The sequence below is a fragment of the Brachybacterium endophyticum genome (assembly GCF_003130585.1).
In the GTDB taxonomy this organism is placed as follows: domain Bacteria; phylum Actinomycetota; class Actinomycetes; order Actinomycetales; family Dermabacteraceae; genus Brachybacterium; species Brachybacterium endophyticum.
The window spans coordinates 1-55,810 of the sequence record NZ_QFKX01000005.1; the positions used below are offsets into that span (position 1 = coordinate 1).

General features: G+C 67.1%; 57 protein-coding genes (1 of these 57 cut by a window edge). 29 read left to right on the forward strand and 28 right to left on the reverse strand.

Translation table 11 applies throughout. The annotated features are described in order from the left end of the window. Positions 1–85 precede the first annotated feature (85 nt). Positions 86–298 carry a hypothetical protein gene (locus DEO23_RS12090; RefSeq protein WP_133249870.1) on the reverse strand — a complete coding sequence of 71 codons (213 nt, stop codon included), beginning with the start codon at positions 296–298 and terminating at the stop codon, positions 86–88. On the opposite strand from DEO23_RS12090, the gene DEO23_RS16105 reads away from it, so the two are divergent. After that, a complete protein-coding gene (locus DEO23_RS16105; protein WP_165831825.1) occupies positions 288–941 on the forward strand; it encodes a hypothetical protein in 654 nt (217 codons plus the stop codon). The two genes, DEO23_RS12090 and DEO23_RS16105, sit on opposite strands and share 11 nt — an antisense overlap. A gap of 303 nt (positions 942–1,244) precedes the next feature. Here DEO23_RS16105 and DEO23_RS15965 read toward each other — a convergent pair whose 3' ends face one another. The 7 genes from DEO23_RS15965 to DEO23_RS12125 form a co-directional block, all read right to left on the reverse strand. Beyond that, entirely contained in the window at positions 1,245–1,718 is a 474-nt protein-coding gene (locus DEO23_RS15965; RefSeq protein ID WP_133249871.1) for an agglutinin cell wall attachment protein, read from the reverse strand. Beyond that, positions 1,708–4,758: a DNA/RNA non-specific endonuclease gene (locus tag DEO23_RS12100; protein WP_165831826.1), complete on the reverse strand. Its 3,051-nt coding sequence runs from the start codon at positions 4,756–4,758 to the stop codon at positions 1,708–1,710. Before DEO23_RS12100 ends, DEO23_RS15965 begins: the two co-directional genes overlap by 11 nt. A 22-nt stretch (positions 4,759–4,780) precedes the next feature. Beyond that, positions 4,781–5,146: a DUF6507 family protein gene (locus DEO23_RS12105; protein ID WP_109276295.1), complete on the reverse strand. Its 366-nt coding sequence runs from the start codon at positions 5,144–5,146 to the stop codon at positions 4,781–4,783. Between the two features lie 7 nt (positions 5,147–5,153). Further along, positions 5,154–5,489 carry a hypothetical protein gene (locus tag DEO23_RS12110; protein WP_109276296.1) on the reverse strand — a complete coding sequence of 112 codons (336 nt, stop codon included), beginning with the start codon at positions 5,487–5,489 and terminating at the stop codon, positions 5,154–5,156. Then, positions 5,479–6,567 (reverse strand): DUF6177 family protein, encoded by a 1,089-nt coding sequence (locus DEO23_RS12115; protein ID WP_133249872.1) that lies wholly within the window; start codon positions 6,565–6,567, stop codon positions 5,479–5,481. The genes DEO23_RS12110 and DEO23_RS12115 overlap by 11 nt, the downstream gene beginning before the upstream one ends. Then, entirely contained in the window at positions 6,567–6,878 is a 312-nt protein-coding gene (locus DEO23_RS12120; protein ID WP_109276298.1) for a pore-forming ESAT-6 family protein, read from the reverse strand. The genes DEO23_RS12115 and DEO23_RS12120 overlap by 1 nt, the downstream gene beginning before the upstream one ends. A 62-nt stretch (positions 6,879–6,940) precedes the next feature. After that, positions 6,941–7,297 carry a WXG100 family type VII secretion target gene (locus tag DEO23_RS12125; RefSeq protein ID WP_240613382.1) on the reverse strand — a complete coding sequence of 119 codons (357 nt, stop codon included), beginning with the start codon at positions 7,295–7,297 and terminating at the stop codon, positions 6,941–6,943. A 997-nt stretch (positions 7,298–8,294) separates the two neighbouring features. Between DEO23_RS12125 and DEO23_RS15970 the strand changes: the two genes are divergently transcribed. The 4 genes from DEO23_RS15970 (at position 8,295) to eccCa (ending at position 14,795) form a co-directional block, all read left to right on the forward strand. Continuing rightward, on the forward strand, positions 8,295–8,801 hold the full coding sequence (locus tag DEO23_RS15970; RefSeq protein WP_133249873.1) for an OCRE domain-containing protein: 507 nt from the start codon (positions 8,295–8,297) through the stop codon (positions 8,799–8,801). 2 nt (positions 8,802–8,803) lie between these two features. Next, on the forward strand, positions 8,804–10,102 hold the full coding sequence (locus tag DEO23_RS12140; protein ID WP_109276301.1) for an EsaB/YukD family protein: 1,299 nt from the start codon (positions 8,804–8,806) through the stop codon (positions 10,100–10,102). A gap of 164 nt (positions 10,103–10,266) precedes the next feature. Continuing rightward, entirely contained in the window at positions 10,267–10,821 is a 555-nt protein-coding gene (locus DEO23_RS12145; protein ID WP_109276302.1) for a hypothetical protein, read from the forward strand. Positions 10,822–10,829: 8 nt separating this feature from the next. Further along, on the forward strand, positions 10,830–14,795 hold the full coding sequence (eccCa, locus tag DEO23_RS12150) for a type VII secretion protein EccCa (protein ID WP_205678971.1): 3,966 nt from the start codon (positions 10,830–10,832) through the stop codon (positions 14,793–14,795). Positions 14,796–15,205: 410 nt separating this feature from the next. Here eccCa and DEO23_RS12155 read toward each other — a convergent pair whose 3' ends face one another. After that, positions 15,206–15,424 carry a hypothetical protein gene (locus tag DEO23_RS12155; RefSeq protein WP_109276304.1) on the reverse strand — a complete coding sequence of 73 codons (219 nt, stop codon included), beginning with the start codon at positions 15,422–15,424 and terminating at the stop codon, positions 15,206–15,208. A gap of 541 nt (positions 15,425–15,965) precedes the next feature. Further along, positions 15,966–16,277 (reverse strand): hypothetical protein, encoded by a 312-nt coding sequence (locus DEO23_RS12165; RefSeq protein ID WP_109276306.1) that lies wholly within the window; start codon positions 16,275–16,277, stop codon positions 15,966–15,968. A 401-nt stretch (positions 16,278–16,678) separates the two neighbouring features. On the opposite strand from DEO23_RS12165, the gene DEO23_RS12170 reads away from it, so the two are divergent. Then, the gene (locus tag DEO23_RS12170; protein ID WP_109276307.1) at positions 16,679–17,152 is read left to right on the forward strand and encodes a hypothetical protein; all 474 of its coding nucleotides are present in this window, start codon (positions 16,679–16,681) and stop codon (positions 17,150–17,152) included. A gap of 101 nt (positions 17,153–17,253) precedes the next feature. Here DEO23_RS12170 and DEO23_RS16425 read toward each other — a convergent pair whose 3' ends face one another. The 3 genes from DEO23_RS16425 to DEO23_RS12185 all read right to left on the reverse strand — a co-directional run bounded on the left by DEO23_RS16425 (position 17,254) and on the right by DEO23_RS12185 (position 19,626). Next, positions 17,254–18,456 (reverse strand): SHOCT domain-containing protein, encoded by a 1,203-nt coding sequence (locus DEO23_RS16425; RefSeq protein WP_240613384.1) that lies wholly within the window; start codon positions 18,454–18,456, stop codon positions 17,254–17,256. Between the two features lie 106 nt (positions 18,457–18,562). Further along, positions 18,563–19,126, reverse strand: a complete 564-nt coding sequence (locus DEO23_RS12180; RefSeq protein ID WP_109276308.1) for a DUF6036 family nucleotidyltransferase — start codon at positions 19,124–19,126, stop codon at positions 18,563–18,565. Continuing rightward, positions 19,123–19,626, reverse strand: coding sequence for a helix-turn-helix domain-containing protein (locus DEO23_RS12185; protein WP_109276309.1), 504 nt, complete (start codon positions 19,624–19,626; stop codon positions 19,123–19,125). The genes DEO23_RS12180 and DEO23_RS12185 overlap by 4 nt, the downstream gene beginning before the upstream one ends. A gap of 109 nt (positions 19,627–19,735) precedes the next feature. Between DEO23_RS12185 and DEO23_RS12190 the strand changes: the two genes are divergently transcribed. From DEO23_RS12190 to DEO23_RS12215, 6 genes are all read left to right on the forward strand, one after another. After that, a complete protein-coding gene (locus DEO23_RS12190; RefSeq protein WP_109276310.1) occupies positions 19,736–20,461 on the forward strand; it encodes an SOS response-associated peptidase in 726 nt (241 codons plus the stop codon). Positions 20,462–20,572: 111 nt separating this feature from the next. Then, positions 20,573–22,543 carry an McrB family protein gene (locus DEO23_RS12195; protein ID WP_205678961.1) on the forward strand — a complete coding sequence of 657 codons (1,971 nt, stop codon included), beginning with the start codon at positions 20,573–20,575 and terminating at the stop codon, positions 22,541–22,543. Position 22,544: 1 nt separating this feature from the next. Next, a complete protein-coding gene (locus DEO23_RS12200; protein ID WP_109276311.1) occupies positions 22,545–23,630 on the forward strand; it encodes a 5-methylcytosine restriction system specificity protein McrC in 1,086 nt (361 codons plus the stop codon). A gap of 287 nt (positions 23,631–23,917) precedes the next feature. Then, positions 23,918–24,703 (forward strand): hypothetical protein, encoded by a 786-nt coding sequence (locus DEO23_RS12205; protein ID WP_109276312.1) that lies wholly within the window; start codon positions 23,918–23,920, stop codon positions 24,701–24,703. Between the two features lie 49 nt (positions 24,704–24,752). After that, positions 24,753–24,986: a type II toxin-antitoxin system ParD family antitoxin gene (locus DEO23_RS12210; protein WP_109276313.1), complete on the forward strand. Its 234-nt coding sequence runs from the start codon at positions 24,753–24,755 to the stop codon at positions 24,984–24,986. Further along, complete coding sequence (locus tag DEO23_RS12215; protein ID WP_109276314.1) at positions 24,983–25,273, forward strand: type II toxin-antitoxin system RelE/ParE family toxin; 291 nt, start codon at positions 24,983–24,985, stop codon at positions 25,271–25,273. The genes DEO23_RS12210 and DEO23_RS12215 overlap by 4 nt, the downstream gene beginning before the upstream one ends. Positions 25,274–25,328: 55 nt before the next feature. Here the strand turns inward: DEO23_RS12215 and DEO23_RS12220 are convergent, their stop codons facing one another. After that, positions 25,329–25,532 carry a hypothetical protein gene (locus DEO23_RS12220; RefSeq protein ID WP_109276315.1) on the reverse strand — a complete coding sequence of 68 codons (204 nt, stop codon included), beginning with the start codon at positions 25,530–25,532 and terminating at the stop codon, positions 25,329–25,331. A gap of 320 nt (positions 25,533–25,852) precedes the next feature. Here DEO23_RS12220 and DEO23_RS12225 point away from each other — a divergent pair, with 320 nt between their 5' ends. The 10 genes from DEO23_RS12225 (at position 25,853) to DEO23_RS15975 (ending at position 33,376) form a co-directional block, all read left to right on the forward strand. Next, complete coding sequence (locus tag DEO23_RS12225) at positions 25,853–26,305, forward strand: hypothetical protein (protein WP_109276316.1); 453 nt, start codon at positions 25,853–25,855, stop codon at positions 26,303–26,305. A gap of 13 nt (positions 26,306–26,318) precedes the next feature. Continuing rightward, positions 26,319–26,972 (forward strand): DUF3841 domain-containing protein, encoded by a 654-nt coding sequence (locus tag DEO23_RS12230; RefSeq protein WP_165831827.1) that lies wholly within the window; start codon positions 26,319–26,321, stop codon positions 26,970–26,972. Then, positions 26,972–27,622 carry a helix-turn-helix domain-containing protein gene (locus DEO23_RS16110; RefSeq protein WP_165831828.1) on the forward strand — a complete coding sequence of 217 codons (651 nt, stop codon included), beginning with the start codon at positions 26,972–26,974 and terminating at the stop codon, positions 27,620–27,622. The genes DEO23_RS12230 and DEO23_RS16110 overlap by 1 nt, the downstream gene beginning before the upstream one ends. A gap of 77 nt (positions 27,623–27,699) precedes the next feature. Continuing rightward, positions 27,700–28,389: a hypothetical protein gene (locus tag DEO23_RS12240; RefSeq protein WP_109276318.1), complete on the forward strand. Its 690-nt coding sequence runs from the start codon at positions 27,700–27,702 to the stop codon at positions 28,387–28,389. Next, on the forward strand, positions 28,386–28,613 hold the full coding sequence (locus DEO23_RS12245; RefSeq protein ID WP_109276319.1) for a hypothetical protein: 228 nt from the start codon (positions 28,386–28,388) through the stop codon (positions 28,611–28,613). Before DEO23_RS12240 ends, DEO23_RS12245 begins: the two co-directional genes overlap by 4 nt. Before the next feature lie 58 nt (positions 28,614–28,671). Then, the gene (locus tag DEO23_RS12250) at positions 28,672–29,646 is read left to right on the forward strand and encodes a hypothetical protein (protein ID WP_109276320.1); all 975 of its coding nucleotides are present in this window, start codon (positions 28,672–28,674) and stop codon (positions 29,644–29,646) included. Positions 29,647–29,924: 278 nt separating this feature from the next. Continuing rightward, positions 29,925–31,040, forward strand: a complete 1,116-nt coding sequence (locus DEO23_RS12255) for a hypothetical protein (protein ID WP_133249874.1) — start codon at positions 29,925–29,927, stop codon at positions 31,038–31,040. A gap of 609 nt (positions 31,041–31,649) precedes the next feature. Next, complete coding sequence (locus tag DEO23_RS12260) at positions 31,650–32,423, forward strand: DNA/RNA non-specific endonuclease (RefSeq protein WP_109276322.1); 774 nt, start codon at positions 31,650–31,652, stop codon at positions 32,421–32,423. 31 nt (positions 32,424–32,454) lie between these two features. Beyond that, positions 32,455–32,994, forward strand: a complete 540-nt coding sequence (locus tag DEO23_RS12265) for a hypothetical protein (RefSeq protein WP_109276323.1) — start codon at positions 32,455–32,457, stop codon at positions 32,992–32,994. 130 nt (positions 32,995–33,124) lie between these two features. Continuing rightward, on the forward strand, positions 33,125–33,376 hold the full coding sequence (locus DEO23_RS15975; RefSeq protein WP_133249875.1) for a hypothetical protein: 252 nt from the start codon (positions 33,125–33,127) through the stop codon (positions 33,374–33,376). 10 nt (positions 33,377–33,386) lie between these two features. Here the strand turns inward: DEO23_RS15975 and DEO23_RS12270 are convergent, their stop codons facing one another. The 4 genes from DEO23_RS12270 to DEO23_RS12285 all read right to left on the reverse strand — a co-directional run bounded on the left by DEO23_RS12270 (position 33,387) and on the right by DEO23_RS12285 (position 37,023). Then, positions 33,387–33,971 (reverse strand): hypothetical protein, encoded by a 585-nt coding sequence (locus DEO23_RS12270; protein ID WP_109276324.1) that lies wholly within the window; start codon positions 33,969–33,971, stop codon positions 33,387–33,389. Beyond that, positions 33,968–34,393, reverse strand: a complete 426-nt coding sequence (locus DEO23_RS16620) for a helix-turn-helix domain-containing protein (RefSeq protein WP_109276325.1) — start codon at positions 34,391–34,393, stop codon at positions 33,968–33,970. The genes DEO23_RS12270 and DEO23_RS16620 overlap by 4 nt, the downstream gene beginning before the upstream one ends. Before the next feature lie 74 nt (positions 34,394–34,467). Further along, positions 34,468–35,802: a site-specific integrase gene (locus DEO23_RS12280; RefSeq protein ID WP_109276326.1), complete on the reverse strand. Its 1,335-nt coding sequence runs from the start codon at positions 35,800–35,802 to the stop codon at positions 34,468–34,470. 282 nt (positions 35,803–36,084) lie between these two features. Continuing rightward, entirely contained in the window at positions 36,085–37,023 is a 939-nt protein-coding gene (locus DEO23_RS12285) for an alpha/beta fold hydrolase (protein ID WP_109276327.1), read from the reverse strand. Between the two features lie 99 nt (positions 37,024–37,122). On the opposite strand from DEO23_RS12285, the gene DEO23_RS12290 reads away from it, so the two are divergent. Then, complete coding sequence (locus tag DEO23_RS12290) at positions 37,123–37,764, forward strand: SGNH/GDSL hydrolase family protein (protein WP_109276328.1); 642 nt, start codon at positions 37,123–37,125, stop codon at positions 37,762–37,764. A 77-nt stretch (positions 37,765–37,841) separates the two neighbouring features. Here DEO23_RS12290 and DEO23_RS12295 read toward each other — a convergent pair whose 3' ends face one another. From DEO23_RS12295 to DEO23_RS12315, 5 genes are all read right to left on the reverse strand, one after another. Then, positions 37,842–39,062, reverse strand: coding sequence for a pyrophosphate--fructose-6-phosphate 1-phosphotransferase (locus DEO23_RS12295; RefSeq protein ID WP_109276329.1), 1,221 nt, complete (start codon positions 39,060–39,062; stop codon positions 37,842–37,844). A gap of 177 nt (positions 39,063–39,239) precedes the next feature. Then, a complete protein-coding gene (locus tag DEO23_RS12300; protein ID WP_109276330.1) occupies positions 39,240–40,028 on the reverse strand; it encodes an inositol monophosphatase family protein in 789 nt (262 codons plus the stop codon). Positions 40,029–40,111: 83 nt separating this feature from the next. Continuing rightward, on the reverse strand, positions 40,112–41,155 hold the full coding sequence (gene rsgA, locus DEO23_RS12305; protein WP_109276331.1) for a ribosome small subunit-dependent GTPase A: 1,044 nt from the start codon (positions 41,153–41,155) through the stop codon (positions 40,112–40,114). Further along, complete coding sequence (gene aroA / locus DEO23_RS12310) at positions 41,152–42,477, reverse strand: 3-phosphoshikimate 1-carboxyvinyltransferase (RefSeq protein ID WP_109276332.1); 1,326 nt, start codon at positions 42,475–42,477, stop codon at positions 41,152–41,154. Before aroA ends, rsgA begins: the two co-directional genes overlap by 4 nt. A gap of 3 nt (positions 42,478–42,480) precedes the next feature. Then, on the reverse strand, positions 42,481–43,089 hold the full coding sequence (locus tag DEO23_RS12315) for a hypothetical protein (protein ID WP_240613385.1): 609 nt from the start codon (positions 43,087–43,089) through the stop codon (positions 42,481–42,483). Positions 43,090–43,460: 371 nt separating this feature from the next. Here DEO23_RS12315 and DEO23_RS12320 point away from each other — a divergent pair, with 371 nt between their 5' ends. Then, positions 43,461–44,114, forward strand: coding sequence for a sigma-70 family RNA polymerase sigma factor (locus tag DEO23_RS12320; protein ID WP_109276333.1), 654 nt, complete (start codon positions 43,461–43,463; stop codon positions 44,112–44,114). After that, positions 44,111–44,563 carry a zf-HC2 domain-containing protein gene (locus DEO23_RS16255; protein WP_205678963.1) on the forward strand — a complete coding sequence of 151 codons (453 nt, stop codon included), beginning with the start codon at positions 44,111–44,113 and terminating at the stop codon, positions 44,561–44,563. Before DEO23_RS12320 ends, DEO23_RS16255 begins: the two co-directional genes overlap by 4 nt. A gap of 386 nt (positions 44,564–44,949) precedes the next feature. Here DEO23_RS16255 and DEO23_RS16625 read toward each other — a convergent pair whose 3' ends face one another. The 5 genes from DEO23_RS16625 to DEO23_RS12345 form a co-directional block, all read right to left on the reverse strand. After that, positions 44,950–45,024, reverse strand: coding sequence for a 50S ribosomal protein bL37 (locus tag DEO23_RS16625; RefSeq protein ID WP_370645926.1), 75 nt, complete (start codon positions 45,022–45,024; stop codon positions 44,950–44,952). A 64-nt stretch (positions 45,025–45,088) separates the two neighbouring features. Beyond that, positions 45,089–45,766 (reverse strand): GDSL-type esterase/lipase family protein, encoded by a 678-nt coding sequence (locus DEO23_RS12330; RefSeq protein WP_109276334.1) that lies wholly within the window; start codon positions 45,764–45,766, stop codon positions 45,089–45,091. A gap of 12 nt (positions 45,767–45,778) precedes the next feature. Next, positions 45,779–49,669, reverse strand: a complete 3,891-nt coding sequence (locus DEO23_RS12335) for a multifunctional oxoglutarate decarboxylase/oxoglutarate dehydrogenase thiamine pyrophosphate-binding subunit/dihydrolipoyllysine-residue succinyltransferase subunit (RefSeq protein ID WP_109276335.1) — start codon at positions 49,667–49,669, stop codon at positions 45,779–45,781. 154 nt (positions 49,670–49,823) lie between these two features. After that, a complete protein-coding gene (locus DEO23_RS12340) occupies positions 49,824–50,855 on the reverse strand; it encodes a HAMP domain-containing sensor histidine kinase (protein ID WP_109276336.1) in 1,032 nt (343 codons plus the stop codon). Between the two features lie 47 nt (positions 50,856–50,902). Next, positions 50,903–51,787 carry a response regulator transcription factor gene (locus tag DEO23_RS12345; RefSeq protein ID WP_109276337.1) on the reverse strand — a complete coding sequence of 295 codons (885 nt, stop codon included), beginning with the start codon at positions 51,785–51,787 and terminating at the stop codon, positions 50,903–50,905. A 248-nt stretch (positions 51,788–52,035) separates the two neighbouring features. Here DEO23_RS12345 and DEO23_RS12350 point away from each other — a divergent pair, with 248 nt between their 5' ends. The 4 genes from DEO23_RS12350 to tsaD all read left to right on the forward strand — a co-directional run. Continuing rightward, the gene (locus DEO23_RS12350; RefSeq protein WP_109276338.1) at positions 52,036–53,373 is read left to right on the forward strand and encodes a hemolysin family protein; all 1,338 of its coding nucleotides are present in this window, start codon (positions 52,036–52,038) and stop codon (positions 53,371–53,373) included. After that, complete coding sequence (locus DEO23_RS12355) at positions 53,366–54,418, forward strand: hemolysin family protein (protein WP_109276339.1); 1,053 nt, start codon at positions 53,366–53,368, stop codon at positions 54,416–54,418. Before DEO23_RS12350 ends, DEO23_RS12355 begins: the two co-directional genes overlap by 8 nt. A gap of 218 nt (positions 54,419–54,636) precedes the next feature. After that, positions 54,637–55,407, forward strand: a complete 771-nt coding sequence (locus DEO23_RS12360; RefSeq protein ID WP_109276340.1) for a M23 family metallopeptidase — start codon at positions 54,637–54,639, stop codon at positions 55,405–55,407. Next, positions 55,404–55,810, forward strand: the beginning of a protein-coding gene (gene tsaD / locus DEO23_RS12365; RefSeq protein WP_109276341.1) for a tRNA (adenosine(37)-N6)-threonylcarbamoyltransferase complex transferase subunit TsaD. It continues 658 nt past the right edge of the window; the window shows 407 of its 1,065 coding nt (coding positions 1–407); the start codon lies at positions 55,404–55,406; its stop codon lies beyond the right edge, outside the window. The genes DEO23_RS12360 and tsaD overlap by 4 nt, the downstream gene beginning before the upstream one ends.

Consider the following 55,810-nt stretch of genomic DNA (forward strand, 5'->3'; position numbering starts at 1 on the left):
TCTGTTGCCGAGATGCCGCGGAAGTGCTCATCCTTCGACCTTCTCGCCCCTACACGCTCACATATGGGAGACACGCCCTAGAAGGTTACACGTCGGCTGAACGCACCTCGGACGCGACCGCTCCGGTCGAGCGCGGCTCCATGACCGGTCCCACCCCGAGCCTGTCAGGCAGCAGCCGCGTCGGCAGAACGATCATCGCGACAGCCGGCACGTGGCCGAAGGGCACGAAGCTGTCGTACCAGTGGAAGGCGAACGACGTCTCGATCGAGGGCGCGACCAAGTCGTCCATGGCCGTCACGCCGGCACTGAAGGACAAGCGCCTCACAGTGACGGTGACGGGGAAGCGGGCCGGCTACGCGACCGTCTCGCACACCTCGCGCACCTCGAAGCCCGTCGCCCCCGGCACCATGGTCTCGGCGACGCCTGGGCTGTCGGGCAGCAGCCGCATCGGTCAGAAGATCTACGCGAAGCCGGGTACCTGGTCCAAGGGCACGAAGCTCACCTACCAGTGGAAGGCGAACGGCAAGGCGATCAGCGGCGCGGCCAAGTCCTCGATGACCGTCACGCCTTCCCTGAAGGGCAAGCGACTCTCGGTCACCGTGACCGGTCGCATGGCCGGCTACACGACCATCTCGCATACCTCCCGGGTGTTGAAGCCCGTCGCGCTCGGCATCCTGTCTGCCTGGACCCCGAAGATCTCGGGCCCCGCCCGAGTGGGATCGAAGCTGACGGCGACGGCCGGCAGCTGGAGCTCTGGAACGAAGTTCTCGTACCAGTGGTACGCAGATGGTCGCGCGATCAAGGGCGCGACGAAGACGACTCTCGTGCTCGGTTCCGCCCAGAAGGGCAAGAGGATCACGGTCAAGGTCACCGGTTCCAAGAGCGGCTACACGACCGTCTCGAAGAGGTCCCACAAGACCGCCGTGATCCGCGCGCGGTAAGAACCTCGGCGCGATGCCACTGCAATCACCGCGAGTAGGCGAACCGTCTACACCCCGACGGTGCGCCTACTCGGTTGTGGCAAGCGTCCGGGGCCGTAAGGAAGAATTCCTGACCCTAATGGTCAAACGTGTGGTAGTAGCCAGAATGTGTCCGCAACTATTTTCGAATACGGCTACGCCGTCTTCTTCGCACACCCAGAGCGGTCTGTGCCCTCTACCTCTGTTCAGCCTCAAAAAGGCAACCGGAAGCCAAATAGTGGGCTTTGCCTTCAATTTAGATTACTTGCCGCGAACCGAAGAACATCACTTCCGTTCGCGTTCCGCCTCTTGGATTCGTTCGTGCAACCAGGATGGCACGTTCTCTGAACTTCGAGGGAAATCCTCAAAATCCAGCGCATAATTTGACGGAGAAATCGGGCGACTCCACTCCGGCTCTGAATCAAAATTGAATGTCACGTCTAGGTCGATATCTCCCGAACCTGACTTCTGCAAGACCCATCGCGACGAAAACCATGTTCCCGCTTCCTCCTGGTACATGACCTTACGGAGCTCTTCAAGGAGGTCGGTAACTTCATGCGGAGGCAACGCGTATCCAACTGTACCGTCCGAGAACGTAACGTCAATGCGCATTTGTGAGTACATCGAAAGCATCCGGGGCTCGAACTCCAGGCGCGACCAATCGCCGGTAACGCGCTCGGGGATGCGTGTGGCGATCTCGTCTGTGAGCTGCCCCTGGCGAATCATCGCGGGGACCTCACCGTTGGCCTCATCGAACATTCCTAAACCTTTCGATACTGGGCATACCGTCCACAGTATACTCTACGATGAACTCCGTTGGTGTCGAGCCATCTGAGTATCTCACATAAATGTCCATCGAAGTATCCGACCCCTTGAGCGCTGCCGTTCGGAGCTCACTCTCAAGCCGGTAGTAGTTTTCGGCGGGTGCGGCGTATTTGCTGGAGCCGGACCGATTAACCTCTTCAAGCATGCCGACGATATTAATGCGCTCTCGACCGCCACCAAGTGCGTTTTGCAGCAAGTGGCCACCGTCGTACCCGGGTCCTGATGCGTGCCCAACGTTCTGCTGGATGTGCGAAGACCGTGCAGCTTCTGCACGTTCGAGGTGTGGTGCGTGCACCTCGACGGTTCTAGCCTTGGAGTCTGTCACGAAGACATGACGGTCATTGACGACGTAGGTCGTGTTCGAGGCTGGCTTGTTCAGGTCTGGATTTGGCGTGTGTGACGGGCCGTAGTCGGTGACAACGTGCGAAACGTTGCCCTCACCATCCGTGTAATACGTTCCCCGATCCGGCACCTCATACGCGGTGTGAGGCTCCGTGGTAAAGCCCTTCGGGGGGAAAGTAGTCCGCGATCCGATGTTATCTGTGACTGTAACCTGATGATCGACGTGGGGCGGCTGCCACTGTGATCCGGCCGAAGCATGCTGGGGCGCGGTAGATCCGTCCGTCTCAGCCCCGGTATCGGGTTGTGAACTATCAGAAGATCCATGGGTTGAACTATCAACATGCCCCCGGAGGCCCTCGTGGGCATGGCTTTCCTGGCCGGTGTGAACGTCCTGCCCATCAGCCTTGCCCCCCTCCGGTTCGGAAATGGGGTCCGGACGATGGCCATCGTGAGCTGTCGGTGCTGCGCGCCCGTCTCCCGTCGCAGCAGATGAGCCGTGGTCCCGTCCAGCGGGGTCTCCTGATGCTCCGGATTCGCGTTCGCCGTGTTCGGCTGCGTGAGTGGCCGAGCCACCCGCGGTGGTGTCGCGTCCCGCGGTGCTGGAGCTATCTCGTGCTCGTTCCGAAGCGCCAGCGGCATCCGCACCCTTGGCGGCATCGTGCCCTGCCGGGACGCGGTCCGTGCTCTCTGGGGCCCTCCCTCCATGGCTCGTGTCCTCGCCGTGTGCGTCTGCACGACTCGTGGAGCCCGAACCTTCTCCTCGCGAGTCTGCGATGTCTCCAGTTCGGTCCGCGCCGGCGGTGTCCGCCTCCGGTGCGGCGTCGTGGTTCGCCGGAGTGTTCTTTGATGTCTCGGCGGCACGGCCCTCAGGGCTCGCGCTCTCGCTGTGCCCGGCGGCGCGCCCTGCGGAGCCGGCGGAACCAGAGCCCTGCGCATGCGAGTCTGCGGTGTTTCCCGCCTTCCCATCAACGTCCTGGTCCGGCTTGGAGGAGGAGCCGTGTTCGGGCCCAGAGCTCTCGTGGCTCCGCGGAGTGCTCCCCTCGGGAACCGCGCGATCGCTGTGCCCGGAAGAGCGGCCCGCGGAGTCGGCCGAGTTGGAACCCTGCGCGTGCGAATCCGGGGCGTCTCCTGCCGGTCTTTGCGCATCAGTCGCAACGTCGGAAGGGGTTCGGTTGCCTAATGAACCGGGCCTGGACGCGGCACCGGTGGCGTCAGCGGCCGAAGTTGAACTGCCGCTCTCACGGTCAGCAGCAGGCAGGTCATGCGCCCCGCGGCCCTTGCCCGCGCCTTCACCGAGATCGTCCGCAATCGAAGCGGGATTCATGGCCGGGGCGTCGGGCATGTCGAAGGCGCGGAACCCCTTTGAGAGCACCCAGCCGCCGCCGGGCACCACCAGGTCGGCGACAGCTGTGCTCACCTTGGCTGCTGTGGAGCCCGACGCTCCGCCCTTGGCGTACTTCGTCAGCTTCGTTGACTTGCCTCCGGCAGTCGCAGCCGCTTTCCCGCCCTTGACCAGTGTCTTGGTTCCGGTCGCCACTGCTCCCACTCCGGTGAAGAGTGAACCCACATTGACAACGCTGACGACGGATGCCGCAACCCCGTCTTCTTTGTATTTGTGCCATCCGTCTTCGCCGTTGAGGTGAGCCTGGTGGTCCCAGCCGATCATTCCGCCCCAGCCCGTTGCCGCGGAGTTGAGCATGGTCCTCGCATACCCCCCAAAGACCGAGTCCGGCGGCAGGAGCAGACCCAGATAGGTCGTGGGCGAGAGCGCGGCCACGGTGCCCCCCACGAACATCCCGAGGCCCTTCCATGCTTGCGCCCTCGTGTCGCCGCGGGCCGTGCTCGGGTCGCCGTCGAATCCCGCGAGAGCCCCTACACCCTTTACGGGCTCCACGATGAGACCATCGACAATGAGCTCGAAGGTGTTCTTGTCTTCTTCCACGGGAGCACCCCATGGCATTTGCCCCTGCTCGGACGCCTGGTTGAGCTCGTCCAGCGTTATCGGCTTGACCGCCGCTTCCTTCGATCCCATCTGCAGCGAGTTGAGGCCATTGGCGCAATCCGAAGCAGCCTTGGAGATCTTTGCGATGATCTGGTTGTACCAGCCGAGCAAGCGCTCGTTCTTGTTGATCGCTTCCTTGTGTTCGTTCCACGCCACGTGCTCGGTCTGGGGCTCTTCCAGTTCGGGCGCGGAGGTCTGGGTGGCCAGGTGGGGGACCGGTTCGTTGTATCCCTGGAGCGCTTCGGTGATGAACTTCTGAGTGTCGCTCTCGAAGTGCTGAAGTTCGCCCTTGATGGTGTCGAGATCCGCAGCGTACGTGTCAAGGTAGCCGGCCGCCTTATCGAACCGACCCTTGAAGTCCGTCGCGGCATCGGCAGGCTTGTCCATCAGTGCGTAGACCTGCTCCTGTTCGGGAGCCTCGTAGCATCCACTGAGCCCCGACCAGGTGGTTTTCATGGTGGCGACCTGGTCGTTGACGCCCGTACCAAGCGCACGGAGGGCGTCTGCGCTGTCCTGGATGTACTCCGGGAAGAGGTCGAACGCGCGGCACGGAAGGGCCGAGAGGCTAATAAGGCCATCGGCGCTGACAGCGCCACCCGCGCTCACGCCGCCGTCCATGGAATGGGTCATTGCGGTAGTCATGGGGACGCCCTCAGTTCAGATATCCGTGGTCATCGAAGTAGCTGAAATCGCCGTCATCGGCTGCCGCAACTGCCTTTGATTGGAATGTCCCGGCCATGTCCTCTTGCCCCCGGTTGTAGGCGATGGTGGCATTGTTCACGCCAGTTGCGCCGGCGGAGATTCCGTTCATGATCGTGTCGAAATTCGCTTGTTGATCCTCGAACAGGTTCGTGAGAGCCTCGGGGACGGCGGCAGTAGTTGAGCCTCCCCACTCCAGGCCGGAATAGCAGCCCTGAATAGTATCCTCGCTGAGCTTCTCCGCAAGAGAGTCGTTCTCCTCCGAGAACTTTTCAAGAAGCGACTGGACGGAAATCGGTTCAATCTTCCACTTCGTCACGGATTCTTCACCATTTTCCTTGAACTGTGCCGCCCACGGCGCTTGCGAGATTCGCTGCGGCCCGCTGTCCGTCTTCGAGCGAGCTGTACGGAATCAAGAGGTCGGTCCAGTATCGTCCGCGTGGCCCCGGCTCCTTGAGGGAGGCCGCTGCGGCGCTGAAGTCGTCTAGCGCCCGGGTCGGCCCAATTGTGAGCAGCGGCTCCCGCCGCAGATCGACGAGATACAGCAGCGGCACGGCCGGGAACTCCAGCAGTTGCCCTCCCGGGGCCAGTTGGGGTGCGAGCCCAAGGGCCACGTCCCGGGTCACCGGCACGTCTGAGATCACAGCGACTTCACGGGGCATCGAGGGAGCTCCTCAACATGTCGATGTTCAACGCCAGGGCCGATGCCAGCCGCTCCTCGTCCAAGTCGTGGATGAAGGCGAGCATCTGGTTCCACACGGGATCCGGGCCCGTGAATCGAAGAGCGATGCTCGGTGCCCTCGAGAGTCCGAGTGATGTGACGTCGTGCCGGGCGCTGATGGCATCGATGTCGATCCGCAGGTCTCGGACAGCCTGCGGGCCCAGCAGAACGGCGAGGGGTTCCTCGGGCACGTGCCGGCGCACCGAGCAACCGAGGACCCCGTCCACGTTGTCGACATCCATGAGCGAAACCGTGGCGATCGTGGGACGGAACTGGTCAACGAGTCCTTCGAACAGGGGAAGGATCGCAGGGTGAGAACTCGGCGCACGTGGGCTCTCTCGCTCCTGAGCGCCCGGCAGCGGATCCAGCTCCACGACAGCGCGTGAATGCTCGAGGAGTCCGCTGTGGGTGCGGGCAACGCGAGTGCTCGCCGCGACGGCACGAGACTTCGAGCTCGAATGTGCAAGGTGCTCTTGCGTGACGGGCATCTGGCTGCGCAGGGACCGGGTAATCGAGTCGATGCTCCAGACATGGGCGAGCGGCTCTGAAACGTCCCAGCGAGTGAGTCGTGCGGGGGAGATAGACCGAACGAGGAACTCAGTCAGAGCTCCGATGCGCGTTCGGTCCTCTGCCCGCTCCTTCGAGTAGACCTCGCACATCAGTGCCCGGCCCGGGCGAACCGTGGACACGGGGAATGCGCGGTCCACGGGGGACTCGTGCAGCTGAGAATCCCAGAGATCCTCGTAGGAGCTCACGGAGAACCCGTGGAAGCCGTCGTACGTCCGCCCCTCGGTATGTCGGACCATCCAGTGTCCGCCGGCGTTCCGAAGTGCGTCGACGAGGAACCACGACAGATGTGACCCTTCGGGAGTCACCAGCACCGGCTTCATCTGCGACCGGCGAGCGTCCTCAAGGAGGGCGGCGAGCGTTGGGCTCAGACCGACCCGTCGATGATCGACCTCGTATACGAGGTAGTCGTCGCCCCATGCATCTGCAAGGGGGTGAACCTCCGTGGGCATCAGCCGGGGATTGCGTTGCGCGCGCTCTGCATAGTGCGGCGGGCAACGTCATCGTTCTCCTCGAGGGAGGTCCGGATCGCGCGGATCACCTCGCGCACCTGCTGGCCGGCGTCGTTCCATTTCTTCTCGAGCGCTGCGTACTCGTCGGACACACCATCGGCCTGGTAGTCGGCCATCGCTGCCTTGACGTCCTGGTCGCGACGACTGAGCAACGACTCGACCTGCCCCGCCACCGTCTCGAAGTTGCTCTGGGCCGTCTCAGATGTAGAGATGTCGTAGTCGTTGCGATCCTGCTGGTTGTGCGTCGCCATAGCGCTCTGTCTCCTCGCTCAGGTCCCTGTGGCCAGGGTGGGGGTTTGTGGGGTGGTCGGAATCAGCCCTGCGAGGGCCCGATCCGGGTGAGGAAACCTGTTGACGTGAAGTCCGCCGCGCCTTCATGGGACTGATGCGTGGCAGCTCCTTCCTCCGCGCCGGTCTGGAAGGCCGTGTTCTGACCTTCGATGGACCCTACGATCCCGGCAAGAGCCGAGTTCAAGGCCGTCGCGATCTCGTCAACCTTCCCCTTGAACGAGTCGAACGAGGCTCGCGCCGGTCCATTGAACGTCCCGGAGAGAGGCTCAGCCGCGTCCACGAGACGCTTGACCTGCGTGCCCAAGTCGTCGTTCTCGCTGCTGGTGCGCTTGCCCAGACGGACGAGTGTGTCCGCCTCCATCGAGAATCTCGTACCCATGCTGGGACCTTTCGTGCGTGTGATCGTGCAGGTTCAGTCGTGAGGTGCAATCTCGACTCTGTGGCGCTCGTCTATGACGGCGACGCCAAAAGACAGTAACCTCCTCGAGCGGCACTGACAACGCCGGGGCCGCTGGCCCGTCGGCCGAGCGGCAGCACGTCGCGCTGAAGAATCGCTGTGAACAGGGGGTGTATCGGATCAATAACCACGACGTGCGGGCTGCGACACGTGCGAGCCCCCCTGACTTCGACGCGCTCGATGCCTCCGGGCCCGGTGCCAGCCCCTCCGTAAGCCGGAGCGCCTCTGCGTGGTCGATTGTGCTCGATGCCGTGTTCGTCGTCATCGGGACGGCCCTCGTCCTGTGGGGCGCAATCGCTGCTGAACTCACCACGGCCGCGCGGGTCGCGCTGCCGCTGCTCGCGCTCGCGGCGCTGGGGGTCACCTGGTGGTGGTTGAGGTGGCGCAAAGGCCGAAGCGGGGGGCACTTTCTCCTCGGGCTGCGCACGGTCGAAGACGACTCGTTGATGCCGGCGGCACCGCGGTGGCGGGGACGCGGTCGTCTGACCCTGGACGTTCGGCGTGGAGTCGACCCCCTTCGCCTTGCCGCGAGGCCAGTGACAGTTCCCCCACCCCCTCGACGCAGGGGACAGGGGCTGAGCTCGGCATCGACGATCATCTCGGACGACGGTGTGAGGCACTCCGTCACGGGCAGAACACTCATCGGGCGCGACGGCCCATCCCTTGGCGAGCTCGGCTCGAGCTATGTGGCCCTCGCCGACTTCGGGCACACTCTCGATCCAGTGCACGCAGCCGTCGCCCCCATCACTGAAGGTGTCGAGCTCACGCCCATCTCCGACGTCCACCCCACGCTCATTGACAAGGGGTGGGAGCAGGAGCCTGTGACGCTCGGGACATCAGTAACGGTCCAGTTCGGATCGGGATTCCTGCTGGGAGACCGAAGATTCAGCGTTGCGCGGCACGAAGGCGGTGAGACTGGGTGATCGATCCGGACCGCATACTTATCGAATCGACGAAGACCCACAGAGAACGCCTGGGGGCCGCGTTCATCCATGGGCACTGGGCCGAGCGCCGCAAGGTCAACTCCAACGTTGGGCGACTGCTGGGCTCATTCGTCATCGCTGCAGTCGCATGCATTGCATGCATGGGTACAGGATTCGTGCTCGGGTACCTGGACCAGCAGAAAGACGAGAAGGCAATCACTGCGTTCCAGGAGTCAGCCAAGTCGAACCCGATTCCTGCTAGGCCGCCGTACAAGGAGGTCGAGGACACGGGCCTGCTCAAGAACACGAAGACGGGCGAGTACATCGACCCGAAGACCGGCTTCAAGGTCGACCCCGACACGATGCTCGCGACCGACCCCCAGGGTCGTTTGATCGACACAAGACTTGGGTGGTACTACGACCCGGACACCGGGTACTACACCGATCCCGCCAGCGGCGTCACGGTGGATCCTGACAAGCTGGAAGTCGTCGAGGGGAAGTAGTCGTGGCCTATACGCGCATCACTGTCGCGGGGAGTCGCAAGAGGGCGGATCTGGTGCTTCCGGACGACGCTCCCGTCGGTTCCCTCGCCCCTCAGATACTCGACGTGCTGGACGAAGCGGTCGAAGGCGGGCTCGATGTCGGCTTCGTGGACTCCGCGGGGACGATGCTCGAGCACGAGGGCACCCTCAAGGAGCAGTCTGTCCCCCAGGGGGCCGTGTTCCGCGTCGTCACGCTCGATGACGCGCCTGCGTCTCCCGACGTAGCCGATGTGACACTGACGCTGGGCGACACGGCACGGACCAGGACTGATGCATGGGGAACTTCCGCCACCAGGATCGCGCTCGTGCTGCTGACCGGGATCTCCACGCTCGTAGGGACGTCCTACGTACTCGCAGCGTCGCTCATCGGCGTCCTCGCGATGCTCGGGGGAGTGGCTCTAGTGACGGCCCTGGGAGTTGTAGCCTCACGGCGATCAGCAGGATCCGCTGCGTCGGTGTTCGCGGCACTGGCGCTCGGTGCGATGCCCCCTATCGCGAGCTCGATTCTCGTAGAGGGGCGCTGGCCTGCCATGGCCAGCCTGGTCGTCTTGGGCTGGTGGGCGATTCTCGGACTGATCTTGGGGGTGGGCGGTAGTTCTCGACCGGTGGGCCTCGGTGCTCTAGTCGGGGTTGTGACGTCGGCCCTGCTGTCAGTTGGTCTTGCGCTGGATGTCGCCCCGGCACTTCTGTGCGGGATCCTCGCGTTCATCTGCGTGGCTGCACTTGGCCTGCTCCCGGGCGTCGCGATGTCGATCAGCGGACTCACTCGCTATGACGACCTCACGATCGGTGGCCAGTCGGGCGACCGCGTCGAAGTGCTCACGGCCATCCGAGATGCGTACTCAGCGCTGACATGGACGGTAGTAGCGCTGGCCATCCCCATCTCCTACTGCCTTCACGCCCTCCTGGGAGCTAGTGCGTGGGAGTCGGGCCTCGCGGTGTCCTTGACTGCTGTCGTGCTGCTGCGCGCCCGCATCTTCCCGCTGATCCCCCAGCGCATAGCGCTGTTCCTCGCGGTCCTCGTGCCGTGGTCGGTGTGGTTCGTGAGCACCACGGCGATCTCGGATGGTCAGAAGGCGGCGGCGTGTTTCGTGCTCGCCGTACTCTGGGGTGTGCTGACGGTCGTTCGCGTTCCCAAGGTGACGGGCGCACGGATGCGTCGATACGCCAGCACCCTCGAGCTCCTCGCAGTCCTCGCGACGGTTCCGTGTCTGCTCGGGGCTCTCGGTATCTTCGACGACCTCTTTGCGGTGCTTCGATGACGCGGATCGGTACCCTGGTGAGGGCTTCCACGGCGAGCGGTTCCAGAAGGCTCGTCGATCTGGATCAAAGGGCGACGGCACCATTGCCACTGCGCCGGAGAGTGACCGTTGCTTCCCTTCATCCCGGCGAAGGCTGCTCCACCGTTGCTGTTGAGCTCGCGATCATGCTCTCGAAGCTGAGGTCCGAGCCGGTGCACCTCAGGCACTTGGTCAATGGTTCCGCATCGCTGCCGACGATGCCCGAGGAGGTCCAGGTCGACCAGGAACGGCTGGCGATGGGTGCGGGCGTCGCGGGACCGAATCGAGTCGGCGATCAGCTCCATCCAGGGAGAGGCGATCCCGGGCTGACTATCCTCGACGCCGGAGCAATGACCCTCAATGAGCTCCGGGATTCGCTGCTGTGGAGCCACGCGCTATGTCTCGTGGGCTCTGCGTCGCGAGCTGCCATCCAACGGACCTACGACGTCGCGACCGCACTTGACGTGCAGAAGCCGACCCTCATGTGCGCCGTGGACGTCTCCAGAGAAGCTGTTCCCGCGACTCGTGACCTGCTGAAGTCGGCCTCGCTACCGGCGTTCGTCATTCCGTTCGACTCGCGTCGCACCGATCGGGGAGCTTGGGGCTACCACCAGTTGAAGCGTTCTTCTCACGAGCTGCTCAGACTCACTGCCGCAGTGACGGACGCGGTGCAGAGCGAGAGGAGGGGCCAGGGCCGATGACGGATACCATGAGGGCTCGCTCAGACGAACCGAGGGCGCGACGTCGACGCAGGTCCGAGCGACCTACGCGAAGCGTCCACCCGATCGAGCGCCCGGAGCCGGACGAACTCGCAGCGCCTCCGGCTCTCACCGAGAATTCCGTCTCGACGCCGTTCCAGATGATCCTTCCGGTGATTGGGGCGCTGACTTCGGTCACGATGATGGTCGTCCTGCGCAATGGACAGCCGCTCTTCCTGATGTTGGCCGCGGTCATCTTCCTCGTCGCGATCGTCGGTGGCGTCGGCTTCGCCGTCTCCAGCCGGGGCCGGGCAGTTCGCCAGATCAGGATCCAGCGCGAGCGCTACCTCGACTACCTCGAGCGCACGCGGGAGGATCTCGAGACCCGGTCCAGAGAAGCAGCCGACGCATCGCGCACGCTGCACCCCGGTCCAAACGGGCTTCTCAGCTTCGCCCGCGATCCCGCGAGGAGATGGGAGCGCCGACGTGCTGATGTCGACCACCTGCAGGCTCGTGTAGGAACAGCTTCGGTCCCGTGGTTCGAGCTCACGATCCCGCCGGCCGAGTCCCCGATCGAGCCTCCCGATCCGTCGTTGCTGGCCGAAGCGGAGCTCCTGCGCGCGACGCACGGGAAGGTCTCAGGGTTGCCGACACTCCTTGACCTTCACCGCGACGGAGTCGTGGCCGTGATCGGTCCACGTGAGCGGACTGTAGGGGTCGCGCGTTCACTCATCGCGCAGCTGGCGGCGCATCAACTGCCTGAAGATGCACTCCTCGCAGTGGCATTCCCTCGCAGCGCGCGTTCGGATTGGGAGGGCTTTGACCTGCTCCCGCATGCGAGGTCCGCTCATCTGCTGGATGGCGGCCTACCCGCGCGGCGTGTTGCCCCCAGCATCGATTCACTGTCGTCAGTTCTGGGGCCGGAACTCGTCGACCGTGCGGATGCTGCTGCGACCACTCGGCGCGTCGGTCAGGAGCGCGGGCTGGGCTCGCACCTCGTGATCGTCGCGGACCAGCATGGGGAACCGGCGCGCTCGGTGACCCTTCCCGACTCGACGATGCACCCTCGAGACCTGGGCGTCAGCATCGTCCATCTGATCGATAACCGCCTCGATGAGCCCGACGACGTCGACGTCCGGATCGACCTCACCGGGGAACCCCAAATCGAATTCTCAGCTCGCCGGGCGAATGAAGGTCCCATCGCGTTCCACCCGGACGAGATGCCCGCCTGGCAGTTCGAGACCCTTGCTCGTCAGCTCGCACGACAGCGGACTCTTGACGCTGTGGCTGCAGCCAGCAGCGAGGACGACTCCGCGATGGACGTCGTCGACCTTCTCGGCATCGACATAGAGTCTCCAGTAGATGCCGAACCGATGTGGGAGCCACGAGGGCCCGCAGACTTCCTCCGCGTCCCGTTCGCTGTGGACGACGCGGGGTCTCCCGTGCACCTCGACCTGAAAGAGAGCGCTCAGCAGGGGATGGGTCCCCACGGGATCTGCATCGGTGCGACAGGATCGGGCAAGTCCGAGATGCTGCGCACGCTTGTGCTCTCCCTCGCGCTCACCCACTCTCCAGAGGACCTCTCGATGGTCCTCGTGGACTACAAGGGCGGAGCCGCGTTCGCGCCTTTCTCCGGGCTCCCGCACCTTGCCGGGTTGATCGACAACCTCGCAGATGATCCGCAATTGACGGTCCGTGCCCGATCGTCGCTCCAGGGAGAGGTAGTGCGCCGACAGCAGCTGCTGAAAGAAGCGGACTCCTCGCCATCGATCACGCACTATCGAGAGCTGCGACGCAGACGTCCCGAACTCCCGCCGTTGCCGCACCTGTTCGTGGTGATCGACGAGTTCGGCGAGCTCCTGACTGCGGAGCGCGAGTTCGTGGACCTCTTCCTCCAGATCGGCCGCATCGGCCGCTCCATCGGGGTCCACCTCCTACTCTCCAGCCAGAGACTGGAGAGCGGGCATCTGAAGGGGCTCGACACCTACCTCTCCTACAGCCTGGCGCTGCGCACCTTCAGTGAGTCGGAGTCGCAGATGGTGCTCAACTCGACCGACGCATTCCACCTCCCGGCGCTTCCCGGTTATGGCTACCTGAAGGTCGACACGAGCACGTACACGAGGTTCCGGGCGGGCTACGTCTCCGGGCCCGTACCTTTCGCTGGGCAAGTGGAGGCCGACTCCGAGCGTCCTGAAGTGATTGTCGTGCCCACGTACAACACGATCGCCAGTGGCGACGGCGGCTCCGATGAAGACCTTCCGGTGACGAGCCTCGAGCGTCCCCAGGTGGGTCGAACCCTGGTGGACGAGGTGGTCGACCGGATGCACGGCGACCAGCGCAAGCAGGTAGCCGTATGGCTCCCGCCCCTCCCTCCGGTGCTCACACTGGGGAGTCTGCTTCCCCAGGTTCAAGTCGCGGAGAGCCCCCTCACCGCGATCCTAGGTCTGGAAGACGATCCGGCGCATCAGAAGCAGAGTCCGTGGCTGCTGGATCTCACCAAGTCCGGTGGCCACGCAACGATCGTCGGTGCACCGCAGACGGGACGGAGCACCGCGCTCCGCACGATCGCGGTCTCTCTTGCGCTCACGTGCACGCCACGGCAGGTGGCGATCTACGGGCTGGACCTCGTCGGCTCGGGTCTTCGCCGCCTCGAGGGCTTCCCCCATGTCGGCGGTGTTGCCACGCGTGGCGACGAGGGACGCATGCAGCGTCTCCTCGAGGAGCTCACGGGGATGCTGCGCGCGCGAGAAGCGCTCTTCACCGAGCGGCACATCGACTCGATGGTCGAGTTCAGAGAGTTGCACGCTAGTGGCAAGATTCCTGAGGTCCCGAGCGCGGATGTGGTGCTTCTCGTCGACGGCTTCGGTGCGCTCCGTTCGGACTTCCCGAAGCTCGAGGACACGTTCACGTCGCTCATGCTTCAAGCGTCCAGCTATGGCATCCACCTGGTGATCACGATGGGACGCTGGGGCGAGATGCGGATGGCGCACCAATCTGTCTTCGGCAATCGCATCGAACTGCGTCTGAACGACCCGAGCGACTCGATCCTCGATCGAAAGCTCGGTGCAACGATCCCCTCAGACACACCGGGACGAGCGCTGTCGCAAGATTCGCTCCTGGGGCAGATCTCGTTTCCGGTGCTGGAAGAGGACGACGCGGCGGATGTCTCCAAGGCTCTCGCTGACCTGGCCGAGCGCTCGTCGGCGGCATGGTCCGGACCCACTGCGGCTCCGATCCGCCTTCTTCCCTCCCATCTTGCGCTGGATACTCTTCCGGACGCAGTCGACGACCCGCATGCCATCCCGTTGGGGCTGCGGCAGGACACGATGGACTACACGTCGTGGGAATTCCTCGACAGCGATCAGCACCTGCTGGTGCTCGGCGATGCCAAGAGCGGGAAGTCCACACTGCTGCGGACGATCGCCGCAGGGCTCATGGAGCGCTTCACGCCAGATGAGATCGCGATCGCGGTGGTCGACCCACGGAGCAAGGTTGCTCCGTGCATCCCCGATGAATACCTCGCCGCTCATGCCCGCACCGTGCGCCAGGCGGCGGGACTCTCCTCTTCTATCGCCACCGAGCTGGACAAGCGTCCCGAGAGGTCGCAGGAAGAGAGCGCGTCGACTCCGCGGGTTGTTCTGCTGATCGACGACCACGACATCGTGTCAGCGGGAGGAATGGAGCCCTTCACACCCTTGCTTCCTCATCTCCCGTCCGCGCGCGACTTGAAGTTCCACGTCGTCCTCACTCGACCCGTTGCCGGCTCCTCCCGTGCCCTGTACTCGCCATTCGTGCTGAGCACCCACGAGACAGGTGGTGCCGCTTTGTTGATGTCTGGTGACCGTGCAGAGGGACAGATCCTGCCACGGGTCTACCCCGAGAGAATGCCGCCTGGGCGTGGACGGTACGTGCGCCGTGGGGAACGTCCCTTTGTCATTCAAGTGGCGGATGATTCATCGAACGACGACCAGCACTGACTCATTGCGGACCGCAGCCGCACCTTAAAACCCGGGTTGGCTCCTTCACGGCAGTCGCTCACGGGTCGCATGAGCGTCGGATCAATCGCGCACTTGGGCGAGCTAAGTCTCCTCAGCTATCCGGGATCGGACGAATCCCCACAAAGGTTCACTGGAAGTCTCCCTCGGGGCCCACTCCGTCCCAGCCAATCTCAGGCGCGGGCTCGCTAGACCTCGCCTGGTGGCACCCCGCGTCGGAACGCCTCGCGCGCGTCCTCGAGGGAGAGTGAGTCGCCGTACAGCTGGCTCGGGATCTCCTCGATCGGGAAGTCTTAGAGCACTCCGTACCGCGTGAAGCACCAGCCGGCCCTCGCGACCGGCGCAGGATCCTCGAGCTCGGGCGGGACCGAGAGCATGTAGCCCAGGAGCTGTCAGATCACGTCGCCGGTCAGCACGGTGTTCGCTCGGGTGCCACGGCCTGACTTCACCTCGATGAGCGTCCCGTCCAGCAAGAGGTCCGCGGCTCCGTGGCCGCATTGCGGCGACCCGAGCAGTAAATCGGCCTGCGACGGTGCCGTGAGCGTCCGGACCGCGAGATCGAACATACCGACCACGGCCCGAGCCTCATCGGGGTCCGCGAGGGACAGCATGTGCTTCACTCCGACCGAAGAGAGCTGGCTGTGGCGGTACTCCGGATCGACCGAGAGCTCCGGACGGTGCAGCAGGGTCTCGTGCAGGGCCAGAACGATCGACAGCCGCGCGACGTCTCCAGATCTCCGGCCTGGCGCGGATCATCGGCGCGGATAACCTTCAGCTGCTTCCGGAAGAGAGTCCGCACCTCATCCCACACCGGATCGCTCTCCTGGAGGCTCTTGTAGATCACGGCGAGACGAGCTCTCCCTGCCTCCGCGTCGAATGCCTTGCGCCGGCGGTTGTAGCGGAGCCCCAGCAAGAGGTGGATCGCGCCGCCGACGGTCGCGTCTGCGACTGACTCGTTGCCGAGGCAGGTCGGTCCCTGCACTCGCTGAGAGGCCGCGAACTCGATCGACCCGGTCGGCGGTTGCCCTCTGGGTGCATCCCTCGATCGGTCTCATCCGCACGCCGTCGAGATGGCGGTAGTGCTCACTGAGGTAGCGGTTCCGCTTGTGCCAGAACGGCATGGCCGCTCGAACTTGTAGACTCTGCCCATCGCTATCGCCCCAAATCGCTGTCGACGGCACCGATCTTGGTCGTGGATCCCTCGGCGAAGTACGCCGTGCAGCGCATGGCCTCGGTGCCGTCATCGCTATTGACGCGCGTGGAGAGCCGGACGCCGTCGGAGAGCTTGTCGATCGTGAGTTCGGCGCTCGGGGCGATCTGGACGTCACTGCCACCGGTTGTCGAGAGCCGGTCCGAGAGCGCCAGATTGCAGAGGTTCACCATCTGGTTCTCCATGTCGTGCGAGCGCGTTCTCGACGCGGTGTTGATCATCAGCGCCCAAACCAGCACGACGGCGAGGGCCACTGCTGCGATCGTGAGCACCTTCCGCCGGCGCGGGGTCCGCGTGAGGACGAACCAGCCCTCGGCAGCCGCGCGGGTCTTCCTGTGCTCGGTGGGGGAGCCGCCCTGCTCCGCGCGCCCCGCATGCTTGAACTCCTCAGCTGGATCCTTGCGAGGTGGGTCTTCTCGACGGGCCGCGATCGCTGAGGGTTCTCAGGGCGCACTCTGCGCTGGGGATCATGGGTGCTGTTCACCGCAGTGGCCTCACAGGTATCGAAGTGAAGTTGCGAGGGATCGCGACCGCATCATCGCACCACACACCCACTTTCTGAGGTCGAATGCCGGCGGCCAGACTCGTCCAAGAGCCCTGTTGGTGCAAGGCTGGTGCATACTCGCTCCATGGCGAAGAGGAGCAGGGTGTCGCGGTGCTGTTCGCCGTCATGATGGTGGCCTCGTGCGGAGAAACTGCGCCCGGTGAGAGCGAGACGGTTGAGCAGTCGACCTCGTCCACGCCTTCTGAGGCTGAACCGGTGACTGCGGACGCCACGGGGCTTTTTAACCCGGACAGCATGAAGGCAGCAGTCGCTGAGCTCGGTGCACAGTGCGAGAACGATTGGATCATGAACGCCGATTCGGAGTCGTGTATCGACATCACCACGCCCGGAGTTGGGAGCTTCATGATCATCGAAGCGCCCGAGAAGGACACGATGATGTCGCGGACCGCTGGGGGATGGGATGCTGGCGGCCCATATACCTCGGTCTGGAACGACGACTATGGCTTCATGTACCCGGACGCATGGGCCGGGGAATGGGGGGACCCGATTATCCAGGACTGCATAGCGGGGGAGTCCGTGTGCCTGATGCAGATGGCCGACGATGCCCCTGCTCTCTTGAACTAGGACACCACCTACGTCGTCATCCTGACCGCCGTCGTTGCCTCGAACGCAGACTTCGGAAGCGCCTCGTTGCGCGCCAGAGCCTCGACTCCGAGCTCGCGTGCCTACGCGCTCGGCCCCGCCAGCAGGCGTGCCTTCGCTGCGGCGAACTCGTACTCGGTCAGCACGCCGGCGTCACGGAGCTCCGCGAGCTTGGCTAGACGGGACACGAGATCATCGCTCGGGGCGGCAGGCGTCGGGGCGAACTGCGGAGCGCTCGGCATCGTCACATTCACCGTCGGACGCTTCGATTCAGAGATTCGCCGGCGCAGTTCGGACATTTCCGCGTGGGCTCGCGCGTACACGCCGTTGTCGATGGGTAGGGTGTTGCTGAGTGTCCACGGGTCGCCCGAATTCGAGTTGCGACTCTTCGTTGTCCCGCGCCAGAAATCGTGATTGTCGGTCCCCTGGTACGACGCGGTGAGGATCTCGAGGACGCTGCCGCCCAACTGTTTGTTGAACTCGATCGCGTTGATGTCCGAGTAGTAGAACGTCGTGCTCCGACCGCCAAACAGTGTCCCGGCCATGAGTCCCTGCATGTTTCCGGCTTTGATGATCATGAGGCGATCCTCGAAGCAGGCCATGCAGCCGGCCAGAACAGTGGTGAGGATGAACCACGGCTCCTCGCCCTCCTCGCAGTGCTGGAGGATGGTCAAGCCTCCGGCCTTGTTCGGTGGACCCAGTGGCAGTCGTGTGTTGGGCCAGGTCTTTGTTGCGGCCCGCGCCTGGAGCGAGCGCTGACGCTCCTCGTGGGCCTTCCGCTGCACTTCGCGAGATGTTCGCTCAGACTCGCGTGACGCAGCGGCTGCCTCGCGCTCCTGGGCGCGGTTGGCTTTCGCGAGCTCCTTGCCTGTCGGCACGTACCCGTCGCTGAGTTCCTTCCGGCGCGCTTGCCAGGCGTGCCATGCCTCTGCGTTGGGCCCCATCTTTGGGAACGTCTCGAGAGCAGCCTTCAGCGCGAGACGCTCTTCCTTGCGGAGCTTCTTGATCGGGAGATCCGAGTCGTCCTGCAGGTGCATGACGATGGTGCCATCTTCGGTCTCGTCGTAACCGGTCACGAAGTCGTACGCAAACTTGTGCTTCACCTTCGAGAACTCGAACAAGGCGAAGGTGTACGTCGACAGAAAGAAGCTATCGAAGCCAGCCATCGATCCTGGCGTGAAACCGATGTAGAACGGCGTGTCCCCGGGCTCGAGTTGAGCTACCCGCTTAGCGAGCCGCCTCTTGCTGTTGAAGACTTTTGCTTCCTCGCTGATCTCCGGTTCCATGCCCGCCCGTTCCCCTCTCCCGTTTCGCGCATCTTACTGCACTCTCAGCGCGTCCTTGCTTCGGTGTGGCCAGGGTCTACGGCCGATCTTGTCGACGCCGTAGCGTTCACGCGCGACTGCGCTGCGGTCCCCTTGGGTAGCTGCTGAGAAAGCCGAGGATTCGGTCCCGGGTGGGTGCGTGCTCGTCGGGCAGCAGCGCGGCCCTGCTCCGTAACTCCTCGAGGACGAGCATCCGCGCCTGGAGCAGAGCATCGACGAACTCGAGATCCTTGGGCCGGTGGGCCCCGAGCTTGGCGACGGCGAGGTCGTGCGGCTCCAGAAAACGAGGCTCCGCGGGATCTGACGACTGCAGAGGCCAGCTGACCAGCCGCTCGCGCCACCCGGGCGGCAGGTAGAGCGCTGTTTCAATGTGCACGCCCTCGGCGTAGATGCCGTTCATCTGGTGGAACGAGGACATCTCGCCGATGATTGCCTCGACGTCGTCGGCCTTGGTCCTGTCGGGGTCCTCGAGGAAGGCGATGTCGGCTTCGATCGACGCCGTCGCGGCGGGCGGGAGGTCGTCCTCGTCGAAGGCACCCAGGATGGACTGGGAGCCGATCACCAAGACCTCGCGGTCGCCGGCGATGTCGCAGGCTGCGCGCAGGAGGTGAGCGAGCTCGAGGCGCTTCACGCGGCCGCGTGCTTGCGGTCCCAGTGCTCGCGGAAGGACCGCAGCACCTGCACTCGATCGCGATCCGGGAGGACGCCCGCGAACGGAGTGTTCTGTCGCAGCTCGCTCGAGTGCTCGTCGGGGCTCGTGAGCACCGCGGCAACCTCGTCGACCCCGCCGTCGATGACGTCGTTCCACTGCGTGAGGTAGCGGCTCGCCATCCCATCCGGGCGGTGGCGCGTCTGCCAGGTGCGGATGTTCTCCCGCGCCCGGTCCAGGACCGTCTCGGGCTCGCGCATGAGCGGTCCGAGCAGCGCCCGATGCAGCCAGAGGCTCTTCTCCTGCTCCCGCGTCAGCTGCGGCTCCAGGAGTCGCTCGACCTCGGTGCGCCGGACCCGGCGATGGGATCCCGTGCGGGAGAACGACAGCTCGCCGCGGTCGCACAGATCGACGACATGCTGGCGAGAGACGCCGAGCATGCTCGCCGTCTCTCCCGTGGTCAGCCAGTCGCCAGTGGTCATGCCTTCATTCTAGTCGCAAACACCAGAAACACAACGGGCGAGTTGGGCTCGGTGCGCTCTGGGTCGGTGCTGACTACGCTCGTTCCCATCGACGACGAGGAGGCGCGTGATGTGTGGACGGTTCGTGCTCGACTACGACGAGGCTGGGCTGCTCCATGCCTACGTCGCCACCAAGGCCGACCAGCAGGAGCGCGACTGGTCGCCGGTGTTCTCGATCGCCCCCTCGACGCTCGTGCCGGTGGTGCGCGAGCACTTCGACGAGGACGGCGAGATCCAGCGGACCCTCGAGCCGGCCCGGTGGGGTCTGCACCCGTCCTGGGCCAAGGACAAGGGGCCGCGGCCCATCAACGCCCGGTACGAGACGGTTCCGACCAACGGCATGTTCCGCGGCCCGTTCGCGAGCTCGCGCGTCGTGGTCCCGATGACGGGCTACTACGAGTGGGTCGAGCAGGAGGACGGCAGCAAACAGCCCTATTTCGTCCATCCCAAGGACGGCGGTCTGCTGAACGCAGCCGGCCTCGCCGCAGCGAAGAAGGCCGAGGACGGGGAGTCCTGGGACATCACCTTCACGATCATCACCCGCGAGGCCAAGGACGCCGCCGGCGACGTCCACGACCGCATGCCCGCCTACCTGCCCGACGAGCAGCTGGGGGAGTGGCTCGCACCCGGGAAGCTCGGGCCCGACGAGAAGGCGGACCTCCACCAGGGCCTCGGTGAGGTCTCCGAGCAGATCGCCAGGACGCTCGTGACCCATCCGGTCAGCCGCGAGGTCAACAACGCCCGCAAGGTCGACCGAACGGACCCCTCGCTCATCGAACCCGTCGAGCTGGAGTGAGGTCGAGCCCTCCTCACGGGTACATGTGAACCCCATCGGGACCCTGTTCCGCCTGATCAGTGGCCGGCGATCGACGTCCAAATGTCGCACCCACCCGCTACGGTCATCCCTATGACGACGTGGGAAGCGAACGACCTCTCCGAGAAGCTCAGCCTGGACCCGAACAACGACGTTCGGGAGTTTCTGCGGAAGAAGTACCCCGAGCACCCCAAGTACAAGCCGTGGCGGCTGAACCGCGGAATGATCGAAGAAGTCGGCGAATGGAACGTCACGCGGGGACGGATCACGCCCCAGCAGCTCGAGGAGGTGCTTGCGGAGTTCGACGATGCGCATGCCGACGCTCTCGAGGGAACTCCTGTGCCGATCCAGGGTGAGCCACCCGAGTGCGATGTCATCGACTACGACGGGCCGGTCAGCCGTGAGGCAGTGCGGCTGCTGGAGTGCGCGCGCAGCGGGGGCTCCGTGCTCACCGATCACGACGTGTGGACCGACGAGAACCTCGAGGTCCTCGTCGCACGCTTCGTGAACCGTCCGGACGTCTCGGGCAACGACTTCTTCTCGAAGTTGGAGCTGCAGCTGGACGGGGTCGCGGACGACGTCCGTGTGCTGTTCGCTGAGCTCTTCCTGCTGCAGATGCTGCCGCTGATGCAGTTCCACCCCGCCACCAAGGTCAGGAACATCGAACGCGTACTGAAGAACGCGAGTGGTGAGTACGAGATACCTGATGCGATCCGCGAGGCGCTCGAGAAGCCGGTCTTCCGAGGCGGCGTTGCCTTCAGCACCCGCCGCTTCCAGCAACTGTCGATGCTGATCGAGTTCGTGCGCTACCTGCGCACGCTCACCACCGACGAGCTCGACCGTGGGCGCGACGAGCCGCTCGCCTGGCGCAAGATCGTGAACAAATCGCCCGGAACACCGGAGCGAACCCTGAGAGGCTCGCTCATCTACCTGGGACATCCGGACTACTTCTTCCCGATCGTCGTCGACATAGACAAGGAGTGGATCATCGAGGCGTTCTACCCGGAGGAGACGGGCCGACCGGCGAGTGGTGATCTCGACGTCGATCTCGCGGCCCTGCGGGAGTGGATGTCGCCGTCGCCGGGCCCCTTGCCCAACTTCTACGAGCCGCCGCTGTCCGACCGCTGGCTCGACTTCGATGAGGAGCCTGCTGTCGAGAACGGGGAAGAGCTGGAAGCTGCCCCCTACACCGTGGAGTCGATCATCGAGGACGGGGCCTTCCACTCTCCGCAGGAGCTGCGCCGGATCGTTGACCGCTGGGACTCGACGAAGAACATCGTCCTCCAGGGTGCACCGGGCACCGGCAAGACCTGGCTCGCCCGCCGGCTCGCCTACGCGCTGATCGGCTCCGAGGATGAGGCGAGCGTCCGAGCCGTGCAGTTCCACCCAGGCACGTCCTACGAGGACTTCGTGCGCGGATGGCGACCCGCAGGCGATGGCACGCTCGAACTCGTGGACGGGCCACTGCTGCAGCATGCCGAGCTCGCGCGCGAGGAGCCGGGCATCCCGCACGTGATCATCATCGAGGAGTTCAACCGCGGCAACCCCGCCCAGGCCCTCGGCGAGATGCTGACCCTCCTCGAGCACACCAAGCGCTCCGAGCGTGAGGCCCTGGAGCTGACCTACACCCGGGAGGGCGAGGACCGCTTCCACCTGCCCGAGAACCTCTACGTGATCGGCACGATGAACACCGCGGATCGGTCGCTCGCGCTGGTCGACTTCGCCCTTCGCCGGCGGTTCTCCTTCTTCGAGCTCGAGCCGCAGTTCAACGACACTTGGAAGAGCCATCTGCGAGACCGGTTCCGCATGGCCCCGGCGGCGGACATCGAGGAGATCGCGCGCCGCGTGATCGCGATGAACGACCAGATCGCCGCGGACCCGAACCTCGGGGCGTCCTTCCGGATCGGCCACTCGTTCTTCACCCCGGAGGTCGAAGCTAGCGAGCTGTGGCCGTGGTTCGAAGCCGTCGTCGAGACCTCCGTCGCGCCCCAGCTGAGCGAGTACTGGCACGACGACCCGGCCGCCGTGGAGGGCGTGGTCCAGCAGCTGCTCGCGGAGCTCTGAGGTGTTCATTGCCGGTGCGGGGTCGACCCGTATCGACGTGCGCAGCGTCTGGTTCCTGCTGCTGTACGCCTCGGACCTGCTCGAGAAGCTCACGGGCGAGGACCGAGAACGACTGCTGCGCGGGGAACGCGACAACGACCTTCTGGACGCTCTGGCCGACGTGCTCGCCACGCGAGTGGAGCGCCGGGTCCGCACGATGCTCGCGCGGGGGTACCGCCGCCGCGTCGAGCCGCTGACCCGCGTGCGCGGCCGCATCGACCACCTGGGGACCGCCCGCGGTCAGCTGATGCAGTCCGGGCGGGTGCTCTGCCGCTACGACGAGCAGACGGTCGATCTGCCGCGCTACAGGTCGATGCTCGTCACGCTGCGCCATGCCTCGCGCCGAGCGGTCTCCGAGCCGGTGCGCCGGCACTGCCTGACGACAGCGCAGATGCTCGAGCGTTCGGGCGTGAGCCCGGTGACTCCGACGCCGGCTGAGCTCTCCACCGAGCAGTTCGGTCACTTCGACGCCGAGGACCGCACCCTGCTGACGCTCAGCGCCCTGGTGCGCGACATGTGCGCGCCCGAGCACAGCCCGGGGGAGTCCGAGCTGCCGCAGATCCTGCGCGACGAGGGGGCGCTCCGGCGGCTGTTCGAGCAGGCTGTGCGCGGGTTCTACCGCCACCACCTCTCGCCCCGCGGATACTCGGTCGCTGCCGAGCGGCGTTCGTGGCCGGCGACGGGGAGCCCGGACGACCTCGCGTTCCTGCCGAACCTCAACGCGGACGTCGTGATCCGCGGTCACGGGCAGCAGGTGATCGTGGAGTGCAAGTTCGCTCCGATCTTCACCCAGCATCAGGGCAAGACGATGCTCAAGCCCGGCTACGTCCGCCAGCTCGTCTCCTACGCCTCGGTGTTCCGCAGCGAGTTCGTGGGGGAGACCCGAGCACTCCTGTTGGGCGCGCTCGTGGACGGATCCGCGGGCCGCAACCTGGATGTCGAGATCGACGGGATCCCCGTCGCCGTGCGACAGGTCGATCTCGCCCAACGCCCTGCAGAGATCCGGGCGGCTCTGGCGGCTGCCTGGAGCCCGGGCCGACACGCGTGACGCGCTGTCCGCAGGGACGGTCAGGGCTTCGCGACGTGCTGGGCGATCAGCGCGGCCATGCGCGGCTGATGCGAGCGCGTGCAGCCTGAGCCGAAGGTTCCCCCTCGGGTGCGGCGCGACGACTCGAAGACCTCACCGACAGCGAGTCCACGGCTGTCGAGCGCCCTGGGGACGTTCCAAGGGCGCGATTGATCGCATCATCATCACGGTTCCATCACGAAGCGTCTGGATTGTCGTCCGTGCCGCCTACTCTCAGCTCAACCCCAGCGAAATCGAAGGAGCTGTTCATGTCCCGTACTCTCCGCACTCTCGCGGTCCCGCTCGCCGCGATGCTCATGCTCGCCGGGTGCGGCAACACCGAGGAATCCGCGTCTGAGCCCACCGCGCAGGCTCAGCAGAGCGATGGTGGCGGCGTGTCGGAGAGTGATGGCGGCGGCTCCACTGCCCCGATGGACGACGGTGGAGATGGCTCGGAAGAGGCGGACTGCGCGCCCGAGGACTTCGACGAAGTTGAGGGAATGTGCGCTGGCGAGGAGACCGCGCTTGGCGCTCCGCAAGGCGACCTCTTCTCGCAGGGCCAGTTCACCGTCATCGGATACACCAACTACCTCTTGACGGTCCCCGCGGACTGCCCCGAAGACATCGTCGCGTTCGTCAAGGACGCCGGCGGCGATCCGGTCGAGTGCATCAAGGTCGACGTGGACAACGCCCAGGGGTCCGAGGCTGCGAACGTGCAGGCCGCCGCCTTGGTGTCCGGCGAGGGTGAGCAGTTCGAATACGAGGTCGCGTGGAACGCACTCGACGAGCTGACCCCCGCCCTGCTCGACGACGGCCCCACGGACGTCAACGACGGGTACTACTACACGCTCGCTGACGGAACCGAGATCAGCGAAGACGAGTACGACGCGCTCAACAATCAAGCCGCCGACGTGAACGACAAGTACATGACCGACGATGTCCGCCCGACGGCCAAGGGGGTCGAATGGCTGGTCGGCCCGGCCGCTCCCGAAAAGATGAGCTACGTGGAGCTCACAGACACCGTGGACACATGGGAGGCCAGCCCTCTCGAGTGACGCAGGAGCACGCCGCCCGCCACCGATACCAAGAATTGGTACACGGCTCATGGCCCAGAACACTTCCATCAGTCTCGACGACCACTACGCAGGCTTCCTCGCTGAAGAGGTCGCCTCGGGACGCTATCGCACCTCGAGCGAGGTCATCCGCGCCGGCCTGCGGCTGCTCGAGGACCACGAATCGCAGATGCGCGCTCTGCGGTCGGCACTCGTCGTCGGCGAGGAGAGCGGTGCACCCGAAGCCTTGGACATCGACTCCTTCATCGCTGACAAGCGGCGATGAGCGCACTGCTCTTCACGCCTGCCGCGCGAGTCAACCTCTCGGAGATCTGGGACTACACCGAAGAGCACTGGGATGCGGGGCATGCCGAGACCTATGTGCTCGAGCTCCATGCGGCTGCTGAACGGGTCGCGCAGAATTCCTCTCGAGGGCGGCCCGCCGACGAGGTTCGAGCTGGATACCGTCGGTACGGGATCGGCCGTCACCTGCTCTTCTACTTGGTGCGCGACGACGCCGTCGTCATCGTGAGGATCTTGCATCAGCGGATGGACCCCACGCGACACCTGTGATGCGCGGACGCCGCACAGAGCAGCGTCGCGAGCAGGTGGCCGTTGAGATGCTGCTTCAGTCCCGGTCCAGCGACCTGGCTTGGGACCGGTAGTACAGGAACACCACGAAGGCGGCCAGGGCGGCGGTCAGAGCGAGACCCACTCCCGTATCGAACAGCGCGCCGTCTCGTGTCCAGCTGATCGCCGACAGGGCGACAGTGAGAAGGGCGAGCAGGATCGTTGCTGTGCGAGCGCGTCTCCACGCTGGTGAAGGGTGCATATCCCCATCGTGCCTCAGCGGCGTTCCTCGAACGAGATCCGCACACGCCGAAGGCCCCTCCGATCCTGAGATCGAAGGGGCCTTCGCGCTCCCGCTCGGGGAGAAGCTGCGCGGCACCGAGGTTCGGCCGGCTCATCCGTCCCGCATAACCCCCTCGGCCCCCTGGTTTCACCCACGTACGTGAGCTCCAGGCGGTTGCCGCCTCTCGACTCTACAGGCTTCTGCTGCGCCGCAGAAGGCCCCCGCGTCGGCCGGATCCACGGTTCCGATAGTGCTGGCTATCGGTCTGGTGCAGACTGGGCAGCGAGGAGGTGTTGAGCATGAGCGAGACGACCATCGACGCGTCCGCGCAGCGCGTTCGTCGCCTGCGCAATCGCCGCGACCTGCTCGAGCTGGACATTCGCCGCGAGGTGAAGCGCCTGTACGAGACGGGTCTGTCCGAGCGGAAGATCGCAAGGCTGGTCGAAGTGGCGCAGCCGACCATCCACAAGATGCTCGAGGTCGCGAGCCGAGATCCTGAGCTGCTTGACGGTTTCGCCGGCGCGACGCCGATGGAGATCTGCCAGCGCTACGCAGCCGGCGAGTTCGACCGCGAACAGCTGGTCGACGAGCTCGTGCGGTACCCCTACACCAAGGAGGGCACCACCGACGGGTACGACTGGCTGAGCGTCGATCCACCCGGCACCTGGTCGGAGGTCAGCGCAGCCATCGAGCGCGGCCTGATCGACGAGGACGTCTACGTAGACGTGTTCAACCGTCGCCATGGCCAGTAGGGAGCCCGGCTGCGTGAGACTCCCGGTGCGTCCCTGGTTCCTCGCGCCCCCGCTGCGCGTCGCGGCGGATCCGGCCGCCGAGGTGCTGACGCTGCACACGATCCAGACCCTCGAGGCCTACGAGCAGCTGATGGCGACCGGTGTGCTCGTCGGGGACCCCAGCCGTGGCGACGCGGAGTTCCAGGAGGCCTACGCCTGGATGCTCGAGCAGATGGACCGCCGCGGCGTCCCCGGCGCTCCTGGCGGAATGGTGTGGCTGTACGCGCTCACGAGCCGCCGCGACCTCTGCCGAAGTGCCCGGCGCGCTCGCGGTGACGTTTTGCTGACCGTGCGCATGGCCCGCGGTCGCGTGCTCATCAGCGACATCGCCGACTGGTGCGTCGTGCCCAACCGGTACGTGCACGTACCCCTGCGGCCGGGCGAGAGCGAAGCGAGCTGGGACGAGCGCTGGGAAGCGACAGACGCAGAGTTCACGGCGCGCTCCCGTCCGTACACGGACCTGCCCATGAGGCAGTGGCCGGCTGATCTTCGCGAGCAGATCGAACTCTCCTGGGAAGCCATCTTCGATCCCTCGACCTGGGCCCCGGGCCGCATGCTCCAGGCGACAGCCAGAGAACTCCGCGCCGAGGACATCGTGGGGGCCGTCCGCATCGCGAGGACCCTCTGATGCGCCGCCGGCTCACCGAGGGGCAGCGCGAGCAGATCGCCCTCGAGGCGCTTCAGCGCTACGAGGCGGGGGAGTCCTGGCGCGAGATCGCAGAGCGGCTCGAGCTACATCCAGGCACCGTGCAGCGGCTCGTCGCCGAGCGGCACCCGGTCACGTACCGGCGCTGGGGCCAGCGGCCCGTCGTGGACCCCGCCGAGGCGGCTCGGCGGCGGGAGCAGGGAGAGAGCATCCAGCAGATCGCGGAGGATCTGGACTGCTCCAGGACTGCCGTGCGCACGGCGATCGAACGCGCCACCGGCGCACCTTCCACTCGCTACCCGCGCCTGTCGACGCGGCGCGAGCCCACAGACGAGGAGCTCCAGAACCTCCGCGAGCTCTACGAGGCGTGCCCGCCGGCACCGCGGGCGCGACCCGGCCACCGCGACACCGCCGGCGTCGAAGGCGCGGCGCTTGCAGTGGCCTGCCTCGCGGTCGTCGAGGACGGGGTGCCCATGCAGACGCTGTCGAAGCAGCTGGGCCGCGGACCTACCTGGGTGCACTGGCTGCTGAGCAGGCACGACTGTCGTCCGCACGCCCGCGAGGGTCGCAGTACGGCGCGCAGGACACGGCCCACCCAGACCCCCGGCGGGCTTGCGGATACCGGCGAGTAGACGATGGCTTGGTGACCGACGGTCACAACTTTTTCAATGATGCGTCATCTGTCGGGATGTTCCGCTAGATTCCGGACATGACCAGTGATCCTCTGCAGAGCGTCCTCGACGCCGTGCGCGCCGAGCTCGGGGACCCCGCCACGTGGGGTGCCCCGGTGGAGATGCGCGACTCCCTCGCCCTGTGCGCCCTGAACTCCGCCCACTCCCTGCGTGCGAACAGCACCTCCGTGCGGAACCTCCTGCGCCGCTACCGGGCCCACCGCGCCGCGGCGGGCGCTGATCCCGAGAAGGACTCCGGACCTGATCTGGTGGCTGCGATGGACGCCGCCGGCGGACCGGAATCCTTCGCCCTTGCCGTGCTGCAGAACCGCACCCCGCTGCCGGGTACGCGGCAGGCGCGCTCGGTCGGCATCTACGAGGCGCTGATGAACCTGCACGACCTCGGCATCACCACGGCCGCGCAGCTGCGCGAGCGCCACGAAGAGCGTGACGTGCGACGTGCCTGGGTCCGCGTGAAGGGCCTCGGCCCGCAGTCGTGGGACTACCTGTGCATGAACGCCGGCGTTGGTTCGCTGACCAAGCCCGACGTCATGGTCCGCCGCTTCCTCACCCGCGCCGTCGGGGAGACGGTCAGGTCCGCCCGCGCCACGCAGCTGGTCACCGATGCTGCCCGAGAGCTCGGTGTCGAGGTGCGGGCGCTCGATCGTGCGATCTGGCTGCACATGTCGCCCACCGGCACCGAGAACACCGAGAAGGTTCCGTCATGAGCGTCGTCCAGGCGGGCGACATCAACGCCCTGCGCCTCGCGACCTCCGTCCGCTTCGAGCACCAGGGTCGGTCCTACGAGGGCCACGTCAGCTGGGCCGAGGACAACGACTCCGCGCTCTCGCACGAGAAGAACCACCCCGGCTGCGTCAGCCTCGTGCTCAGCGACGGCCAGAGCCTGAACGACCTCCCCAAGACCACTCCCGTCGAGACCCGGCCCAACTAGCCGGCGTCTCGCCCCTCCGTCCCGCAGTGCCCCACCACCCCACTCCCCAGGAGCCGACATGACCATCAACGATTCCCTGCAGCACGTTCCGCCGGCACCCGAGGCGTCCCGCTTCTCCAGGCGCACCCTCGCCCTGCTCCCCGGCGTCCTTCTCGGCGGTGCGCTGGCGCTCGGCGGCGAGAGCACGGCGAATGCTGCTGGCTCGGATCTGCGCGAGATGAACTTCTACCTGTCGTATACCCCGTCTGCGAGTTTCGACGGGAAAATGCACGCTGGCGGGAGCGTCTCAGCTTCGCTCATCGGCCTGCCGAAGGGCGCGGCTGTGAAGTATCAATGGCGGCTCAACGGCGCGAGCGTCAAGGGGGCGACGAAGTCCTCTTTCGCCATTCCTCGCTCGGCCGTCGGCAAGAAGCTCTCCCTGCACACAGTCGTCACGGCAAAGGGGTACAAGACGGATAGTGCAGAGTGGTCGCTCTCTCGCGTCGAACTGCCTGCGATGCCGACATACATGGGCTTCTACAGCGCCTTTGGGACGTACATCCAGGCACAGCCCCAGTTGCTGCCCAAGGGCGCGAAAGTGAAGTACCAGTGGCGGATCGACGGAAAGGACGTCAAGGGGGCGACCAAGGCCACCTTCAGCGTCCCGAACTCGGCCGCGGGCAAGAAGGTCTCGGTCTATTTCGTCGCCACTGCCAAGGGGTATGCCCGGCTCGCCGTCGACTACACGTACGGCGTCATGCCGGGCGGCAGCAAGAAGAAGACGCTGAAGGCCTCGACGCCGACGATCACCGGCACCCTGCGCGTCGGCTCGAAGCTCACCGCCCACAAGGGCACGTGGACCGCTGGCACCACGCGCACGTACCAGTGGTACGCGAACGGCGTCGCCATCAAGGGTGCGACGAAGTACACTCTCGTCGTCCCGAGCTCGGCCAAGGGCAAGCAGCTCACGGTGAAGATCACCGGCCGCAAGTCCGGCTACACGACCCTCTCGAAGGTCTCGAAGGAGACGTCGAAGATCGCCGCGCAGCGCTGAGCGCACCGGGGCCCACAGATTCCACCCTCGAAGCACCCTCGAAGCCTGCAGTGAAGGACGCCGTGGACCTGCCCGTGCGTGACTAATTCACCCCCACCCTTCACTTTCGGGTGATGCACCCATTCTGCGCTTCGGGGCGTCGTACAATTCTGCCCGTCCGAGTTCGCATCCCGTCACCGCTGACCAGGGAGATCGAACGCCGCAGGCCCGCCACGGCGTCCTGGGGGACGACCAACGTTGCACCCTTCCCTGCCACTTCTCACCCTTCGGAGACCACAGTGAATCTCCTGCTGCGAACTCGCGTGTACGTTCTGCTCTACCTCGTGTGCTGGGGAACCGTCATCTGGTCGATAGTGCAGTTCAACAACCTCACGTCAACCGCGGAAGCGATCATCTACATCCCGACGGTCGCGTTTATCGCGGCAATCCTGTTCGGGATGTGGCGCGTGAGAGCTCTTCGCAAGAAGCCTCTCCGGGATACCGTCATGCCGGGAACTCGATGGTACGGATTCTTCCGTGGCATCACGCGATTGTTCCTGATAGCGCAAATTCTTGTCAGTGGTGGGTCGATCTACCATTTCATGGGCGACCATTGGGACATCCAGCCCGCCTACGTCGCTCCGATTATTCTGCATGCCATCATCGTGGCCCCGTTCAGTGTCCCCCTGTCGATCCTCATAGGTCCCTTCGGGTTTGTCCTGCTGTTCTTCGAAACCGGAACCGAAGCAGCCGCGCGCACGGACATTGTCACAATGGACTTGCTGCTCATCGGCGGGGCGTTCTTCCGTCTCATTGAGGGGATGATCTTTTGGTGGGGTAGGGACGTTAACCTGTTTAGGTCCCTAGACGAGACCAGGAATCGGCTCTTAGGGCAAGCGCCCTCTAGGAAGTCGCGAGGAAAGAGGTCCCGAGCCGACGGGTCGTCCGCCGCCCCTGGGATGCCCAAGGCCGCCGTTGAGGACCCCGCTGCGCGTAACGCGCGGATAGAAGAGGAATCGCGAAAATGGGTTGCCTACGGGGAAGCGTTGCGCCTCCGCGGCTGGGATCAGGTTCAAAACGAGCTTGAGTTCCGTCGGCTGGATGACTTCAGCCAGGAGTGCATCAGCCATGACCTCACCATTCGGCTGCGGGACAGTTGGGATGAGCGAATGAAGCTCAAGAAGGGCGTCGGCAACACCCGTCGCCCGAACGCCTGGCGCACATATCCCGGACGCCCCGTGGACCGCTATTACCTCGAGCGCGACTTCGACGAGTGGGTCAAGAAGAACTCCGCCGACGGCGACATCACTCCGGAGGCCCGCCGGAAGTATGAGAAGGAGGAGCAACGGCGCGCGTACCGCCGCGATCAGAACGAGAGCAACGGTGGGTTCCTCTGGGACGTGGACAACGACTGAACGACGCTGCGTGTCCCGCTGTAGCCAGGCGAATATCCAATCCCTTTACCATGAAAGGCGGCCCTGACAGTTGCACCTGTCAGGGCCGCGGCGGCATGAGTGCCATCGTCTAAGGAAGCTCACACCAGCACCGAGTCTATCCGTACGCCCGCCATCGATGCCCCGGCTTCCCACACGGGAGTCGTCCGACGCCCAGATGTTTGATCCACTGCGAACGGATTGCGCGGGGCACGCCTGCAGGACTCGACGCTCTACGTCGGCTCGGGAGAGCGGGTTGCTGTGCGCGCGGTCTGACACACCTTCAACACCCCGGTGCGGCCCCTCGGCCCGCCGGGGTGCGCTTATGTGCGCCGCAGCTCCACCGCAGTGCAGCGAAGCTGCCCCGGGTCTGCGCCGGGAGCGTCTCGGCCGATTCATGGTCCGTGCTGCCCCGAAGGGTGCCGGCTTGCTCCCACAGCGTTGCCCTGAGCGAGCCGATGTCGGTGCTCATCAATACCCTGGTCGATCCCATGCACGTTGAGGGTGAAGACCTGGTCACGAGCGCCCCGATCGATCACACCAATGTCCTCGCAGATTCCGGCTGATCTCTAGTCCTCTGAAGGAGCCCCCATGTCCTCACGCACCACCGTCCCTCTCGTTGCCGCTCTGGCACTGGGGATCGGGGTCGCCCTCTTTCACGGGGTGCCGGGCCTCGAGGACTTCACCGCGGGTGCGTCGTCGACGGCGAGCAGCGCCGGTCCGGTGACCTCCGATCTCGACTTCGACGGTGACTACTTCACCGTCACCGGCAAGGCCCACATCGACCACAAGGACGCGAAGGCCGGCGCGGTCACGTACTGCCCGCTCGATGACCTCGAGCGCGCCACGTGCGCCTACGGCAAGCTCACCCCCGAGCTGCGTGAGCATGCACAGGCCTCCGGACGCCAGGAGATCGACGTGGACCCCGCAGGCTGGGACGTGAACGGTGAGGTCGACATCCCGGCGCTGCCGGACGTGACCGGCTCGAAGGCCTACCACGGCTGGTTCTGGAACCGCTCGCACCTGGTCGCCGACTCCCTCGGTGGCGACCCCAGCCACGAGAACCTCGTGATGGGCACGCGCACGCAGAATGTCGGCTCCACCCAACAGGATGGCCAGTACGCCGGCGGCATGGCCCACACTGAACAGGCCGCCCGCGACTACCTCGACTCCGCCGACGCCGAGGGCTGCCCGCTGTACTACGCGGCGACGCCGCGCTACACCGGTGACGAGCTCATCCCGCGCACCGTCACCGTCGACATCCGCTCCTGCAACGGATCGATCGACGAGCACGTCGAGGTCGCCAACACGGCCGCCGAGTACGCCATCGACTACACCACGGGCTCCTTCGAGCCGACACGCTGATCCCTCGACTCCCTGAAAGGCGGCTGCCCCGATGTTCAATCCGCTGCGGCTCTACCTCGTCATCGCCGTGATGGAGGTCCTCCTCATCCTCGGTGCGCTCGCCATCATCATCGGAGACCTGACCGCCGCGTCGGTCGGACCGCTCGATCTGCTGCACGCGCTCGCCTCGCTCGTGATGCTCGTCGCGGCCTCGGTCGCCTTCCGTCACGCGCTCGGCATCTTCCTCGCGTTCCGCAGGATTCTGCGCACGAGCAGCCTCGAGGCCCTCGAGCTGAATTCCCAGATCATCGCCCTGCGCACGCCTCGGATGAACCGGGCCCACGACGTGGTCATGGGGGCGATCATCGCCAATGACCTCATCTCCGCGGTGCGCTACTTCCTCGATGGCGACGTCGCGTGGGGCGTGTTCAACGTGGTGGTCGCGGCTCTGCTGCTGTGGATCCTCTTCCTCGGAGGAGGCCGGGGAGACCGCCGGTCCGTCAGCAAGCTGCTCGGGGACAAGACCCGGGCGCTGCGAGACCGACTCGTCGACATCCAGAAGGGCATGCAGCCCTCCCCGAACCCGGCGTGAGCCGGCGACCTGTGTACGCCTTTCCGAACCTGTGCACCCTCGAAAACACCGAGACGCCGGCCCTGCCTGTCGTCCTGTCCGAGAATCCTCAGTTCAGCTGGGACTACTACACGAACGTGGGGATCCACCTGTGAACGCCTACAAGCGCCGAGTTGAGGACCTCGACGCCGCTCTGCAGCTCCTCGACCGCGAGCTGAGCAAGATCGAACTCAACGAGGTCCGGGGCCGCAGCGAACTGCTGACGGTGGCTATGGATGTCGGAGGGCGCGTAGTGGCGGGGCACGGGGATATTCGTCGCCGACGGAGGAGCCAGATGTGGCGAGCCAACTTTGAGTGGGTCTCTTCGACGAACACCCTCGCCACGAGGCTGGCAGGAGACTAAAGATGAGGCTCTAGCGCGATGCATTGAGCGGGAGCCACCATACGGGCCCGCTTCGCCATCGCTTGAAGCCCTGCTCCTCGTTGGCGGCGCATAGCCGAGCGAGCGCTACGTCGCGGTCGGAGCCGAGTTCCATCGGTCCGTCCGGCGTGAGGGGCTCCGGCCTGAAGACCACGATCGTCTGTTGCGGCAGAAGACCGAGGATCTCCAGCACTTGGCGCACGAGCTCGCGCGCCAACCGGTAGCCACGCCACTTCTCGTCGAGCGTCAGGCGCGTGAGAAGCAGAGCAGCTATCGCTTCGTCGAACTCGTCCATGAGTTCGTCGGCTACGCGACCCAGATCAGCCGCATCACCGTCGTATCGGTCGCCCGAGTCGGCGAGATCGTGGTCCATAACCTCCCATTGGGCGGAGGTCACGAGTCCGCTGAGACGCCCTCCAAGATGCACCGTGTCGTCGAGAGTATTGATCATCTCGACCCGTGCATTGATGCGCCGCAACTGGTCGGAAGGGGAGTTTTCGCAAGGCGGCTCCATCTCGATTGCGGGAACATCGACGAGGAACTCTTCGTCGTCAGGGGTGAAGATGAAATCGATCATCGTCGGCCACCTCCGACAAGTCGCTCTTCGACCCACGCGTCAAGATCTGCGACGCGGTACAGGATGCCAGCGCGCGGGCCAGCGTGAAGCTTGGCATAACGGGGGCCCGTCCCTGACATGCGCATTTTCGCAAGGGTCTTCGGCGAGAGGTTGAGATAGGCGGCAGCTTGATCCCCTCGGAAGGTGAGAGGAGTGATGGTCAGTTCGGTCATTGCGTGCAGTGCTCCGGCAGGTTGCATCGGCTCCGCTGCACTGACCTGCGTCGGGGGCGGATCGTTCCCTGCCGCATCACACTGAGCACGGCCCCGTGGTGGTGCACTAGGCCGCGTGTTCTGGTCTGTCGCCACCCAGAACGCCAAAATCGAGGCGGAAACCCGGCGGCGAACCAGGCTGAGCCGACCTCTAAAGCTGAATACCCCCATAATACGCGACCTTCGTTCCTATTGCCACAGTTACTCCCAGAAGGTGCCTCGGAATGATGAGAGCGTTGGTCGCATCAGCCGGCGAAGATCGCGGCGCTTGCTTCCGCGGCCATCTCGATGGGCATCGCCGAGGTGTAGTAGTCCAACGCGACCTGCTCGGTGTGCCCCAACTGCTGCGCGCGAGCGGCAGGGGGTACACCCGCTGCCATCAACTGCATGTTCATGGTCGTGCGCCAGATGTGCGTGAGGTGTCCCGGCATCGACAGCTTCGCGATGTCGAGCGCGTACGCGAGCTGGTCGTACAGTGCCCGGGCTTCAGCTCGCACCTTGGCCAATTCCCAGACCTTAGTCCTGTCGCCCGCTTGGCCGACAATCAGTGTGTCCTCGGGGTCTTCTGGGTGGGCAAGAAGAAGCTCCCGAATGCGCCAAGTCGTCCGCTGGTCGAGCACGTGGGCAAGACGGGGGATACCTCCCTTGGCGATCGACTGATGAACATCGATCGAGACGTGCTCGACGTCGTCGCGGACCAGCCCTCGCCACGCCTGTCGGGCCTCCGAGATCCTCAGGCCGGTTCCTGCCTGGATCAGCGTCAACGAGATCATGTTCCGTCGCATCGTCACGCGGTGCTCGAGTCCCCAGCGCCCCCTCCTGGGCGCGGCGATTCCCTGCGACGGGTCCATCGCGACCAAGTAGTCCACGACGCGGTTGTATTCGTCTCGCGTGAGGGCAACGGCAGGTCCCGAAGACACGCCTTCTCGCTGACGAGCCATTGACGTGAGGTCGATTCGTTCTCCCTTGATCGGGTTGGTCTCGAGGAGCTCGTGACGGCGGAGGTTGCGGAACACCCATCCAGTGAGGACTGAACGAGCTCGACGGGAAGTCTCCTTGCCGTGGAGCTCCGAGATCTCTTTGAGGCAGGCTTCGATCGCGAGCATCTTGGTGGCGGCCTGGATCGTCTTGGGGCCCAGCGCCTTGTCGTGCTGAACCGCTTCGTGCGATTGGCCATCGCACTTGCCGAGCAGCAGATCGAGCGATGCCGCGTATGCCTTGCGCGTCATCTCGGAGAGGTTGGGCGCATTGATGATGTCGGGCCTGACGACGGCCTCGCAGAACTCGCTGAGCGACGAGCGTCGGGTCCAGTCAGACGCGCCGCCTCGAGTGTGCTCCTCGAGCATGTCTACAGCAGTAGCCCGTGCCTTGTTGCGGATCGCCGTGTCGGTACTCCGGGGAGGACCTTGGGTGAACCTGCGCGTGGGCTTCGCGTCGCCCGGCAACAGGATCGACCACGCGAGCCGACGGCTGATGACCTTGCCGGCCTCATCTCGGAGGTCCGTCACCTGTGCCCGATCGATGCTGTGCTCGCCCTCGCTGAGTCTGGTCCTCGCGGCCAGTGCGCGTCTCTTCGTCATGGCCCAAACCTATACGCAAACCTATACGCAAGAATCCCTCAATCCGGAGGAATGGAGGAGCTTCTGGAGCGATCTGGGAGATCATGTATGTGCAGATGAGCTGCGCTGATGTGCCAAACTGCCAGGGGACTCCCAGTATTGGCCGCAGTAGCCCGGAGGTCGTAGGTTCAAATCCTGCCCCCGCTACGAGATGAAGGCCCTCGGTCCGGAAACGGACCGGGGGCCTTCTGCTTTCCCGGAGTCCGAGCGTGGCGGGCAGCGCACGATGGGATCTGATGTCCGTCAGCGCCTCTGGAGACGGGCCACACGCAGAATCTCCGCACAGACCAGTTCGGGCTGCGTGAGCATCACCAGATGCCCCGACGACTCGGCGAGAACGAACCGCCCCGGATCCCCTCGCTCTGCTCGCCGCCGGTGCGCCTCGTTCAGCTGCGCTCGCAGCGACGCCCCGACGCCTGCGCTGCTCGCACCGGACACCACGGTGACAGGCACAGCAGGTCCGTCGTACGCCGCGACGAGATCACGGAGTTCGACCAGGTCACCGGCCATGTCAGCACTCTCTGCGATCTGCGTGCGCACGGCCTTCGGCGTGTACATCTCGGCCCGGGAGTCCCGGCGCGCACGCTCGGGCAGCATCGGCACGGTCCTCGCGTACATCGGACCCAGCACGCCCAGACACGCCAGCGGAGGGAACAGCACACCCTGTATCCGGTTCATGCGGGAGAAACCTGCCGTGAAGTAGTACTCGCACAGCTCGTCGGCGGGGTCCAGGAGCACCAGCCCGCGGATCCGCTCTGGCCTGTGCGCGGCGGCGAGCCGCACGATCGGACCGCCCCAGCTGTGACCCACGAGGACGAATCCTGGGCTTGCTCCGCCCGGGATGGTGACCTCCAGCGTGTCGAGGAGTGCGTTCAGATCGTCGGCGAGCTGTTCCAGCCGGCGCGGTCCCGCGGCGGCCGGACTCCTGCCCAGGCCTGCCCGGTCGTAGGCCACGGAGCGCACGTGCCCCGCGAGCCCCTGCCGGACGAGCGCCCAGATCGAACGGGTGGACGCGGCGCCGGCCTCGAGCACCACGGTCGGCGCGCCGTCCGCTTCCCCCGACCCGCCCGCGACGTCCTCGAGATGCAGTACCCGGTGCGGCCCGATCGAGGCCGTCGTGGCCTCGGGGCCGCCGCGGCCGGTGTGATCGGAGACGGCGCGTGACGGTGGACGCAGGCGCATGAGGGCCTCTCGGCAGCGGTCGGTGCGGGCCGGGGCACGGAGACCACCGGATGTGAGAGATCGTAGGCGGTTCCCTGCGCGCTCTGAGAAGATCTGCGCATGAACGACGCCGTCCCCTCCCGCAGTCTGCTCTTCATCGGTGACTCCATCACCGATGCCGGACGGCGCGAGGATCCCGAGCACCTCGGCTTCGGGTACGTGCGGCTGATCGCCGAGCACATCGCCGCCCACGAGCCGGGATCCACGGTCGTGAACACGGGGATCGGAGGCGATCGGGTGCGAGACCTCGTGAGCCGCTTCGATCCGGACTGCCTCGACCACGCCCCGGACGTGGTCACGATCTACGTGGGCGTGAACGACACCTGGCGCCGTTACGACAGCGACGACGCGACCTCGGCCGACGACTTCGAGGCCGAGTACCGGTACCTGCTGGACCAGCTGTCGGCGATCCGTCCGGGAACGCCCGTGATCCTGATCCTCCCGTTCGTCGCCGACATCGACGAGGAGAAGGCCCGCTACCACGAGGACCTCGACGAGAAGGTGGCCCGGGTCCGCGATCTCGCCCGCGAGTTCGGGCACGCGATCGTGGACACCGAGGAGATCCTCGAGCGCGCCTACGCCGACGGCCACACCCCCGCGACCATCGCCGAGGACGGCGTGCATCCCAGCATCGCCGGGCACCGACTGATCGCCGACGCCTGGCTGCAGTCCTACGCGGAGATCGACCAGCACCGAGGCTGAGCCGGCTCGCGGCCGGTGACAGCGGGCCGGGAACCAGCACGCGCGCCCGCCGCCCAGGGGACGACGGGCGCGCGGGATCAGTTCGCCTCGGCGGGCTCGACCTTCTGGCCGATCCGGCCCATGACGTCCTGGAACCAGGACTGGGAGATGTCGAAGGCCTTGTGGCCGGCGATGCGCTCGAACTCGACCGCGCGCAGCAGGTTGCCCTGCTCCTCGTCGTGCCCGATCACGCCGGTGCCGCCCTCGAGGGCCACCTGCACCGCGAGATCGGTCATCGACTTGATCAGTCGCAGGTCGTCGGCGTTGGCCTTCGCGGAACGCGCGAAGTAGCCGGACTTCTGGACCATGACCTTCTCGGCGCCCAGCTTCTCGGCGAACTGCCTCGCGAACCACTGGCCGGGGTTGATGGTGTCGAGCTTGACGTGGCCGAAGGGGTCCTTCTCGGGCTCCTCGCCGCGCGCCTGCATCTCGGCGACGATCTCGGGGATGCCCGCGCCCTCGGACAGGAAGATGTTCACGCAGCCCGCGGAGTCCATGACGCCCTTCAGGCGCTCGGCCTCACCGTCGATGTCCAGGGCCATCTCCGGCAGGAACACCGCGTGGACGTCCCAGCGCTCGGCCGAGTGCCCGATCTGCGGCAGCCACTGCTGCTGGGAGTGCCACTGCTGGTAGTACTCGGCCGCCTGCGCGGTGAGGTAGCCGCAGGAACGCCCCATGATCTCGTGGATGATCAGCATCCTCGGGTTCGAGCCGTGCTCGGCCAGGACGTTCTGGGCGAAGACGCTGGTCTGCTCCGCCGCGGTCTTCGCTCCCAGCGACTGGCGGATCGGCACGATGTCGTTGTCGATCGTCTTCGGCAGGCCGACGACCTGCAGGTCGAAGCCGTTGTCGTGCAGGTGCTTGGCGAGATCCGCGGCGGTGGTGTTGGTGTCGTCGCCGCCGATGGTGTGGAGAACGTCCACGCCGTCGGCCTTGAGCTTGTTGGCCGCGACCTCGAGAGCGTCCTCACCCTCCTGGATCAGTCCGCGCTTGACCAGGTCCGCGGTGTTCGTGAGCTTCACGCGGGAGTTGCCGATGGGGGAGCCGCCGTAGTTGTGGAGCACGCCGGCGTGGGCGCGGACCTCGTCGTCGACCACGATCTTCTCGCCCGACAGCAGACCCCAGTAGCCGTGCTTGTAGGCGATGATCTCGACGTCGGGGACCAGCTCGGTGTAGCGCTCGATGAGACCGGCGACGGCCGAGGAGAGGCAGGGGGCATAGCCACCGGCGGTGAGCAGGGCGACGCGCTTGATCGTCATGGGTGGGGTCCTTCGCGGGTTCCGGGAACGTGCGCGCGCGGGCCGACGGACCGCGCGGCGCGTGGACCGCTCCATCGTATCGGCCGGGCCCGGGCGCATGCCCGTCGTGCCGCGGCTCGGACGAGGGTCCGTGGCGGTACCGGCGCAGGGACTTCCACGCCGCTGCCCGCCCCGGGATCAGTCGCGGGCGGCGAGGGCCTCGAGGGTCTCCTCGTGCAGGCGGCCGTTGGTGGCGACGGCGTTGCCGCCGAACGGACCGTCCTCCCCGTCGAGCGAGGAGAAGCGGCCGCCCGCCTCGGTGACGATGGGGGCGAGCGCTGCCATGTCGTGCAGCTTCAGCTCGGGCTCGGTGGCGACGTCCACGGCGCCCTCGGCCAGCAGCATGTAGGACCAGAAGTCGCCGTAGGCGCGGGTGCGCCAGAAGCGCTGCATGAAGTTGAGCATCTGGGGGAGCCGCTCGATGTCGGCCCAGCCGTGCAGGGAGGAGTAGGACAGCGAGGCGCTCTCGATCTCGTCGACCTCGGAGACCTGCATGCGGGTCGCGGAGTTCAGGCGCGTGCCCGTCCAAGCGCCGGTGCCCACGCCCGCCCACCAGCGGCGCGAGAGCGCGGGGGCGCTGACCAGGCCCACCACCGGCTCGCCGTCCTCGACGAGCCCGATCAGCGTGCCCCACACCGGCACACCACGCACGAAGTTGCTGGTGCCGTCGATGGGGTCGATGATCCACTGCCGCGGCGAGTGCCCGCTGGAGCCGAACTCCTCGCCGATCACCTGGTCGCGCGACCGCGAACGGGAGAGCTGGCTGCGCACGAGCTCCTCGGCCGAACGATCCGCGTCGGTCACCTCGGTCAGATCCGGCTTGGTCTCGATCGCGAGGTCCTGGGCCTTGAAGCGGGACAGGGTGAGCTGGTCGACCGCGTCGGCGAGGACATGGGCGAGCCGCAGATCATCGGCGTAGGAAGACATGGCCACACCCTACGGCCTCGCGTGCGCCGCTCGGTGCGCGCCCGAACCGCGGGCCGCTGCGCACGGTCCGGGGCTCGGCGCGCTCACGCCTCCCAGGGGTCGTTGCGCCGCAGCGCCTCGTCCAACCGACGGTAAGAGGCCAGACGTTCCGGGCCCGCCGGGCCGGCCTCACCCCGCTCGACCGCCCCGTCGAGCGCGCAGTCCGGCGCGTCGGCCGCATGGGAGCAGTCCCGCGGGCACTGCTCGGCCAGCAGCGCGAGGTCGGTGAAGGCCTCCAGGAGCTCCTCGGGGGAGACGTGCCCGAGTCCGAAGGAGCGCACGCCGGGCGTGTCGATCACCCAGCCGGAGTCGTCGGGCAGGCGCAGGGCGAGGGCCGAGGAGGAGGTGTGCCGGCCGCGGCCGGTGACGTCGTTGACGCTGCCGGTGGCGCGGTCCGCGCCGGGCACCAGGGAGTTCAGGAGCGTGGACTTGCCGACCCCTGAGTGCCCGATGAGCACGCTGGTACGCCCTTGCAGATGCGAGGCGAGCTGCTCGATCCCCGACACCTCACCGGCCTCGTCCAGGTGCGTGACCACGTGCTCGACCCCCAGCGGCGCGTACTGGGAGAGGAAGTCCTCGGGATCCCGCAGATCCGACTTCGTCAGGCACAGCAGCGCAGGGATCCCGGCGACCCAGGCGGCGACCAGGCAGCGGTCGATCATGCCACCGCGGGGCTCGGGGTCCGCCAGCGCCGTCACGATCACCATCAGGTCCGTGTTCGCGACCAGGGGCCGCTCGGTCGCGTCGTCGTCGTCGGCGCTGCGGCGCAGGAACGAGCTGCGCTTCTGGACCTTCACGATCCGCGCGAGCGTGCCATCCCTCCCGCTGGTGTCGCCCACCAGGCCGACGACGTCGCCGGGGACGATCGGCGTGCGACCGAGCTCGCGGGCGCGCATCGCGGTGACCAGACGCTCGTCGTCGGTGCCGGAGCCGATGACCGTGCGCCAGCGGCCCCGGTCCACGGCCGTGACGAAGGCGTCCTCGGCGTCCTCGTGCCGGGGACGGATCTTCGTGCGCGGGCGGGAGCCCCGGCGGTTGGGGCGGATCCGGACGTCGGACTCGTCCAGGTCCCGGATCCTGCGGCTCACCGCTGATCGACCGCCTCGTCGTCGGTGTGCAGCATCGCCAGCCACATGCCCACGAAATCGGGGAGGGTCTTCTGGGTGGTCGCGATGTCCACCACCTGCACGTCCGGGACGCGCAGGCCGATGATCGCGCCGGCGGTGGCGATCCGGTGGTCCTCGTAGGTCTCGAACTCGGTGCCGGTCAGCGGGCCCGGGTGGATCTCGAGGGAGTCCTCGTGCTCGACGGTCCGACAGCCCAGCTTCGAGAGCTCGGTGGCCAGGGCATGGATCCTGTCGGTCTCGTGGCCCCGCAGATGCTTGATGCCGCGCAGATGGCTGGGGGAGTCCGCGAGCGCCGCGAGGGCGGCGATGGTGGGCGTGAGCTCCCCGGTGGCCGAGAGGTCGGCGTCGATACCGTGGATCGTGCCGGTGCCGCGGAAGCAGACGTCGCCCTCCTCGCGCCAGCACTCGGCGCCCATGCGGGTCAGCAGGGTGCGGAAGGCGTCCCCGGGCTGATCGGTCTGCTCGGGCCAGTCGCTGATGGCGATCTCGCCCCCGGTGACCAGCGCGGCGGCAAGGAACGGGCCGGCGTTGGAGAGGTCCGGCTCGATCCGCACGTCCTCGAAGGCGACCGGCCCGGAGGTCACGGACCACACGTGGGTGCCGTCTGCCTCCTGGGCGTGGTCCACCTCGAGACCGGCCCGACGCATCTCGGTCATCGTCATCTCGATGTGCGGGAGCGAGGGCAGCGACTCGCCCACGTGGCGGATGCGGAGGTCCTGCTCGCAGCGCGCGCCGACCAGCAGCAGGTTCGAGATGAACTGGCTCGAGGCCGAGGCGTCCACGTCGATGCTGCCGCCGCCGAGGGTGCCCTTGCCGTGCACGACGAAGGGCAGATGCCCCGCCTCGCCGGTTTCGGTGACCTCGACGCCCAGGGAGCGCAGCGCCTCAATCACGGGCCCCATCGGCCGCAGCAGGGCCGAGTCGTCACCGGTGAAGGCGACATCCCCGTGGTGCAGCGCCGCCAGCAGCGGCACGAAGCGCATCACCGTGCCCGCCAGACCCGTGTGGATCTCGATCGGGTCGACCGGATGCTCGGCGGGCGGTGGGATCGGGGAGATCCGCAGCGCCTCGCCCTCGACGCTCAGGCTCGCGCCCAGGCGTTCGAGGGCGTCGCGCATCAGACGGGTGTCCCGGGAGACCAGCACACCGGTCAGGTCGCTGGGCCCCTCGGCGATCGCCGCCAGCATCATCCAGCGCGCGGTGAGGGACTTCGACCCCGGCACGCGCACGAGCGCGTCCACGGGACCGTCGGCGAGAGGGGCGGTCCAGGTGACCTCCGACATCGATCAGCCGTGCTGCTGGGCGAGCTTCTGCGATGCCTTCTGCGCCTGCTTGGTGACGTCGTCGGCCTTCTTGCCGGCCTTCTTGGAGACCTCGCCGGCCTTCTCCGAGACCTTGCCCGCCTTCTTGGAGAGCTTGCGCTGCCGCTGCTCGGCCTGCTTCTGGCTGTGCTCGACGAACTGGCCCCACTGGTAGCCCAGCGAGGGGCGCCCCTCGCGGTCCAGGACCGCGATCATCACGCCGCCCAGCAGACCGACGTCGCTGAGGAGGGACTTGATCTCGTCCAGGCGCTCCTCGCCGCGCAGCTCCCAGATCTTCTTGCGACCGGCCAGGCCGACGCTCGTGGTCAGCAGCAGCACGCCGGCGGCGGCGCGCGGCGCCTTGCCGCTGGCGTAGGCGAGACCGGCGGTCGCGGCGACGGCACCGCTCACGCGGAGCACGGCGCGGGCGTCGACGAAGCCCGGGGCCTGGGAGCTCTCCAGCGTCTTGTCGAGCTGCGCGAAGGCCGAGGGCGCGATCTCGATCTCACGCTCGGGCGAGATCGCGGTGCGCACACCCTGGAAGATGAAGGGAGCGGCGAGTGCGGGGCGGGCGATGCGGCGGATCAGCGACATGGTGTCCTCACGTCTCGGGGTCGATGGTCGACCGGGACGGACCCGGCGATGTGACCAGCCTATCGCGCGTGCAGGAGGGGTGCGTGCGCGCTCACAGTCCGGCGGCCCGCGTGGGGCCGCAGGGAACATCCGGGTCCGCGTCGGCGTTGACGGAGGACGGAAGGATCCATCCGGCGCGGGTGGATCGTCGAGACGAAGCACGCAGGAGGGCGAGCGTGGGCAGCACCCTGGTGGCCGATCGGTCTGCTCCCCGTGCACCTGCGGTTCCCGGGACGACCGGACACGTGACCACTGCCGACGCCCTCTCGGCGGCTGCGGTGGATCCTCGTAGCCCGTTCGCGGCGGGGACCCGTGACGTACCGTGGAGCCTGATGACCACCACCGATCATGACGGCGACCGTGCCCCCGGCGCCGATGGCGCGAGCACCGCTCCCGCCGACTTCGACTTCGAGGCGGAGTCGCTCGCGCACCTCGACTCCCTCTACGGCGGTGCACTGCGCATGACGCGCAACCCGCAGGACGCCGAGGACCTGGTGCAGGAGACCTACCTGAAAGCGCTGCGGGCCCAGGACCGGTTCACGCCGGGCACCAACCTGCGCGCCTGGCTGTACCGCATCATGACCAACACCTACATCTCCTCCTACCGGCAGAAGCAGCGCCGGCCGCGCGAGTCGTGGAGCGAGGACGTGGAGGACTGGCAGCTCGCGGAGGTCGAGTCCCACACCAGCCGCGGTCTGCGCTCGGCGGAGGCGGAGGCGCTGGACCGCCTGCCCGACACCGCCGTGAAGACGGCCCTGCAGGAGCTGCGGGAGGACTACCGGATGGCGGTCTACCTCGCGGACGTCGAGGGGTTCGCCTACAAGGAGATCGCCGAGATCATGGACACCCCGATCGGCACCGTCATGTCCCGACTGCACCGCGGCCGTCGTCAGCTGCGGGACGCGCTGAGCGACTACGCGCGCGCGAGCGGCTTCCTCCGGGACCAGCCGCACGAAGGACAGGACGACGGGGAGGAGGAACGATGAGCCAGCAGATGAGCTCCGGGACGGGCCCGGGAGTGGAGCCGGAGCAGGACCCGCGCCAGGGCCCGGTTCAGGACCCGCAGATGCGCGGCGAGGCCGGTGCAGAGGCTGGCGGTGCGCCCGACTCCGGCAGTGCGCCCGACTCCGGTGGTGCGACTGACTCCGAGCGCCGGGACCTTCGCTTCGGTCTCGAGGAGGCGCTGGACGGCGAGCTGCCCGCCGACGTCGTCGCGCGGATGACCGAGCACGCCGAGGGGTGCCCCGAGTGCGCCGCCGAGTTCGCCCGCCTGCGCGCCATGAAGGACCTGGTGCGTCGTTGCTGCCAGGCCGAGACGGCCCCCGCGACGCTCCGCGAGCGCATCAGCGTGCAGTACCGACGTCTCGAGGTCGAGCACGGCCCCGACGGCGCGACCTTCCGCTCCACCACCTACCGACGCACCGAGTTCGGCTGATCCGGGGACCGGCGGTTCGACGGGTCGACGGACCGGCGGATGCCCGGCTGATCGTCGGGTCGAGCCGACCGGGAGAGCGTTTCGCATCAGGGTCTGGGCTCCTAAGGGACTAATAGCGCATCATCTGCCAAATATGGCAGATGATGCGCTATTAGTCCCTCCGAGGCCCTGGGGCCGGTGCCCGAAGCCCTGGGGCCGGTGCCGAGCTCGAGGTTCCCCGCAGCCCTGGCAGGCAACGAGGCCCGCCCTATCCCCGCGCCCACCCCCCCCAACACGCAACGAGGCCCCCTCCGCACGGAGGGGGCCTCGTCGATGTTCAGGTGCTGCACGGGGCCGTGCGCCGGGCCGATGGGCCGAGCGGGGCGGCTCGCTGTGCAGCGCGCGCCTCAGGTGTTGGGACGCTTGCCGTGGTTGGCGCCGTTCTTGCGACGGGACCGGCGCTTGCGACCGCGCTTGCTCATCACGCTCTCCTTCCTTCGGCCCGGACAGACAACCTCAGCATTCTGTCACAGGCTCGGGGGTCGATCAGTCGGAGGTGCCCAGGAAGCGACCGAAGCCACCATGCAGCACGAGCCAGGCCATCAGGCCGTAGCCCGTCTGCCCCGGGCGATCGGTGCCGGTGCGTGCGAGATCGGAGGACCACTGGTCGTGGCCCTCGAGCGATCGCACGGTGTCGACGTAGGGCACGCGGCGGCGCGCGCAGACGTCGTCGAAGGCTCCGGAGAGCTCCACGAGCGACGCCGAACGCTCGCGATCAGCACTGGGAGGCGGACCCACCACGAAGGAGGGGATCCGCATCCGTTCGAGGCCGTCGAGGACCTTCGCCAGGTTGAGGCGGGAGCGGGCCAGGGACACGCCCTGGTCGATGTCGGCGCTGCCCAGACCGAGCACCACGCGGTGCTCGACGAGGCCCTGGGCGAGCCCGTCGGCGTCGGCGCGCACCCGCACCTCCTCGTCCCAGCGCTCGGCGAGAGAGGCCGAGGACTCCCCGGGGATCGCGCTCGTGTAGAGCTGGATGCGCGGGCGTGCACCCTGCTCCCTGGCGACGGCGCGCCCCAGCCAGCCCAGGGCGCGGGCATCGCCCACACCGGCGAGGAGCTCCTCGCCGAGGGCGATCAGGCGGATCGGCCTGTCGCTCGCGGGGGCCGGGGCGGCCGGGACGGTCCGCTGGACCGGGACCGAGCGGGGGGCGGGCTGTTCCACGTCGTCTCCTCGTCAGTTCTGCAGTGCCTGCGCGACCAGATGCTCCTGTTCGACCTTGTGGTTCTTCGCGGAACCGGTGGCCGGGGAGGCGGAGGCGGGTCGCGCCACGACCTGCAGGGTACGCCCCACAGCGGCGGGGAAGTTCAGAGCCATGAAGCCCCATGCGCCCTGGTTCTGCGGCTCGTCCTGGACCCACACCAGCTGGGCGTCGGGGTAGGCCGAGAGGACCTCCTGGAGCTCCTCGGCGGGCAGCGGGTAGTACTGCTCGAGGCGCACGATGGCGACGTCCTCGATGCCCTGCGACCTCCGTGCCGCCTCGAGGTCCCAGTAGACCTTTCCGCTGGTCAGCAGCACGCGGGTGACCTTCGACGGATCCACCGTGGTGTCGGGGATTACGGGCTGGAAGGTGCCCTCGGTGAAGTCTTCGAGGCTGCTCACGGCGGCCTTGTGGCGCAGCATCGACTTCGGGGTGAAGACGATCAGCGGCTTGCGGGGCTCGGTGCGGGCCTGGCGGCGCAGCAGGTGGAAGTAGCTGGCCGGCGTCGAGGGCATCGACACCCGCAGGTTGTCCTCGGCGCACATCTGCAGGAAGCGCTCGATGCGGGCGGAGGAGTGGTCGGGTCCCTGGCCGTCGTACCCGTGGGGGAGAAGCATCACCACGGAGGACTGCTGGCCCCACTTCTGCTCGGAGGCTGAGATGAACTCGTCGATGACCGTCTGGGCGCCGTTGACGAAGTCGCCGAACTGCGCCTCCCACAGCACCAGGGCGTTGGGGTTCTCGACCGAGTAGCCGTACTCGAAGCCGAGCGCCGCGAACTCCGAGAGCGAGGAGTCGTAGACATTGAAGCGGGCCTGGTCCTCGGAGAGGTGCAGCAGCGGCGTGTACGTGTCCTGGTTCAGGCTGTCGATCAGCACGCTGTGGCGCTGAACGAACGTGCCGCGGCGCGTGTCCTGTCCGGTCAGGCGGACGCGGGTGCCCTCCATCAGCAGCGACCCGAAGGCCAGCAGCTCGGCGTAGGCCCAGTCGATGCCGCCGGAGCGCGACATCTCCTTGCGCTTCTCCATCAGGTTCACGAGCTTGGGGTACACCGTGAAGCCCTCGGGGGTGTCGACGTGGGCGTCGCCGATGCGCTCGAGGACCTCGGCCTTGACGGCCGTCATGTCGGGCACGACGATCTCGCCGGTGCGCTGCGAGCTGGGCAGGTCCAGACCCTGGACCGAGTTGTTCGGGTCCGCCTCGCTGGAGGCGTTGCGGGCGTCGGTGAAGGCCTGGTCCAGGTGCTGCTGGAAGTTCTTGACCAGCGCTGCGGTCTCGTCCTCGGTGAGGTCGCCGCGTTCGATGAGCGCATCGGTGTAGAGCTTGCGCACCGTGGGGCGGTCCTTGATGAGGTTGTACATCAGCGGCTGCGTCATGGCCGGGTCGTCGCCCTCGTTGTGGCCCCGTCGGCGGTAGCAGATCATGTCGATGACCACGTCGCGGTGGAACTTCTCGCGGTAGGCGAAGGCGATCTCGGCGACCCGCACGCAGGCCTCCGGGTCGTCGCCGTTGACGTGGAAGATCGGCAGCTGCGTGGTCTTCGCGGCATCGCTCGAGTAGAACGAGGAGCGCGAGGAGTCCGGCAGCGTGGTGAAGCCGATCTGGTTGTTGATGACCACGTGCACCGTGCCGCCGGTGCGGTAGCCGCGCAGCTCGGAGAGGTTCAGGGTCTCGGTGACCACGCCCTGGCCGGCGAAGGCGGCGTCGCCGTGGATCAGGATCGGCAGCACCGGGAAGTCGGTGACCCTCTCGATCTGGTCCTGCTTGGCGCGCACGATGCCCTCGAGCACGGGGTTGACCGCCTCGAGGTGCGAGGGGTTCGCCGCCAGGTACACCTTGGTGGTGGTGCCGTCCTCGGCCGTGTAGGTGCCCTCGGTGCCCAGGTGGTACTTGACGTCACCCGAACCCAGCCCCGGCGTGGAGCCGTCGAACTCCTGGAAGATCTGGCCGAAGCTCTTGCCGGCGAGATTGGTGAGCACGTTGAGGCGGCCGCGGTGGGCCATGCCGATGCCGACCTCGGCGATGTCACCGTGGGCGGCGTCGGAGAGGATCGAGTCCAGCAACGGGATCACGGACTCGCCGCCCTCGAGGCTGAAGCGCTTCTGGCCCACGAACTTGGTCTGCAGGAAGGTCTCGAACGCCTCGGCGGCGTTCAGGCGATCCATGATGTGGGCGAGCTGGTCCTTCGAGTACTCCTTGCGCGGCGACTCGAACTGCTCCTGGATCCAGAGGCGCTCCTCCGGATCGGCGATGTGCATGTACTCCACGCCCACCGTGCGGCAGTAGGCGTCGCGCAGGATCCCCAGGATCTCGCGGAGGGTGGCCTCCTTGCGGCCACCCAGCCCGCGGGTGGGGAACGTGCGGTCGAGGTCCCACAGGGTCAGACCGTAGGTCTGCACGTCCAGGTCCGGGTGGGTGCGCACGCGGTACTGCAGCGGATCGGTGTCGGCCATCAGGTGACCGCGCACTCGGAACGCATGGATCAGGTCCATGACGTGGGCGAGCTTCTCGGCCTCGGTGTCGTGCAGGGGGTTGTCGGCGACCCAGCGCACGGGCTCGTAGGGGATCCGCAGCGAGCCGAAGACACGGTCGTAGAAGCCGTCCTTGCCCAGGAGCTTGTCCGCCATCAGCTTCAGGAACTCGCCGGAGGCGGCGCCCTGGATGATCCGGTGGTCGTAGGTCGAGGTCAGCGTCATGACCTTCGAGACCGCGAGCTCGGCGAGCGTCGCCTGGCTCGCGCCCTGGAACTGCGCGGGGTAGTCCATCGCGCCGACGCCCACGATCGTGCCCTGGCCCGACATCAGGCGCGGGATCGAATGGACGGTGCCGATACCGCCCGGGTTGGTCAGGGTCACCGTGGTGCCGCTGAAGTCGTCCATCGTGAGCTTGCCGTTGCGGGCGCGCTTGACGATCTCCTCGTAGCTGGCCCAGAAGCTGTAGAAGTCCAGCTGCTGGGCGGCCTTGATCGAGGGGACCACGAGCGAGCGCGAGCCGTCGGGCCGCGGCATGTCGATCGCGAGGCCGAAGTTCACGTCCTCGCGCTTGAGGAGGAGCGGCTTGCCCTTCTCGTCGACGTCGAAGCCGTTGTTCATGTCCGGCATCTCGGTGATGGCCTCGACCATCGCCCAGCCGATCAGGTGGGTGAAGGAGACCTTGCCGCGCCGGTTGCGCTTGAGGTGGTTGTTGATGACGAGGCGGTTGTCGAACAGGAGCTTGACCGGCACGTCGCGCACCGAGGTGGCGGTGGGGACCTGCAGGGACTCGTCCATGTTCCGCACCACCGCGGCGGCCGGGCCGCGCAGCTTGACCGGGACCGGCTCGCGCACCTCCCTCTCGGGGATCGTCTCGACCGGGGTGGTGGACCGCATCGGGCGGTCGGAGGTGTCGGAGACCTTCGCGGCGGGCTTGTCGTTCACGGAAGGGGCGTCCTTCTGGGAGGTGCGGGAATGATCGGAGGATGCGGCATCGGGGGCCGCACCGGAAGCATCGGCGGACGTCGTCTCGGCCGAGGACGAGGACGTCTGCTCCGGGGCCGACGAGGAGTCGTCGGACGCAGGCTCGTTCGCTGCGGGGGCAGGGGAGCCGGCATCGGCGGAAGAGGACGAGGACGAGTCCTCGGGAGCGGCCGCCTGCTGCGTCGGGGCGGCCGGCGTGGATGCCGACGAGTCGGAGCTGCCGGCAGGGGCGGGTTCCGGCGTCCGTGAGCGGAAGTACTCCGCCCAGCTGGGATCGACGCTCGAGGGATCGTTCCGCCACTGGTTGTGGAGCTCGTCCACCAGCCACTGGTTCGGCCCGAACTCGGGCTCCTCGTCAACGGAATCGGAGAGGGGTGTCTTCTGTGACACTCTGCGATCGCCAACCTTCATGAAACGTCGAATGGAGCGGACATCTCCACCCTAACCGAGGGCGGGGGTCCCTGCGCCCGTGGTCGGCGGTTCTGCGCGTCCCGGACGGAGTCCTTCCTCACCCCGGGGAGGGGCACATCACGCGGGGGCGGTCGCGGCCGCGTCGGGGCGCGTGTCAGCGGGGCATGTCGGGCAGCGTCAGGCGGATCACCGAGGAGCGGTCGGGGTCGGTGCGGGGACGGGGATCGTCGATCACCTCGATGGTGCCGCCGTGCAGCTCCACCGCCCAGCGGGCGATCGCCAGTCCCAGGCCGGTGCCGCCGCTGCCGTCCGAGCCGCCGCCGTGCTGGAAGCGCTCGAAGACCCGCTCGCGATCCGCGCGGGCGATACCGGGGCCCTCGTCGCGCACCTGGATCAGCACGCCGTCGTCCCGCGTGGTGCGCTCGGCGCGCACGCGCACCCGGCCGTCGGGAGGGGAGTGGCGGGAGGCGTTGTCCAGGAGGTTCGCGATCACCTGGCGGATGCGTGGGGCGTCGGCCGTGGCGGTGAGGTCCGCGGGCTCGACCTCGATCGCCCAGCGCAGATCCCGTCCCCGCGCGCGGGCTCCCATGTCGGCCGCGTCCACGGCCTCGTGGAGGAACGGGGTGAGGGCGAACTCCTCGAGATCGATGTCGATCACGCCGGCGTCGATCCGGGAGAGGTCCAGCAGGTCGTCCACGAGGTCGGAGAGCCGCTCGGTCTCGGTGAGCGCGACCTCGAGCGCGGCCGGGTCCGGCTCGGTGACGCCGTCCACGATGTTCTCCAGCTGCGCCCGCAGCCCGGCGACCGGGGTCCGCAGCTCGTGCGAGACGTTGGCGACCAGGTCGCGCCGCACCGTGTCGGTGGTCTGCAGCTCGGTGGCCATGCGGGTGAAGGCGTCGGCGAGCTCGCCGACCTCGTCGCGACTGGAGGTCTCGATGCGCTGGGAGTAGTCGCCACGCGCCATCGCCCGCGCGGCGCTGGTCATCTGCCGCAGCGGGGAGGTCATGCCGCGGGCCAGGATCTGGGTGACCACGAGCGCCGCGATCACCACCAGCGGGAGGGTCAGCAGGGGGTGCATGTCTGCCGCGAGGCTCAGCCAGGTCAGGACGACCGCGACGCAGACGCTGACGGCGACCAGGACGCCAAGCTTGACCTTGAAGGAGCGCAGGCGGTCCAGCGGCCGCACCTCGAGCGACTCGAGGGACTCCTGGACCGTGGCGCGGCTGGGGCGTCTCAGGAGGACCGCCCCGGCTCGTCGTCCGGGAGGGACGGGGTCGCCCGGGAGCGGGGGTCGTCGTCCGAGGTGGGCGCGGGTGCGACGGGCGAGGTCGACGATGTCTGGGTGGCGACCTCGGCCCCGATCTCGCCCTCCTCCTCGTCCTCGTCGGGGAGCTCGAGTGCGTAGCCGACGCCGTGGACGGTGCGCACGAGGTCGGCGCCGAGCTTGCGACGGAGCGCCTTGACGTGGGAGTCGACGGTGCGGGTCCCGGTCGCATCGACCCAGTCCCAGACGTCGGCCAGCAGCTGTTCACGGGTGAGCACGGTCCCGGGGGCCGTGGCCAGGCACAGCAGCAGGTCGAACTCCGTGGGTGTCAGGTGAGCGGGTGCCCCGGCACGGGTGACGCGGTGGGCCGCGCGGTCGATCACGAGGTCGCCCAGCTGCAGCATCGCGGGCTGCTCGCCGGGTCCGCCGGCGGCCGGGTCGGGGACGGCCGCGGCCCGCCGCACCCGGCGCAGCAGGGCCTTCAGCCGTGCCACCAGCTCGCGCATCGAGAACGGCTTGGTCATGTAGTCGTCGGCGCCCACGCCGAGGCCGACGAGCATGTCGGTCTCGTCGTCGCGGGCGGTGAGCATGAGGACCGGCACCGGCTCCTCCGCCTGGATCCGACGGCACACCTCGAGGCCGTCGAACCCCGGCAGCATCACGTCCAGGACCACCACGTCGGGCCGCACCTCGCTGACCGTGCGGACACCCGACGGGCCGTCCAGGGCGGTGGAGACGTCCCAGCCCTCGGCGGTCAGTCGGTCGGCGATCGCCCCGGTGATCGTGGGCTCGTCCTCGACGACGACGACGCGGGTGGGGCGGCTGGGCAGCTCGCTCTGGGCGCTCTTGGACATGGCGTCACTGTAACGGCGCACCCTCATGGGGACCGGGAGGGAAGTGGGAGGTCCATGAGAGGGCGTTACGTGCGCCCACGGAGTCGTGACGTGCGCCCGCGGAGTCTGGACGCGCGCGCACGGGGCCCCTATAGACTCTCCAGCACTATGAGCGATTCGCCCGTGCCGAGTACCGGCGCGCGCATCCGGACGGGCACGAGCACCGTGCCGCGGATGTGCGCCCTCCCCGCCCGTGGGGAGATCATCCGATGACGTGGATCCTGCTTGCTGCAGGCATCGTTCTCACGCTGGGCACGGCGGTCTTCGTCGCCTCCGAGTTCTCCCTGGTGGCGCTCGACCGCCACACAGTCGAGAAGGCCCGGGACGACGGCGACAAGAGGGCCGGCGGCGTCCTGCACGCGCTCACGCACCTCTCGACGAACCTCTCCGGTGCGCAGCTGGGCATCACCATCACCACCCTGCTGTTCGGCTTCGCCGTGCAGGACCCGCTGGCCGGTCTGCTCGCGCCGCTGGGACGGTTGGCGGGTCTGGGCGAGTCGGTCGCGGTGCCGGCCTCCGTGATCGTCGCGATGGTGATCGCCTACGCCTTCTCGATGATCTTCGGGGAGCTGGTCCCCAAGAACCTCGCGATCGCCACACCGATGGGCACCGCCCGCATCGTGGCGCCGCTCCAGCACGGCTTCACCGTCTTCTTCAAGCCCCTGATCGCCGTCTTCAACGCGACCGCGAACGCCGTGCTGCGCCTGGTGAACATCGAGCCGCAGGAGGAGCTCTCCGCCGCCCGCTCGCCCGCGGAGCTGGAGTCCCTGGTGCGTCACTCCGCACGTGCCGGCACCCTCGACGAGGGGACCGCCGTCCTGATCAGTCGCACCCTGCAGCTCGGGGACCGCGAGGCGGGCGACGTCCTCACCCACCGCGGGGCCATGGTCAGCGTGGGCGCGGACACCAGCGCCCAGGAGGTTCTCGAGCTCTCGCGCACCACCGGGCACTCCCGCTTCCCGGTCACCGACGGGGGAGAGGACGACATCGTCGGCGTGGTCCAGGTGCGCCAGGCCGTGGGCGTGCCCCGTGCGAGCCGATCCCGCACACCCGTCAGCGAGCTGATGGCGGAGATCCCGCGCGTGCCGGAGACCGTCCCGCTGGACGACCTCCTCCTCGAGCTCCGCGACGTCGGCGCTCAGCTGGCCGTCGTGGTCGACGAGTACGGCGGCACCTCCGGCATCGTCACGCTCGAGGACGTGATCGAGGAGATCGTGGGCGAGGTCAGCGACGAGCACGACGACGACGAGCCCGAGCGGTTCCTCCCCGACGGCGAGGACGGCTGGTCCGTCAGCGGGCTCATGCGGCCCGACGAGATCCGCCGCGAGCTCGGCGTGCGCGTCGCGGAGTCCAGCGAGTACGACACCCTGGGTGGACTCGTCATGGACACCCTGCACCGGGTGCCCTCGCGGGGTGACGTCCTGGAGACCGGGGGACTGCGCCTGGAGGTGCTCGAGATGGACGGCCGCCGCGTCGACCAGGTGAGGCTGTCGGTGATCGACCCCGACATCCTCGTGCGCACCGAGGAGGCCGACGAGGATGAGTGATTCCGCAGCCCTGCTGCTGGGCCTCGCCATGCTGGTGGGCAACGCCTTCTTCGTGGGGGCCGAGTTCGCCGTCATGAGCGCGCGGCGCAGCCAGCTCGAACCGCTCGTCGAGGCGGGCCGACCGGGTGCGAGGACCGCCCTGTGGGCCGTCGAGCACGTCTCCGTGATGCTCGCGGCCGCCCAGTTCGGCGTCACCGTGTGCTCGGTGACCCTGGGCGCCGTCGCCGAGCCCGCGATCGCGCACTACCTCGAGCCCCTGCTCGAGCACCTCTCGGTGCCCGTGGTGCTCACCCACCCGATCGCCTTCGTGGTGGCCCTGCTGATCGCCTCCTACCTCCACGTGGTCTTCGGCGAGATGGTCCCCAAGAACATCTCGATCGCCGTGCCCGTGGGCGCGGTGCTGGTGCTCGCCACGCCCCTGGTGATGGTGGCGCGCGTGTTCACCCCGATCATCTGGCTGCTGAACCACACCGCGAACATGGTGCTGCGCCTGATCGGGGTGCAGCCGAAGGACGAGGTCGAGAGCCGCTTCACCGCCGAGGAGATCTCCGCGATCGTCGACGAGTCGCGACGCGAGGGCCTGCTGGAGGACGAACAAGGCCTGCTGCAGGGCGCCCTGCAGTTCTCCGATCGCAGCGCGGGCGACGTGATGGTGCCGATGACCGAGGTCATCACCGTCACCTACGACGTCACGCCCGCCCAGATCGAGCAGATCGTCTCGCGCACCGGCTACAGCCGCATCGGCGTGCGCAACGACGCCGGGGACCTGGTGGGGTACGTGCACCTCAAGGACGTGCTGCTGCCGGCCGACGCCCCGGACGAGGACTACGAGCGTCCGATCCATCCCGGGATCGTGCGTGCCGTGGTCTCGGTGGCCTCCGACGACGAGATCGAGGAGACGCTGCGCGCCATGCAGTACAACGGCGCCCACCTGGCGAGGGTCGACGCACCGACGTCCCGCAGCGTCGGCGCCGTCTTCCTCGAGGACGTCCTCGAGGAGCTGGTGGGCGAGGTCAAGGACGTCATGCAGCGCTCGCGGGCGTGACACGTCCGACACGTCCCTCGACCTGTCCGGTCAAGTCTCTTTACCTCCGGGCGAGCTGCGGCAAAGGTTCGGCAATGTCCGCCCTCCACGGAACGGTGCGCCGCGCGCGAGCGGTAGTTTGATCCGCGTTGTTCGGCGACGCGTCCTTCCCCTGTCCGGCGTCGCACCCGGGCACCAGAGGACCCTCGCGTCTCCGATCGACCCCCAGGAGCACCCCCGTGGCGAACCACCGCGCCCTCGGCCGCGCACACGTGCGCAACCTGCACACAGGCCATGCCTCGCATCGTGACTCGGCCGTCCGTGCCGGTGTGGCGAAGGTGGGTGTGCTGGGTGCCCTGGCGACCGCCACCATCGCCTTCCCGCTCGCCTCCGCGAGCGCCGGTGGCCAGACCTCCCCGCTGCCCAGCATCGCCGGCGGCCAGAGCGCCTCGCAGGCCGAGAGCGCCCGCGCCGCGGTCGCCGAGCAGTCCGCGCCGGTCGCGATCCAGGAGGTCGGCGACTCGGCGGCGGGCACCGACTCCGCCTCCGATGCCGACGCCGCGATGAGCGTGAAGAAGTCGCCCAACGCCGAGGCGATCGAGAAGCTGGGCGGGGAGTCCCAGGAGGGGTTCATCCACCCTGTCGACGCACGCATCACCTCGGGCTTCGGCAAGCGTGTCCACCCGGTCCTGCACACCGTCAAGGAGCACGACGGCGTGGACTTCGCCGCCGCCTGCGGATCCGACGTGCGGGCCGCCGGCGCCGGCACCGTGGTGGCCGTCGAGCAGAACTCCGCCTCCGGCAACCGCGTGAAGATCGACCACGGCGACGGCGTCATCACCGGCTACTACCACCTCTCCTCCTTCGACACGAAGGTCGGGGACAAGGTCGATCAGGGTGACGTGATCGGCAAGGCCGGCTCCACCGGTCGCTCGACCGGCTGCCACCTGCACTTCGCCAAGATGGACGAGTCCGGGACGTACTCGAACCCGATGTCGCTGCTGAAGTGAGCACCGTGCCCGTCGTCCTCGGTGTCGAATCCTCCTGCGACGAGACCGGCTTCGCCCTCGTCAGCAACGGCGAGCTGCTCGGCCAGGGCCTCGCCTCGAGCGCCTCGAAGCACGCGGAGTTCGGGGGAGTGGTCCCCGAGATCGCCGCCCGCGCCCACCTCGAGGCCGCGGTGCCGACCCTGCAGATCGCCCTGCACGACGCCGGCGTGAACCTGCGCGACATCACGCACGTGGCCGCCACCTCCGGGCCGGGCCTGGCGACTGCCGTGCACGTCGGCCTCGCCGCGGCCAAGTCGGTCGCCTGGTCGCTCGACGTCCCGCTGTACGGGGTGCACCACCTGGCCGGCCACGCCGCCGCCGACACCCTCGAGCACGGGCCGCTGCCCGAGCAGGCGGTCATCCT

Bases quoted from the DNA above. Each gene is read 5' to 3' on its own strand.
- DEO23_RS12265 (WP_109276323.1), top strand. From the start codon at position 32,455: ATGTTCAATCCGCTGCGGCTCTACCTCGTCATCGCCGTGATGGAGGTC.
- DEO23_RS12240 (WP_109276318.1), top strand. From the start codon at position 27,700: ATGACCAGTGATCCTCTGCAGAGCGTCCTCGACGCCGTGCGCGCCGAG.
- DEO23_RS16425 (WP_240613384.1), bottom strand. From the start codon at position 18,456: ATGGAACCGGAGATCAGCGAGGAAGCAAAAGTCTTCAACAGCAAGAGG.
- DEO23_RS12125 (WP_240613382.1), bottom strand. From the start codon at position 7,297: ATGGGTACGAGATTCTCGATGGAGGCGGACACACTCGTCCGTCTGGGC.
- DEO23_RS12205 (WP_109276312.1), top strand. From the start codon at position 23,918: ATGTCCCGTACTCTCCGCACTCTCGCGGTCCCGCTCGCCGCGATGCTC.
- DEO23_RS12190 (WP_109276310.1), top strand. From the start codon at position 19,736: ATGTGTGGACGGTTCGTGCTCGACTACGACGAGGCTGGGCTGCTCCAT.
- DEO23_RS12300 (WP_109276330.1), bottom strand. From the start codon at position 40,028: ATGTCTTCCTACGCCGATGATCTGCGGCTCGCCCATGTCCTCGCCGAC.
- DEO23_RS16110 (WP_165831828.1), top strand. From the start codon at position 26,972: ATGCGCCGCCGGCTCACCGAGGGGCAGCGCGAGCAGATCGCCCTCGAG.
- DEO23_RS12120 (WP_109276298.1), bottom strand. From the start codon at position 6,878: ATGGCGACGCACAACCAGCAGGATCGCAACGACTACGACATCTCTACA.
- DEO23_RS12245 (WP_109276319.1), top strand. From the start codon at position 28,386: ATGAGCGTCGTCCAGGCGGGCGACATCAACGCCCTGCGCCTCGCGACC.
- DEO23_RS12215 (WP_109276314.1), top strand. From the start codon at position 24,983: ATGAGCGCACTGCTCTTCACGCCTGCCGCGCGAGTCAACCTCTCGGAG.
- DEO23_RS12250 (WP_109276320.1), top strand. From the start codon at position 28,672: ATGACCATCAACGATTCCCTGCAGCACGTTCCGCCGGCACCCGAGGCG.
- aroA (WP_109276332.1), bottom strand. From the start codon at position 42,477: ATGTCGGAGGTCACCTGGACCGCCCCTCTCGCCGACGGTCCCGTGGAC.
- DEO23_RS12155 (WP_109276304.1), bottom strand. From the start codon at position 15,424: ATGCTGTCCCTCGCGGACCCCGATGAGGCTCGGGCCGTGGTCGGTATG.
- DEO23_RS12195 (WP_205678961.1), top strand. From the start codon at position 20,573: ATGACGACGTGGGAAGCGAACGACCTCTCCGAGAAGCTCAGCCTGGAC.
- DEO23_RS12355 (WP_109276339.1), top strand. From the start codon at position 53,366: ATGAGTGATTCCGCAGCCCTGCTGCTGGGCCTCGCCATGCTGGTGGGC.
- eccCa (WP_205678971.1), top strand. From the start codon at position 10,830: ATGAGGGCTCGCTCAGACGAACCGAGGGCGCGACGTCGACGCAGGTCC.
- DEO23_RS12280 (WP_109276326.1), bottom strand. From the start codon at position 35,802: ATGACGAAGAGACGCGCACTGGCCGCGAGGACCAGACTCAGCGAGGGC.
- DEO23_RS12100 (WP_165831826.1), bottom strand. From the start codon at position 4,758: ATGACCCATTCCATGGACGGCGGCGTGAGCGCGGGTGGCGCTGTCAGC.
- DEO23_RS12345 (WP_109276337.1), bottom strand. From the start codon at position 51,787: ATGTCCAAGAGCGCCCAGAGCGAGCTGCCCAGCCGCCCCACCCGCGTC.
- DEO23_RS16620 (WP_109276325.1), bottom strand. From the start codon at position 34,393: ATGGGGGTATTCAGCTTTAGAGGTCGGCTCAGCCTGGTTCGCCGCCGG.
- DEO23_RS12260 (WP_109276322.1), top strand. From the start codon at position 31,650: ATGTCCTCACGCACCACCGTCCCTCTCGTTGCCGCTCTGGCACTGGGG.
- DEO23_RS16105 (WP_165831825.1), top strand. From the start codon at position 288: ATGGCCGTCACGCCGGCACTGAAGGACAAGCGCCTCACAGTGACGGTG.
- DEO23_RS12270 (WP_109276324.1), bottom strand. From the start codon at position 33,971: ATGATCGATTTCATCTTCACCCCTGACGACGAAGAGTTCCTCGTCGAT.
- DEO23_RS15965 (WP_133249871.1), bottom strand. From the start codon at position 1,718: ATGTTCGATGAGGCCAACGGTGAGGTCCCCGCGATGATTCGCCAGGGG.
- DEO23_RS12225 (WP_109276316.1), top strand. From the start codon at position 25,853: ATGAGCGAGACGACCATCGACGCGTCCGCGCAGCGCGTTCGTCGCCTG.
- DEO23_RS12335 (WP_109276335.1), bottom strand. From the start codon at position 49,669: ATGAAGGTTGGCGATCGCAGAGTGTCACAGAAGACACCCCTCTCCGAT.
- DEO23_RS12320 (WP_109276333.1), top strand. From the start codon at position 43,461: ATGACCACCACCGATCATGACGGCGACCGTGCCCCCGGCGCCGATGGC.
- DEO23_RS12295 (WP_109276329.1), bottom strand. From the start codon at position 39,062: ATGACGATCAAGCGCGTCGCCCTGCTCACCGCCGGTGGCTATGCCCCC.
- DEO23_RS12115 (WP_133249872.1), bottom strand. From the start codon at position 6,567: ATGCCCACGGAGGTTCACCCCCTTGCAGATGCATGGGGCGACGACTAC.
- DEO23_RS16255 (WP_205678963.1), top strand. From the start codon at position 44,111: ATGAGCCAGCAGATGAGCTCCGGGACGGGCCCGGGAGTGGAGCCGGAG.
- DEO23_RS12220 (WP_109276315.1), bottom strand. From the start codon at position 25,532: ATGCACCCTTCACCAGCGTGGAGACGCGCTCGCACAGCAACGATCCTG.
- DEO23_RS12315 (WP_240613385.1), bottom strand. From the start codon at position 43,089: ATGTCGCTGATCCGCCGCATCGCCCGCCCCGCACTCGCCGCTCCCTTC.
- DEO23_RS12285 (WP_109276327.1), bottom strand. From the start codon at position 37,023: ATGCGCCTGCGTCCACCGTCACGCGCCGTCTCCGATCACACCGGCCGC.
- DEO23_RS12110 (WP_109276296.1), bottom strand. From the start codon at position 5,489: ATGCCCCGTGAAGTCGCTGTGATCTCAGACGTGCCGGTGACCCGGGAC.
- DEO23_RS12185 (WP_109276309.1), bottom strand. From the start codon at position 19,626: ATGACCACTGGCGACTGGCTGACCACGGGAGAGACGGCGAGCATGCTC.
- DEO23_RS12145 (WP_109276302.1), top strand. From the start codon at position 10,267: ATGCTCTCGAAGCTGAGGTCCGAGCCGGTGCACCTCAGGCACTTGGTC.
- DEO23_RS12210 (WP_109276313.1), top strand. From the start codon at position 24,753: ATGGCCCAGAACACTTCCATCAGTCTCGACGACCACTACGCAGGCTTC.
- DEO23_RS12290 (WP_109276328.1), top strand. From the start codon at position 37,123: ATGAACGACGCCGTCCCCTCCCGCAGTCTGCTCTTCATCGGTGACTCC.
- DEO23_RS12350 (WP_109276338.1), top strand. From the start codon at position 52,036: ATGACGTGGATCCTGCTTGCTGCAGGCATCGTTCTCACGCTGGGCACG.